Origin of the sequence: Pseudomonas batumici (assembly GCF_000820515.1) — a bacterium.
Taxonomy (GTDB): domain Bacteria; phylum Pseudomonadota; class Gammaproteobacteria; order Pseudomonadales; family Pseudomonadaceae; genus Aquipseudomonas; species Aquipseudomonas batumici.
This window is the reverse complement of the sequence record NZ_JXDG01000059.1, coordinates 1-47,497: the sequence shown is the minus strand read 5'-3', so window position 1 is coordinate 47,497 and position 47,497 is coordinate 1. Positions and strand designations below refer to the sequence as shown.

Sequence of the window (47,497 nt, the reverse complement as noted above, 5' to 3'; positions counted from 1 at the left end):
ATGAGCATTCCGAGCCTGTTTTTAACGCAGCATGATCGTCGCGCAGGCAGTTTTCGTACAGAGCCTAGGCCTGGTTTCAGGCTCCGGATCTGGAGGGCTCGAGATGATCCAGGTCCGGCCGATGCCAGGGATCGATATGCGTCATCAGGTTCAGGACTCGATGGCGCAGCATGACATTTTCCCGCGCGGCCACGGCAATGGCATGTCCTTCTTCAACGGAAATCGAAGCCTCCACTTCGATATGCGCGTCGACCGCGAGCATATCGCCCATCTTGCGTGTGCGCAGATCATGCACCCCCTTGATGCCCGGGGTCTCCAGGAGCGTGGTGCGAATCGAGGCCACCTCTTCTTCATCGGCGGCGCTGTCCATCAGGTCATTCAACGCGTTCCAGCCGAACGCCCCGCCCATCCTGGCAATCATGCCCCCGACCACCAGCGCGGCAATCGGGTCGAGAATGGGATAGCCCGCCAGGTTGCCCACGATACCGACAGCGACCACCAGCGACGACGCCGCATCCGAGCGGGCATGCCAGGCGTTGGCAATCAACAGGCTCGATTTCACCTTCTTCGCCACGGCGAGCATATAGCGAAACAGCAGCTCCTTGGTCACCAGCGCCGCGCCCGCCACCCACAGGGCGGTCATGTGCACCTTCTGGATGGACTCCGGGGTCTGCAGCTTGAGCACGGCCGAACCGATCATGCCGATGCCCACGGCCAGCAGCAGTAGCCCGAGGATCATCGAGGCGGCGGTTTCAAAGCGCAGATGCCCATAGGGGTGGCCTTCATCGGCGTCCTGCTTGCTTTTATGGCCGGCGAACAGCACCACGAAGTCGGCAATCAAGTCCGACAGGGAATGGATACCATCCGCGATCAGGCCTTGGGATTTCGACAGGATCCCGACGATGATCTGAATGCAGGACAGCGCCAGATTGACGCTCACGCTAACCCAGGTACAACGGGAAGCCGCTGCCGCTCGCTCGGCAGGACTGCAGCGTTCGTCCTCGGATTCGCCGGAGAACTTTTCATCGTTCATCAGATACTTTCCATTCTATGCAAATGACTATCAGCACGCGGCATTCAAGGCTTGCCGGCTAATTAAGCGTGCGCACCGATGTAATCGGCAATCATTGCTGTTTGCTTTGAAAGAGGTGTGTCAGAGGAACAAAGCATACTGAAAAGTTGGGTGAATACCCATGACATTTAAATAATTAGGGCGATTGAAAATTTGTTTCGCATGGTTATTTAAGCTGTTCTCAAATGCGAATCTTAATGTTTTTTCGTTTACTGTTCGTAGGCACTCGCGCGGACTTCAATCGCCTTGTATCCCGCTGTCGGCCTATGACGTTCAGCAAGGGGTGTATTGATTGGCTGGCGGGCAGAAGAGAGAAGGGGAGCCGGGCTCCCCTCAAGGGGTACGGAATCAGTTGGTCGCCACCCGGTCGGTGTCACCGGACGTCACCAATGCGTTCAGCGAGGCATCGAATTGTTTCAGGGCGTTGACCTGCAACTCGCGTTGCTGATTGATTTGCGCGGCAATCTCCGGGGCCGCCTTGCCATGGACCCAGATCGAAGGCAGTGCCTTGCCACCGAAGCCTTCGGCCTTGCCGATGTATTGCAGGTTCGAGTCGTAGAAGGTGGCGACGAAACGCGCTTCGAACTGGATGTTGCGCTTGGTCACCAGGCGACTGTAGGTGTCGAGCATCACCACCGCATCGGGACGGGCTTGTACCAGTGCATCGAGGTTGTCGTAGACGGTCACCGAGGCGAACTGTTTCTGCAGCGAGGCCATGAGCCAGTCGATGGCCAGTTTCGGATCGGAGCTGTTGACGAACGCGTCGCTGATGCGTGAATCCAGCGCAGCGTTCTTCGCGCCGTTCAGCGCGACGGCGTGGTAGCGCTCAAGGTACTGGAGTGTACTGACGGTGTTTTCGCTGTAGAGCACCCCTACCGATCGGGCATGTTTCAGGCTGGCGGCGCTGTCGGCCACCGGCAGGAAATGGCAGGATTGATCGTCGGCCGCGTAGGCAGGGGCTGTGGCGAAGAAACCACCGGTCAATACGGCGACAAGAGCCAGCAAGGTAGAGATTCTCATCGCGTGTTTTCCTTCTGAAGTCGGTTCGGCATGACGCTATCCTCCTCCTTTTCCAGAAAAACAGAACTTGCCTTCCTTGATGGTCACTATCGATTGTACGAATGGTTGGAGGCGCTGGGTTGTAGTGTAGCCGTCAAATAGGGCGCAGCATTGAGTGCTCCACCCCAATATTTAAAATGTCATCTTATTCCGTTGGCGCGTACTGCATCTCTCCGTTGCCAAACGACCAGTCCTCGCGTTTTACATCGATCAAACTGATCCAGACATCCTCTTTGCGCAGCCCGGTCCTGGCGTGAATACCTTCGGCGATCGCCTTGTAGAACGCCTTCTTGACTTCGACCGTCCGACCCCCGTTCCAGGTCACCTGGATAAAGACGATTTTCGGCGTGTAGGTCACACCGAGGTAGCCGGCTGCGGGGTAGATCAGCTCATCCTTGGCGTGGCGATTGATGATCTGAAATTTGTCGTGCTCAGGGACATTGGCCGTCTGGACCATGGCCTGGTAAACCACATCGCTGATTGCGGTCACGGTTTCGGGGGTTGTGTCGGCAGCCACATCGATTCTGACTAAAGGCATGGGGCAATCCTTTCAAGTAGGTGGGTGGTACGGTCAAGTGGTCAACAGCACGCATCATGAGGCTAGGCTGGAGTCTACAAGTTCACACTTGAACGAGCACTGATCGCCGCCAGCCGGGCCTCAACTACCGAAACCTGTTCCCGCAACGCCTCCTCGAACCGGCTGACCAGCCTGGAAGCCGGACGATGCAAGGGTTTGATCAGACTCACGGTAAAGGGGATCGAGACGCTGAACGGGCGGATCTCCAGGCCTTGCCCGACGAAGTCCAGGGCTGTCAGCGGGTTGACGATGGCCAGGCCAACGCGCTCGCGCACCATGGCACAGACCGACGCCGCACTGTGGGTTTCCAGCACCATCTGCCGCTCTACCTGGGCCTGTCGGAAGATCTCGTCTATCTGCTGCCTGTAACTGTCGAGGCTGGACAAGCTGATGAAGGGTTTCGAGGCGAAGTCCTCAGGTACCAGAAGCGTTTTTTCCAGAAGCGGATGGCCGCTCGGCAAGACGCAGACTTCATCCACAACCATCAAGGGCGACACCTCCGTCCCCGGCGGCGCACTCGCCACTTCGGTCAGTCCCAGGTCGTAGCGCTGGGCCGACAACCACTCCTCCAGCAAAGGAGATTCTTGCGGCGTGATGGTCATGCCCGCTTTCGGAAACTGCGTAAAGAAACGCTGGCACGCCCTGGGCAGCAAGGATTGCGAGAACACCGGCAGGCAGGCGATGGACAACTGACCCTGATCGAACTCCCGCAATGACGCCGCGGTATTGAGAATCCGCCCCAGGCCGAAGTAGGCCCGTTGGACCTCCTCGAACAGAGAGAGCGCCTGCGCCGTCGGTCGCAGGCGGCCGCGCACGCGATCAAACAGTTTGAGCTGGGTGAGTTGTTCAAAGCGCGCCAGTTCGCGACTGACCGTCGGCTGGGAGGTATGCAGCATCGCCGCGGCCTCCGTCACGCTGCCGGTGGTCATGACGGCCCTGAACACTTCTATATGGCGCAACGTGGCTGACATGGACCGGGCTCATCTTCCTTCGAAAGCCATATCGTAAATGAATAGCCTTGATGAATATTGATATTTTATGACTGCCCTTTCTTTCCCCATCATGCTGCTGATTGCGCGATAGCCCTTTGCTGCATGCGCGTTACCTGCCTGAGACCTGCCGATATGAAATCCCTCGCTGATAACCTGCTACTGCAACTGGTTGAGCGTCATGGCACCCCTTTGTGGGTGTATGACGGCCGGTTGATTCAAGAACGTGTCCGGCAGCTCGCTGCATTCGATACGGTGCGCTTTGCCCAGAAAGCCTGTTCCAACCTGCATATCCTGCGTTTGATGCGCGAGGCCGGGGTGAAGGTGGATGCGGTTTCTCTCGGCGAGCTCGAGCGGGCGCTGCAGGCCGGATTCAGCACTGAGACGGTGCAGGGGGCGGCAGGTGTCGTGTTCACCGCCGATGTGTTCGATCGAGCCACCTTGCAGCGCGTGGTAGAGACGCGGGTCGAGGTCAATGTCGGTTCGATCGACATGCTGCGCCAGTTGGGGCCGCTTTCACCCGGCCACCGTGTATGGCTGCGGATCAATCCGGGCTTTGGTCACGGGCACAGCCGCAAGACCAACACCGGCGGCGAAAACAGCAAGCATGGGATATGGCACACCCAGCTGGAGGAAGCCCTGACGCTGGTACGCGACCACGGCCTGCATCTGGTGGGGCTGCACATGCACATTGGTTCCGGGGTGGATTACCAGCATTTGCAGCAGGTCTGCAGCACCATGGCGGAGCTGGTGGTGGGCCTGGGCCAGGATATCGAGGCCATTTCAGCGGGTGGGGGGTTATCGGTGCCCTACCGGGCGGGCGAACAACCTGTCGATACCGAGCATTATTTTGCCCAGTGGGACCATGCCCGCAAGCAGGTTGAACGCCATCTGGGCCATCCGGTGCGCCTGGAAATCGAGCCGGGGCGTTTTCTGGTGGCGGAGTCCGGTGTGCTGGTGTCGGAGGTACGGGCCACCAAGTACATGGGCAGCAACCATTTCACCCTGGTCGATGCCGGCTTCAGTGACCTGATGCGCCCCTCGATGTACGGCAGTTATCACGAAATCTCGTTGCTGACCCAGCGCGATGAGCCATTGCCCATGCAGGCCACTGTTGTGGCGGGGCCTCTTTGCGAGTCGGGCGACGTCTTTACCCAGTCCGAAGGCGGGATCGTCGAGTCGCGTCTGTTGCCCGCTGCCGAGGTCGGCGATTACCTGGTTTTCCATACGGCCGGGGCTTACGGCGCCTCCATGTCGTCCAACTACAACAGTCGTACCCATGCGGCAGAGGTGTTGGTGAATGACGGCGAGCATCGCCTGATCAGGAAACGCCAGACACTGGATGCCCTGTTGCTCCTTGAAGAGGATTGCTAAGGAAACCGCTCGGACGGATCCTTGATCTCACTCGCCTGCCGACACGGCGGGCGAGTGAGATGTGCTGCCCCATAGGTGGGCGGCCGTCTGGTAAATCAGTTGCCCGACGCCGCGAACACACGAAGCCGATGGCCGTCCGGATCAACAGCGACAAAGGTGTAGCCGAAATCCATCTCCACCGGTGTTTGGATAACCGTCAGCCCCTTGGCAACCCACGCTTGATAGGTCGAATCAACAAGCGTTTTTTCCGCGACGGAGAACGCCACTTCTCCTGCAACCCCGATGTCGGCTACTTGTGGTTCCACAGTGTGCTTTGACCAGAGGCCCAGCATGAACCCTGAGTCCAAAGCGAACATCGCAAACGTAGCCGAAGCCTCTACAGGTGCACTACCCAATAACTCGGCATAGAAGCTGGCGCTGGACTCCGGACTGTCTACATACAGGATGAAAAAGTTGGGCTTGATCATTTGATGGCTCCTAGCCAGGGATGGAAGTGACGCTATCAGCACAATGCTTGCTAGCGCCTCTTATCCTACGGATGCCACTACCCATTTTTGTCAGCAGTCATCGGCTATTGAGGACTGATCCCTTCCTGGAGACGCCAAGCTCTCAGGAGTGCCTGGCGTCGGCGCGGATATCGCTCCTGAGCAACCGTGAATGTGCTGATCCGGTCACTGCGGAAGTGGCGAAAACCCTCACGCAGTTCGCACCAGGCCACCAACACGCGGGCATCATCGAAATAACCCAGTGCAAACGGCCAGATGGTTCGGCAGGATTGCTCTCCCTTCAGATCCGTGTAGACAATTTCCGCCTTCCGTTCTGCCCTGATCGCCTTGCGAATAAGCGGCTGTACGATGTCTGCTGGCAAAGGCGAGGCGCTAGGCCCGATGAGCAGCGCAGACGCGTCCATCTCGTCCCTCAGGCCTGATGGAAGGACAGCAGAAATTTTATCCAGGGCATTACGTGCAGCCTGGCCCAAACGTTCATCCGCGCGCTCGGCTACCCAGCGCGAACCCAGGACGAGAGCTTCAATCTCGTCTTCTGAAAACATCAGTGGCGGAAGCATGAATCCGGGGTGCAACACAAAGCCAAGCCCGGCAGCCCCTTCAATATTTGCGCCTTGTTCCTTCAAGGTCCCAATGTCCCTGTAAAGGGTGCGCAGGGTGATGCCAAGTTCCTGGGCCAGCACTGTCCCGGCAACAGGAAAACGGTGGCGTCGTAAAATCTGAATCAAGGTCAGGAGACGTTGGGAGCGAGACATTTAGGCGAGTTCAAAAGGCAATGCCCGACAGAGTTTCACATCAAGGAAGGCGTCACAACTATCGGCGCTGATGTAGGTAGTGCAGGGCGTCTTTCAACAGCGTCGACCTGCAGCAGCCCCTCATGCGCCTTGAAATTGCGATCCTGCGCCATGATCGACTAATATACGATTCATATGCATTTCGTATCGGGTGGAATGATGGGTATCGTAAAAATTTCAGAGAGCATGCATGAGCAGCTGCGCGTCGCCAGCGATGCGTTGAGTCGTTCGATCAATGCCCAGGCCGAGCACTGGATGCGCATAGGGATGCTTGCGGAGCTGCATCCCAACCTGGATCACCGCGACATCAGCCGCTTGCTGGTTCGTGCCGAGCTGGCGGGCGGCCTGGATTTGAAACAGCTGTGCGCGCTCGCGGATCTTTCGCAAGGCTCCCAGGTTCATGCCGCACCAGGAGCCCAGCAATGAAGGCGAACATCAAGATCAATACCCCGGCGCAAATAGCCCAGTCCGGCACGGCGGGCAGGTTGGCCGCCGAGGTGCTGGCCATGATCGCTCCCCACGTCAAGGCGGGGGTCACCACCGACGAACTGGATCGGCTTTGTCACGACTACATCGTCAACGTGCAGAAGGCCATTCCCGGCAATGTCGGCTATCACGGCTTCCCGAAGACCGTGTGCGCCTCCGTCAACGAGGTGGTCTGCCATGGCATCCCTTCGGCCAGGGTCCTGAAGGATGGTGACATCGTGAATATCGATATCGCCGTGATCAAGGATGGCTGGTACGGCGACACCAGCCGCATGTACTTCGTCGGTGAGCCCAGCCCGCAGGCGCGACACCTGGTCAATACGACGTATGAAGCCATGTGCGCCGGTATTCGCATGGTCCGCCCCGGCGCTACGCTGGGCGACATCGGTCACGCGATTCAGAGCGTGGCCGAGCGGGACGGCTTCAGTGTGGTGCGCGAATACTGCGGTCATGGTATCGGCAAGGTCTACCACGATGAGCCGCAGGTCCTTCATTACGGCTGGCCGGGCCAGGGCCTGAAGCTGAAAACCGGCATGATCTTCACCATCGAACCCATGCTGAACGCCGGCAAACGCCATGTGAAGGCCCTGGCCGATGGCTGGACGGTGGTCACCAAGGATCACTCACTCTCGGCCCAGTGGGAGCATATGGTGGCCGTCACGGATGACGGTTTCGAGGTGTTGACCCCTTGGCCAGACAGGCATGATGAGTATCCGGCAATTGTTTAGGTATATGAGTGCCGTTTTATAGATGCAGAAACTTGTCAAAGTTTGATGTTGGAATGGCTGGATAAAGTCATTCGTGGGGTTGTTTTCTTTTTCATGAAACCGCTGGGCATGGATACCCGGCTCAGCGCCGCTTTGAGGTACCGGATGCGATACAAACTTTACGAAGTATTTACTTGATCGCGTCGCGTATTCTCCAAAAAAAACTGTCTGAGAGGTATACCCGGAGATATTATTAAGGCCGTAGGTTCGGTGCAAAAAGAGGACTTATCATGATTAGCCGACTCTCAAGAATGAAAGTAGCCATCTTGCTCGTGGGCGTACTCGCCGTTGCGGGGCAAGCCGAGGCCCGTGGTGGGTACGGTTACGGCTACCATCATCATGGCTACGGATGGGGTTGGGGTGGTCCGGCTCTATTGGGGGCAGTGGTCGGCGCTGCCGTGGTGGGCTCGGTTGTCGCCTCCCAGCCTCCGGTTTACGTCCAACAACCGGTTTACGTTCAGCCGCAGCCGGTGTATGTCCCACCGCCGCCGGTCTACTACCAGACACCGCCACCGCCGCCACCGGGCTACTACTACCAGCTGCAACCGATTCCGTCGCGTTAGGCGCTTGTGGCTCATCGTCACATTATATTTTGAGAAAGAAAAAGCCCCAGAGCATGGCGAGTGCCTGGGGCTTTTTGTATGGCTGATAGCTTGCGCAAGGCCCGCTCTTCTATCAGGTCATTGGCTTGCGCAGCAGGATATCGACCGCAAACACGCCGAGTACAGTTCCGGAAAGCCATCGCTGGGTGCGCATGGCCGAGGGGCGTTTGGTCAGGTAGTTGCTGACGCTGGAGGCGGCCAGGACGATCATGCCGTTTACGGTGACGGCAATGACGATCTGTACCAGTCCCAGTTGAATGAACTGCTGCAAGGTCGATCCCGCGGAAGGATCGATGAACTGGGGAATCAGCGCGGAGTACATGAGCGCAATCTTCGGATTCAGCAGGTTCGTCACCAACCCCATCGTGAACAGCCGCTTCGGCGAGTGAGGCGGCAACTCGCGCGCCTCGAAGGGGGAGGAGCCCCTGGGCTTGAGCATGTTCCAGGCCAGGTAGCCGAGATAGAACGCGCCCGCGATCCGGACGACGTCGTAGGCCACCGGCACGGCCTTGAACAAGGCCGCCAGCCCTAGTCCCGAAGCCAGTAGGTAGCACACGAAGCCCAGGGCCACGCCCGCCAGGGAAATCATCCCCGCCAACCGCCCTTGGGAAAGCACCCGCGAGGTCAGGTAGATCATGTTCGGTCCAGGTGTCAGTACCATGCCCAGGGCGATGATGGCCACACCGGCCAGGTTTTCCGGCGCCACCATCAGCGTGCTCCTTCGTCTACAGAGGAGTGGGCGGTCGGCTGCTGTCCGCGCCCGTCGAGACTGGCCAAGGTACGGTCGCACACCTCGCCAATGCCAGGATTGGCATCTGTTGCAACTGCTGTTCTCACGATTGAATGCTCCATGATTCGGTTAACTGTTCGAAAACCTTCCCCACATCGTGTACCAGCGCGGGACCATCGAAGCTGCGCAGGCGCAGGCGGGTCCTGGCGCCCTCATAGACACCGCTGGCGGAGCGCTCCAGGTCCTGCGGTTGGGCCCAGTACAGGGTCCCCAGGCCATCGCCCGGCGAGCTGCCGCGCCGGGCGATCACCCAGGCACCCCGCTCGCGGTGCAAGGGCCTGCCCTCATTGCTGCGGCTGCGCGCAAGGTCCCTGTAGCGGGTGGATGCCCCGGTCTGGAGTTCCCAGGCGATCCCCAGCAGATCGATATCCCGCACCTCCCGCCAGAGGAACGGAATTTCGGCACCGCCGACCCGGGCACCAATCTCGAGGAACAGCAACTCGTCACCCCGGTCGAACAGTTCGAGGTGAAAGACGATTTCCCGTCCCGGCGCGAAGGTTGCCAGCAACTGCTCGACGTGCCGGGCAATCCGCTGCTCGTCCTCGCCTTCCTCCAGTTCGATGCTGCCCAGCGGACTGTCCGGACCGAAATCGGCACAACTGTTCACATAGCGCGACGCCGTGACCACCACGATCCGCTGCCCATCCCACCAGCCGTCTACGTGCAGGATGGGAGCGGCGCAGTAGACCTGGACCATCATGGGTTCCACGGCCTGCTGCAACTGATCAAGATCCCCGGGACCGCGAAGGATCTTCACGCCGCGGCTCGCTGTGCCATAGCGAGGCTTGAGTACCAGCGGATAGCCATGCTCGGCCGCCAGTTGCTCCACGGCTTCGCGGGAATCGGCGGCCACCGCCGGCAGCACGCTGATCGACGTCTGCCGGCCGGCGATCTCCAGCATGGTGAGCTTGTCGCGAAACCGCTCGGTCCAGGCCACCACGTCGCCCGGCACCGCCCATCGTTCGCGAATCGACGCGGCATTGAGCAGGTCGCCTTCATTGAGGGCGACCACCAGCGCCGGAGCGCCGTGCCGCTCGACCAGGCGTTCGACCTCGGCCATGACCGCCCCGGCATCGTCCAGCGAGGCCAGCGTCGAACTCGACGCCAGGCGCTCGCTCGGCAGCGACGCGAGGGATTCGGGCGTGCAGATCGCCCGAATCATCATGCCCGCCGGCAACTCGTATCGGTCGTAGAGAGCTTGGGAGCCGACCCAACGATGCAAGCAGAGCACGTAGCTCATGCCTTGGGCTCCACGATGAAGTGGACCGCCTCCACCAGTTCGTCGCCGATCCGCACGGCGTCCTCACGCGAGAGGCCCGTTGCCAGGACATACCCCGAGACGCAGTCGGCCACGGTGTCGAGCGGTGGAATCTGGTCGCCCTCGTGCTTCTGGATGACCACGGCACGCTCGGCCTGGCCCAGCTCGAACAGGAACGGCAGGAACACCAGCGGCGTCTCGCCCTGCCGGGTGTGACGCACGTCGACGTCAGGCTTGAGGTCGAGCTCGACCTTCTTCACCTTGCCAGGTGTCGGGACGAAGAACTGGATCGCCGCACCGGCCTTCGGCTCGGGTGATACCTCGGGCAGGGTATCGATACCCAGGGGCACGGTCAGGAACATCCGGTTCAGGTCCAGGCCGAACGCGCGCCGCACCAGCTCCGGGGCACCCGAACCGGCCAAACGGGCGTGGGATTCGAGTACCCGGGGGCCTTTCGGCGTCAGCACGAACTCGCTGTGGGAAGGACCTTCCTCCAGCTCTACGGCGTCGAGCAGGCGGCAGGTCATTTCCTTCAGCTCTTTCAGCCATTTCTTGGCCTCGGTGCTTGGCGTGCTGACCTCCCACTCGACGTACTTGTCGTTCATGCGGTACTGCGAGTAGCCGATCGGCAGGTGGCGGCGCTTGAAGGAGAAGGAGTCCACGCTGACGACCGGCCCCTCCAGGTATTCCTCGATGATGATGTGCTTGACGTCGGCGTCCTGCAGCGCTTGCCAGGCCTGGGTGGCGGAGGCTTCGTCATCGCAGGGATGGATATGCAGGCTGGCGACGCCTTCGGCCGGCTTGAGTACCGACTTGCCATGCTGTTTGACGAAGGTGATGGCGTCCTGCGCGCGGGTGACATGGCGATAGGCGACCGGGCTCAGGTCATGCTTGGCCAGCAGCTCGCGCATGGCCACCTTGTCCTTGAGCAGGCGCGCGGTCTTGTAGGAAACCCCGGTGAGGCCGAAATGGTCGACCACCTTGCCCGTCGACTCGCCCGCCACTTCGGTGGTGGTGATGATGCGATCGAACGGACGTTCGCGATGCAGGGGTTCGAGCACCTTGATGATCGCCTCGGCGTCGTCGATCCGGGCATGCACCACCCGTTCGCAATGGGCGACGATCTCCTGCTCGTAGTCACCCTCCTGGTGCACCAGCACTACGTCGATACCCAGTTCCTTGGCCCCGTGAATGGGGGCGGGGCGGCCACCGACTACTGCGATACGCTTGTTCATGCATGAACTCCCTATTTATCGTGATGGGTCTTGAAGAAAAGGTTCAACTGCCGTACACCCTGCGCAGCCAGCGTGCCTCGCTGTTGGGCATGGGTTGGAACGCCTTGCGTCGGTGCAGCACGCGGGCGTTCTTGAAAATGAAGAAGTCACCCGGCTGCAGCACCACCGCTATACCCTGCGCATCGCGCAGGCATTGGCACAGGAGCCCGAGGGCTTCTTTGCTGTCCGGGTCGAGCGCCGCCACGATGCCGTCGTCGAAGCGCAGGCGATAACCGCTATCGCCCTGCTCCAGGATCGGCAGCACCTTCTGCTGGCCATCGAAGCCCTCGTTGGACGCGGGGGCCCCGAAGGTGTAGGCAGGCCTCTGCAACTGGAACAGCGCCCAGTCGGGCAGCTGCGAGACGATGTGATCCACACAGACGATGTCGGTGGAGGCGCGTTCGAGGTTGCGCACCGCGGTAAAGGCCAGGAAGTTCGGCACGGATTCCGTGACATCCTGGCTCTGGTCGTCGAAGGGCCAGTTGGGATTGTCGGTGTGCCAGAAAAACTCCACGTCCGCGCCCCAGGAGCTCGTGGTGCCCGCCGCCTCCGGCACTGGCACCACGTTCCTGACCAGCTTGCCGTGGTTCTCGTACTCGACCGCATGCGGCTTGACCCCCAGCAGTCGCAGCATGCCGAACTGCAGCAGGTCGAAGTCCAGGACGCACTGGGCATTGGGCAGGAAGCCATTGCACGGCGTCGCGACCTCCGTGGAGAGCGCAATGCCCCGCAGCAGCAGTGCCTTGTACGGGCTGGCGGGGAACGCCCGGATCGCCTCGACGATGTCGCTGCCCAGCACGCCGCCCAGCCAATCCCCGCCGACTTCTCCCACGCTGTCGGCACAGTGCGGCGTGTCGGCCAGCCTCGCGCGACAACCTTCCAGGCCGGTCAGGTCGGGCTCGTGGATGACCATGACCTGGACCATCGAAGCCTGCTGAACATCCATGGCCATGACGCTCATGATTTGCGGTTCAGGTATGAGCTGACCTTGGGGTCCGGTCGGTGGGCGAACGCGGTGGTTCGGCGGATAAACATCCCCAGTGGCAAGATCAGGTAGAGCAGAACGTAATTCATGGTGCACCTTCCCTAGTGAATGAAATGATCAGTCCAACGGCACGGTCTCGCGCCAGTCCACTGCCTCCTCGAACTGCGGTTGTTCCGACTTTTCCAGGTAGAAATCGCCGATCGCCAGCACATCGATGTTGGTGCGCATGAAGCAGCGATAGGCCTCGAACGGCGTGTTCACGATGGGTTCGCCCCGCACGTTGAACGAGGTGTTGACCAGTACGGGACACCCCGAACGCTGGTGGAAGCGCTCAAGCAGCGCTCGGAACCGCGGGTTGCGCTCCCGGTCCACGGTTTGCACCCTGGCCGAGAAGTCCACGTGGGTAATCGCCGGCAGCGTGCTGCGCGCCACCTTGAGCAGGTCGATGCCGGTCAGTTGCGCCTGTTCCTTCGGGATCACCTTGCGAATGGCCTCGGCCACTGGCGAGACCACCAGCATGTAGGGGCTTTCCTCGACAATGTCGAAGTACTCCGCCGCTTCTTCCTCAAGCACCACGGGCGCGAAGGGGCGGAAGGATTCGCGAAACTTGATGCGCAGGTTCATCGTCGTCTGGGTATCCGCGCGGCGTGGATCGCCGAGGATCGAACGGGCGCCCAGCGAGCGTGGACCGAACTCCATCCGCCCCTGGAACCAGCCGATGACCCCGCCGTTCTCGATGCTGGTGATTACCCGCTGGTCGACCTCCTCCGGCGAGAGCCTGTGGAAAACCGCGCCGCAGGCTTCCAGCTCGTCCCTGATCTGCTCCTCACTGTATTGCGGGCCGAGCAAGGCGCCGCTCATACCGTCAAGGACGCCAGTGGGCAGTTCGCGGCGGGTTATCCTGCGGTGTTTGCGGTCGGTCAGCAGCGCGGCGCCTAGCGAGCCACCCGCATCGCCCGCCGCCGGTTGCACCCACAGCCTGTCGAAGGTTCGCTCGCGGGAGATCACGCCATTGGCCACGCAGTTGAGGGCAACGCCGCCGGCCATGCACAGCGATGTCTCGCCGGTGAGCTCACGAGCCGTCTTGGCCAGGCGCGACACGATGATTTCCGTGACCTTCTGTACCGATGCCGCCAGGTCGAACTCGCGTTCGGTCAGTGGCGCCTCGGGCAAGCGCCGGGGCCCACCGAACAGCTGCTCGAAGGCCTCGCCTGTCATCACTTCGCCGTTGATGAACTCGAATCGGGTCCAGTCGAGCCTGAAGCTGCCATCGGGCTTGACGTCGATCAGGTTCGACAGGATCTTGTCGACGTAGGTCGTCTTGCCATAGGGCGCGAGTCCCATGAGCTTGTATTCGCCGGAGTCCACCTTGAAGCCGCAGAAATAGGTGAACGCCGAGTAGAGCAGGCCCAGCGAATGGGGGAAGGACAGCTCCGCCACCAGCTTGATGCCGTCTGCCTTGCCGTGCCATAGGGTGGTCGTCGCCCATTCGCCGACGCTGTCGATGCACAGGATCGCGGCGCTCTCGAACGGACTGGGGAAGAACGCCGACGCGGCGTGGGACGCGTGGTGGCCATGCACTTCGATCCGGCGACCGTCCCGGTCTCCCATCGCTTTCAGGTGACGCACGACCTCACGGTCCATCCGTCGCTTGGTCGACAGCCAGTCGCCAAGCGCCGGCGCATAGGTACGCACGGCCGAAAGCCCGGCCACGACGGCGGTCGAAAGCACGCGGCGGAACTTGAGCACCGGGTCTTCGTAATAGGCGACATGGTCGACGTCGGCCAGCTTGAGGCCCGCGTGCGCCAGGACGTACTCGATGGCCAGGCGTGGAAACCCCGGGTCATGGCGGACCCGGCTGAAGCGCTCTTCCTGGGCGGCGGCAACGATCTTTCCGTCCACCACCAAGGTGGCCGCACTGTCGTGATAGAAGGCAGAGATGCCCAGCGTGCACGTCATAGCAGCGCCCTCACTTTCTTGCGAAATTTATCCAGCATTGTTTGCTCCCTGGGTGGATTGAGCGCGACGAATCCGGTACGGACCCGCGCCCACATAGCGTCACGGTCACTTCGAGGAAATACGCTGAGGTAGGCATCCAGGCTGGCGGCAGCCCATGCCGTATGGCCGGTGGAAATGTTGTCGATGGAGTTGTGCAGGTCCACGAACATCGTCGGATAGCCATAGGCGACCAAGGCCTTGTGGGTCCGCCGATAGCCGCCACCGACTCCGGAGAGTTCCATCGCCAGGTTCAGCCCGAGGATCTCCGGGCAGTAGGTCTGGGAATACCGCCTGATCGATAACCAGAACACGGGCAGTTCGAAGTCGTCGTCGTTGAAGCAGGCCGCATTGGCGTAGCCAGGGTCGGCGGTGGCCGGTAACTCGCCCTGTATCGCCTTGAGCAGATGGCGGTAGATGATGGGGTGGTTCTGAGCCTCGATGCCGTTGCCCAGCTCATCGAAAAGCGTTTCGAACAGTCGGCTGCCGTACGCCGTGGAGGCCACCGCCGGATGGGCGAACCCGGCCAGCCAGGCACCGTCGATCATCGTCAGTGGCGCCAGGGACAGGATATCGGCCACCACGTCCTCGCGGGACGGCAGCTCTTCGTCCTGTTCCAGTGCCTGGTTGGACGCCACGTGCTGGCCCTGCAACCACTGGCGCAGAACACCGGGCGCCCATTGCTCCGGCAATGGGCAACGTCCGTCGGCGACGCCACGTGCGGCCCTGGCAAGCCAGCGCGTCACGTAGTGTCCGCTGTAGTGTTCCTCGGCCGGCGTGAGTTCCACCCGCAGCAGGCGCGGGTAGGCCTGTCGCGGGCTGAGGCTGGCCGCCAGGACCGGCGCCTCGATGTCCTCCCGGATGGCCCCGACGAGCCGGCCGTCGTCCTTCCACATCTGGCAGGCCGCGGCTTGCAGGGGCGCATCGGCATAGGGCAAGCCGGCGATCCAGCGATGAAGAATGGCGATGTCGTCGCGACTGAAGATGCGGAACATCTTGCCCCGCGGCGAAATCAGGCTGGTGAGCAGCGGACTCGACTCCGGCTGGCCCGCCCTCACGTAGGTGCTGGCGGCGAGGTGGTCGAGGAACGCCAAGGCATCGTCGACCTCCAGCAAGGGCTTCATCGGCACCTTGTTCAGTCGCGTTTTCTCATGGTACTGGCAAGCATCCAGCCGGCGACGGCTGATCAGGTGACGCGCCGCCTCCCTCGGATCGAGCCAGCGCTCAAGCACATGGAGCAGCGCCTCGCTCATCGCCTCGGTCTGCCAGCGCGCCCACAGGTAACCCTGGCGTACACCCTCGTGGCCGGAGTCCCCCGCGTGCACGAGGAACTCGCGCACGGCCGTTTCAGCGAGCGCGGCGAGGTCATCGGTACCACCGGCGGGGTCACGACGCAGATCGAGGAATTGGCCGGCGGACGGCTCATCGTGAGTGATGAACTCGAACGAGGGCAGCAGCCCGCAATGACGCAGGTACAGGTTGGCACCCAGGACCTGAGCCATCAGCGACTCCGGGAAATACCCCAACAGGACCAGGGTCGAGGCGAAGTTGAAGGCCCCATCCGAGATCCTCGGGTCGGCCCCGGCCCGCAAGAGGTCTTCGCCGGCATCCGCCAGCCCATGCTGACGCAGCAACTCCTGATAGCGCTGGATGCGACTGGCCGCCGGCTGACCGACACCCACATCCGCCGCATGGATTCTCAGCGCTGCCATCGCGTAGCGCGCTTCGTTGTTCCAGCTGCCACACAGCCCATGAATCAGGTACTGGGTGCCGATCAGCAATGGCGCCGACTCCAGCGCCGCTTTGGCCCGCAGCGCCCGGGCACCTGCTTCGTCAGCCTGGAGCGCCTGCGTCAACCTGCTGAATCCTTCGCGCACGGGGCGCAGCCGTTCGAATGCAACGCCTGGCAGCCCGGCCAGGATCGTCTCGTTGGTGAAGTCGAGGTCTGCCAGGTCTGCTCCGGGCACCGCATCGAGGCAGGTGCGCAGGGAAGCCGACGTAAACAGACGCCTGGCTTCTTCCCCGGCCTGGGCCCCGAGGAAGCTGGAAAAGATCTGCCGATTAGTCTTCATCAGTACATTGGATAAATAGAGGAATTGTTTTTCTTCTTGGCTTTTTTCTTTCTCTTGAACAGCCCGCCCAGTGCCTTGCGAATTCGCTTTAACATAAAGCCTCCTCAATCCTTATTGCAGGTTTCGATGAATGGCGCGTGCTACGACATCACTGCCAAGGTCGGTATAGTGCGCGCGGTCGACAAATAACCATTCATCGCTCGGGCGTTGACGTAAATCATCGACCAGATTGCAGAATCGAATACCCCGTGCATGACAACCGCTGGCCAGGTTATCGGCGTAATGGTCCGCGACGGCGGGATCCGATATATCACCATACAAGTTTTGCCACGTACCAAATCGGGAAATCTGGTCAAGTTCATCGAACAGCTTCTGCTCTTCGGTGCAGGGCTTTCTTACCCAGGTCGCGAGGGGCTGCATGAGAAATGACAGTTCCGCGCCGAGAGAGTCTGCAAGCCGTTTCCACGTGGTCAGACAATTAAGCGTGTCTTCGCCGGCGCGTGCCACTGTGTGTGCAATCGGTGGTACCGCGGTTGTTTCGGTCGGCCACTTTGGAAGTTTGACGGGTGGCAGTTCGCCGCCATTTTCCTCGGCAATTTCATCAAACTTTTCATAGTAATCGCCGCAGAAGTGGTACGGCGGCAGGTCACCGCGAATGAACTCGGGAAGACGGGCCATGACCAGTGTGTTGAAGCCGCCCAGGACCACGATCTTGCGCACTTTGGGCAAGCGGTGGAGATGAAGCACGAACAACATCAGTTCCTGGGTCGAATTGAAGCAGTGTCCGGCGAAATTCAGCCATGGCGTACCGTCGGGATCCTGCGCGGCAAGGCGGCTCGCCACCGAGGCGGCATCGCTGGAGGCCCCGTATCCCAAGGCTGACGAGGCCCCGACCAGCAGATTGACGGCCTTCGGGGCGTGCGTCCCCAGGCTAGCGGCACTGATCGGTTGGCCTTGCGCATCATGGGCGATCCGAAAGCCGAGCCGGTCGGTATTGATCGATGGCGAACGGTAGTCGGCGGCATTGAAACCCATGACATAGGGCAAGTACTGGGAACGACCACGACTGGCGAATCGATCGTAGTCGAGCATCTGCGGTGTCAACTTCACACGTTCCAGACTGGGATCATCAAGTGCGATGCGCTTGCGACTTTTGAACATGGCCAAGCCACTCCTTGAGTAAGAACAGGAATTCCATTTGATCAGAACTGCTTTTTTTTTAAAGCGAACGCCGCCCTACAACTAACGAAGTTATAATTTCGAAAATTGCGAACAGGCTAACAACGGCCAACGACAGGCCGGATAGCATGAATGTCAGTTATTGCGAACTAGCACTTTCTAAGGTGTGAAAGTCGAAATTAATTCAGGTGAGATGGGGGCAATGGAAGTCGCACCGCGAGGCGGTGAGAAAGAAGTGTGATGAGCGGATATTGTTGTCAGGAGGAATAATTTTGGAATATTGCATATTGCAATACGGTGCTGCCGAGAGTTTTCACGCATCGGTGTATTCCTTTACTTTATTCCCTCCAGATCCCTCCAGAGGCTCATTTGTAGCATCGATTCTAGGCGTTAAATTCTGGCTGTCAATGTGTAACAAGGTGTATTTCATCGGCGAATACGAAAATTTTTGTATTTTGCTAATTGTGGACGATCGTTTCACTAACAGCGTGACCGGTTTCTAAACTTTAACGCATCGGTCAGGATATTGTTTCTTCTTCGGTCTTTTACCCCGTAGCTGCTTGGCTTTCGTCAGGATTCGATGAGTGCTGTGCAACCGCCGATCAGGCGATCAAACAGCGCGTCGACCACTGTCGGGTCGTTGGTCCGTCCATGCCGCTGATGACCGGCGGTTGGCTGGTCAGTGCCCTCGACCGGGAGCTGGTGCGGTCGTCGATCTTTCCTTGAGAGAAAGAAAAGCCCCAGGGCATCGCGAGTGCCTGGGGCTTTCTTGTGTTGTAGCGGTGAGGTTTTTGAAGGCAAAAAGGGAGCGGGGTATGAGAGGGCGTTCAGCCAGTGCCTCCCATCGCACGGCTCTTGTCAGCCCGGCACAGCCATTTCCTCTATCACCGAGTCCACCTGCCGCTGTGCCAGCTCGATCAGATGCACGATGCCCATCGCCACCTTGCGGTTGGCACCTGTGAGGTTGTCGGCATTTTCATAGGCGGTGGCGGCAGCGGAGTCGAGGATTGAGCTGGCGTTGACCAGGGCGTCTTCGCGGTTTTGGGAGGTGGGTGGGTGTTTGTGCGGTGTTGTGGAGCTGGGCGGTTTTGGCGCTTGGCCTTCTGGCTGCAGGTAGTGAGACAGGGCGCGGTCGACAGCTTGTGGATCGATGCTTTCGACAGTGGATGAAATGGGTGGATTAGGCGTTACCTTGAACATGATGAATCTCCAATCAAATCGGTTGGAGCCGACACCATCGCTGCTAAACGATTTTGGGGTGGCAGCTGTACGCAGGTTAGCAGACCGGTCGATTGGAGAACCCGGCGCACCCGAAGGTGCCCTGCGCACAGCCACCATAAAAGGCAGGCAATAAAAAGCGCCTGACTAAAGGGGGCGCTGTGCGCCAATCGACTCCGGGCTGCTAAACCCGATCACTGATTTGGCAGTGACGACTCAAGGCTAGCCAGCGAAATCGGTAGGCGCAACAGGGCGGGAGTTTCTAGGAAATTTCAGGCAAGGGAAAGAGAGATGTCTTGCTGGTCGAGGAAAAGCACTGGGGGATAAGGTATGCATTTGGCTGGATGGGAACCGTCTCTTGCCGGTGCTCGGAAGACACTCACTCAGGACGACCACACGATGAACAGTAGTGATCAGCCGATCACGGCTTTGAGCGATGCTCCAGTACTGAATTTTGAAGACGCAGTTCGCTTTTTCCAAAATATCACCCCTGACGGCAAATGCTTTGCTTGCGGAACAGACAAGTGGGAAATTCCATTTTTTGGCGCTGGCCTGCAACGATGCGTGCTGATACCGACAGGAATGTCACAAGGGGGGAAATCAACCTATAGCCTGAATCTCGTCTGCACCCATTGTGGGCTTTCCAGGACTCATGACGTGGGAACAATTCTGTCATGGGTTGAGAAAAATCCTGCGGAGAAGCCCGGGGGCGTGGAGCAATGAGCCAATATCGGGGGGTAGAGCTTTTCAAGGATGAGCACCTACCCAAAGCGTCTTTTGTGAGGCGTGACATGGTCGAGGAAAAAATTGATACTGGGCCTATGACAGATATCACTCGCGACGAACTGACTTCAACCTTATCCGCCATCGAAGAGCGGATGGATAAGCGCGTTGAACGCATGGAGAGGGAAACAGACCGGCGCGCTGATGAGTTTCGAAAAGAGATCGGCTTGCGCGACGAGACAATTCGACGCGAGCTTGACCTGCGACGCGAGTCGTTCCTTGCTGAGCAGGCGATTCGCGATAAAGCCTGGGATGAGAAGTTTTCTGGGTTTCTTGCCGCTCAGTCAGAACGCGACAAAAGGCTCGATGAGTCTGTAGCGAATATCAGAGACGATATATCGCACCTTGGCAGTTTGAAGCTGAACATCTGGGGGGCAATGCTGACTGCGGTCGGTATAGGAATAGCTGTTGCCGCTCTGAGCGTCACCTTCTATCAGACAGGAAAGGTGGATAAGCCCACTCCAGCGCCAGCACCGATCACGACGCCTGCAAAATAGCGGTATCAGTAGGGTGGTATCGGTAGCCCGGCCCTGCGCCGGGCTTTTCGTTCTTGCCTTCCCTACCTTCCAGACATAAAAAACGGCCTACCTTACGGTAAGCCGTTTTTAGTACTTGGTGGTACACAGACATTTGAACTGGATAGGTAAGATGCTGTATTTATTGGTTATTTGTCGTTGCGTTTTTTCAAGGGACGCACCATGGGATGCACAGTGCCGTCTGCTGGGTGTTTTTGGTCGGCGTCAGACCCGCCGAGCAAGGCTGTAGAGGATCGTGGTTTCGATCCCGACGAACGGTAGACCCGCTCTGACGAAACCGCCGAAGGTGCAAAGGCGTGGTCACTGTCGCCACACCACCTGGATCAACTGAGCATCGCCACACTTTGCGGAGATGGTGCTGGCGCCATGTGGTATTTCCACCACACTGACGCGCTCTTGCCCATACCTCGTTCCAGCTCCACCCCGTATCAGGGGAGTGCTCATTCATGGGGTGTTTCCGCAATGGGATCATTCGACATCGCTTAGGAGAGCTTTTGCCTCATTCATGGGGTTGGTTTTCACCACTGGCATTGGCGATCAGGGGAGGGGTGTTCTTACCCATTGTTTAAGCGATCGGGTGGGTGGTGTTCTTACCCGGTCTTGATGGCGTGGACACTGGCCGCTGACATCGACAGTCGCGTCTCAAAGTTGGCAGCAATGCCTGGGCTCCCATTTCGGTAGGGCAGCTGTTGTGTGCCAGATTCTTAAAGGTTTTCGGCGTGCTTTCCATCAACTGATCTATTCTCCGCATTTCGAATGCAGATTCGAATCGGTTAAAAGCATCCAAGGAGAATGACTTATGGCTATTCCGCACACTCCAACATTTGTTCCGCAGCCTGTTGATACCCCCGTATCCGAGATCGCTTTGCGGGTACTTGTTGAGTTTGCAGGAGGGGAAACTCATGTCATCGGTACCGCCGTGGTTATTGCAAGCTATTTGGCTGTTACCGCTGGTCACGTCTTGGACGATATCACTACTAGATTCGGGTTCGGTCAACCGGAAGGTAACGAACAGGTAATTTCCGATTACGCCATAAGGCTCTATCAATTAACCCCAGGGCGTGTATACACAGTGTGGAACGTCTTTACGGCCTGGCGTTGCCCAGACTCGGATTTGGCGCTTTTACATCTCGGACTACACAGCAGTAGTGACCCAACAAAACCAATTGCGTGGCGAACACCACCAGTGCATTTCACGACACCTTCTGTAGGTTCTCCGATAGCTGCTTTTGGATACCACAGCTCAGTAACACGGACGACTCCAAATGCGGATGGTGGTTACCATCTCGATCTTGACGATAAGCCCACAACATCAACTGGTGTTGTTGAGGAAATACTACCTGCCGGTCAACCCAGTGGTAACTTTACCTTTCCATGCTTTCGCGTTGCGGCGCGTTTTGACGGTGGAATGAGCGGAGGGCCTGTATTCGATGAGGCTGGGATGCTGAGAGGGATCATTTCAGGCACCTTGTCCGCAGGTGATGATATTGATCCCCCAATCAGCTACGTATGCATGTTATGGCCTCTTTTGCGGCTTTGTATTGACGTGAATCGTGGCGATGCTCATCCCCGAGACGTGGAGTACCCATTGATTCACTTGGTGCGTGATGGGCTTATCAACTCCCAACCTTCTAGCCTTGAAGGTATTCATCCTTCCCTGATCAGTAGTTGGATGAATGCTGAAGCAAGGCCTTTTAAGTCATAGCTATCCACCGAAAAGGCGCAACAGAGTAGAAGTTTCTAGGAAATTTCAGGCGAGGGAAAGGGAGATGTCTTGCTGGTCGAGGAAAAGCACTGAGCGATAAGGTATGCGTTCGGTTGGATAGGGGCCGTCTACCTAGTTATTGCGGTAAAAACGGTCCATGTCATCAGTGGGGGGCAAACCCACCAGGAGGCGGCGAATTGGAAGCCCGGGTAGCAGCATTAGAGAAAGCAACCCTCGAAGTCAGGGAGCTACTTGCTCACGTTGAGACAAAACTCGACAGCGTTGAAAAGAACATGGCGACCAAGTCGGATGTGGAGGCTTTGCGCGGCTCAGTGTTAAAAGCCATCAGAGACTCAATTTGGCGGTTCGTGCAGATATCGCTCATTCTCGCAGGGCTCGCCTTCACTGCGGCAAAATTCATTCACCCGTAAAGCTAGACCGCGCCAAGCCCTGCCCAGTGATGTTGTTCACTTAAGAGTGATCTCAAGCCTGGTTTAGTTTTGTGGCGAGCGGGCTTGCCCGCGCTGGGGGGGCGAAGCGCCCCTATAACCGGCGAGCTCGGTCTATCAGGTAGGCCGAGATGATCGGTTTTGCGACTGCTTCGCAGCCGAACGCGGGCAAGCCCGCTCGGCACAAGACCGTGTTCGGCTTCCCTTAAGTGAGCAGCATCGCGGTCCAGATCCGGGTCTTTCGTTTCTGCCTTTCCCGCCCAGCACTTTTCTCCAGGCATAAAAAAACGGCCTACCTTGCGGTAAGCCGTTTTTAGTACTTGGTGGCTACACAGGGACTTGAACCCCGGACCCCAGCATTATGAATGCTATGCTCTAACCAACTGAGCTATGTAGCCAAGTGGCGCGCATTATTCGCTGGGAACGACGTTGTGTCAAGCAAATATCTGAAAATTTTCTCTACGCTATCAAAAGCTTAAGGCCCGACGGCGAAAACCGTGGGCCAACGCTGCCTCAACTCAGGCGGAAGCGCCCGGTATTGTCGCTCAGGGCCTTGCTGCCTTCGCTCAGGCTGTCCGCCGCACGGTTGACCGCGCGAGCCCCCTCCAGCAACCGTACCGCCGCCTGATCGATCTGCTGGATATTGCCGCTGACCTCGTCCGCCGTGCTGGCCTGCTCGTCCACCGCCGTGGCGATCTGCGCCAGGGTGTCGGTGACGGTCTGCACGGCGCCGGCGATTTCCACCAGCCGCTGGCCCAGCCCGGTCACCGATTGGGCATCGGTCTCGGCCTGGAGACAGGCAGCTTCCATCAAGGTCACCGCCTGGCTGACCGTGGCCCGCAGGCTGTCGACAGTGCTGGCGATCTGGGCGGTCGAACTCTGGGTGCGCTGCGACAGGCTGCGCACCTCATCCGCCACCACCGCAAAGCCACGCCCTTGCTCGCCGGCCCGCGCCGCTTCGATGGCGGCGTTCAGGGCCAGCAGGTTGGTCTGCTCGGCCACGCCGCGAATGGTATCGACCACCAACTGGATCTGCTGCCCCTGTTCGCTGACCCGACCCAGGGCCGCGGCCGTTTCGTTCAGGCGCTGGTTCAGCTGCTGGATGCTGGCGGTGGTGCGCTGGCTGTCGCGGCTGCTGTCCGAGGCGATGCGCTGGGTGTTCTGCGCGCTGCCGGACGCCTGTTCGCAACTCTGCGCCACGCCCTGGGAAGTGGCCGCCAGTTGCGTGGCCGCCGCGGCGATCTGGCTGATCTGCGCCTGTTGCGTCTCGACCTCGCTGAGGGCGCCGCTGGAATGGCTGTTGAGGGTGCGCACGGCCGCGCTCAGTTGCAGCGTCTCGTGGTCCACGCCCTGCAGGCTGCTGCGCAGTTGCACGACGGCGACGTTCAGCGCGGTACTGATGGCCGCGAGCTCGTCACGCCCCTCCACCGGCACTTGCAGGCAGAGGTTGCCGTCACGCAAGGATTCGGCCAGCAGGGTGATGCCGCTGGCGCTGCGGCGGATCGAGGCTTGCAGGCAGATGAACAGGTACAGCGCCGCCAGCAGCAGGCAACCGAAGATCCCCGCCAACAGGCTGAACTGGCGGATGGCCGCACCGTGGTAATAGTCCAGGCGGCTGTCAAGGGAGGTGAGGGAGTCCTGGCGCAAGCTGGCGAGTTCACCGAGCATCTTGTCCAGGGTCTGCTCGAAACCATCGGTCTTGAGGGTGATGCTGCCGCCGAACATGCCGTCGTCGAGCGCCTTGAGGCCGTCGTCCAGGTGTTGGAGGCTGGCATGGTAGCGCTCGGCCCAGTTTTGCAGCTCGGGTGGCAGGCGGCTTTCCAGCAGGTTGCCAGTCTTGGTCAACTGGTCACGGGCATCGCCGATACGACCGCGCAGATCCTTCAATTGCAGGCGGCTTTGCAGGCTGAACTGGCCGGAGACCACGGACGCCTGGCCGACACTGGCCAGGCGGCCGACCCGCTCGATCAGGTCCGGCGCGTGCTGGGTGGCGATTTGCGTGAGCAGGTAGGTTTCCATCCAGGGCGCGAGGATCAGGCGGCTGTCCATGGCGACCTGTTCACGCAGTGCTTGCAGCGCGCTCAGGGCGGCGGTGAAGCGATCGTAGCCGTCCGGCCACCAGCCGACCTTGCTCAGGCTGGCGGAGTCGAGGCCTTCGAGGGCGGCTTGCAGGATCTGGTAGCGTTTCAGGGTGTCGGCACCGGCCCCTTCGCTTTGCAGGGTTTGGCCCAGGCTATCGAGTGTCTGGTTGATTTCCGGTTGGGCCTTGTCCAGCGCGGCCATGGCCGCGAGGGTGGCCGGGGTCGCCTGGCGATTGGTTTCCGTGGCGCGCCAGCGGGCGGCACGGTCACGCTGGGCGGTCAGCAGGTTGTCCAGTGAGTCGAGGACCAGTAGTTGATTGACGCCGGCATGCTCTTCGGCGATCAGTGCCAGCTTGCTGCGGTAATCCTGGCCGATCAGGTACAGGCTGCCCATCAGCGGCACGATGAACAGCAGGAACAGTACCTGAAACTTGCGGGCGAACCCGAAATGGCCCAGCAGTCGAATCCCCGGTGATAGAAAAGCGTGCATGGTCGACCACTCCTTTAGGGCGCTGCGCACGATTTTGGTGCAATCGTGGCGGTTGCCATCGTTAGAAACCCCGGGAAGTTCGCCGGTGAGGCGTTGTAGGTGAACCGTTGTAGCGAAACTTCCCATTCTCGGTCCCCTTTGTAAGGGGGCGTGCTGTAAGCGCTTTAAGTACGCAAGATTCAGACCAATGGCTTTGCGCTATCAGTCATTCCGTCGGCAAAAAACCGATTGTTAGCTCTATAGGTATCCGGTCGGAGTGCACCGAAAAAAGGCACATTGCTGCACCTGCAACTGTGCAGCCATCGGTATCACGGAATCACTTCATGGATTCGGCCTTGGGTTGATGCTGATTATCGGAACAATATTTTAATTTTTTGTATGCAAAATCATGGCGAACATTTTGCTTGATCAGCCGAGGCAGGCTTGGTAGCAAATCGCTATTTGCCCGTGTAGTCTGGCCATTCGCACCTCATTTCCGCGGATGGTGATTGTCACAATGAAAATTAAAAACAAGCTTGTCCTTGCCTTTGTATTGGTCGCGTTCATCCCGGTAAGCCTGGTGGCAGTGATATCGGTGCTGAATATACGGACCCAGGCAGTCGATCAGTTTATCGATGGCAGCACCCGTGAAATACGCCAGATCGACGGCAACATCCGGCAGTTTTTCGACGGCACGCAGCAAAATGTCGATCAAATGGCTACTGATCCTGTATACACATCGGTCGCCAGCCTAAAACACTATGAGACCGCCGGTGCCGCCAGCCAGCCTCTGCCAGCGGCCGCCCGCCAGGTCATCGATATGTTCGCGCGTTATGGCGCGACGCACCCGGCGGCCGCCATCCTTTCCATCGGCCTGGAAGACGGCAGCTACGCCAAATGGCCGGATGACCCGCAACTGGCGAACTACGACCCGCGTGTGCGCCCCTGGTACAAGGCCGCCATGGCCAGCCCCGGCAAAGCGGTGCGAACCCCCGCTTACTACTACGACAAAGACAACGTGGCGCTGGTTGGTAGCGCCCGGGCACTGCTCGACGACGCGGGCAAGGCCAAGGGTGTGTTTGTCGTCAGCGTTTCGCTGAAAAACCTCACCGAGCTGGTCAAAAGCATCAAGCTCGGCGAAAGCGGCTACGTGATGCTGATCGAGGACGGCACCGTGCTGGTCGATCCCCGCGACGCCGGGCACAACTTCAAGCCGCTCAAGGACCTGGGCGAGCCCTACGCCAAGCTGGCCGCCACCGCGCAGGGGTCCACCGAGGTGCAAATCAACGGGGTCCGGTACATGGCCAATATCTGGACCTCGCCCGGCCTGGGTTGGCGCTACGTCGGTTTGATCGAGTACAGCGAAGTCATGGGCGCGGCCACCCGCATGACTTACCTGACGGCGGTTATCGTGGTCGTGCTGGTGCTGTTCTTCGCGCTGCTCGCCGCGGCGTTCGCCAAGGTCATCGTCAAGCCGATCGGCCAGGTCAGCACGGGATTGCAGTCGATCGCCGAGGGCGAGGGCGATCTGCGCCGCGATCTCGAGGTGCAGGGCAAGGACGAAACCGCAGAGCTGGCGGGTTGGTTCAACAAGTTCCTCACCGCGATACGCCAGTTGATCCAGCGTATCGGCGCCGCCTCGACGAACCTGCAGGACGCCTCGCGGGTCAACAGCGAGGTGGCCAACAACATGAACCAGGCGGCCGGTCGTCAGCGTGAAGCGGTGGAGCTGGTGTCCACGGCCTTCAACGAAATGGTCGCAACCGCCAACGAAGTGGCCCGTTCCTGCAGCACGGCAGCCGACTCCGCCGAGAACGGGCACCAGCGTGTGGCCGAAGGCAAACAGCAGATCGAGTTGACCACCGAGAACGTCAGCCGCCTGGGGCGTCGCTTGAGCGAGTCTTCCCAGGCCATGGTGGAGCTGGAGGAGGGCAGCCGCAGCATCAACCAGATTCTCGGCACCATCCGCGCCATCGCCGAGCAGACCAATCTGCTGGCGCTGAACGCGGCGATTGAGGCCGCCAGGGCGGGTGACCAGGGACGGGGTTTTGCCGTGGTCGCGGATGAGGTCAGGGCGCTGGCCAAGCGCACGTCCGACTCCACCGGGGAAATCGACCAGTTGCTCAACACCGTCGGCAGCAAGACCCAGGAAGTGTCGCAGAAAATGGAAAGTTGCCTGGAGCTGTCGCGTGCCAGTGTGTCCTCGATCGAGAGCGCCCGTGACAGCTTTGAAGGCATCCAGTTGTCGGTCAATGAAATCAGGGATCAGAACCTGCAGATATCGGCGGCGGCGGAAGAGCAGCACAGCGTGGCCGAGGAGATCAATCGGCATATCCAGCAAATCTACGACGAGGCGCAGCTGGTGGAACGCCTGGCCAGCTCCGCGCAGGAAGACTCGGGCCGGCTTTCGCACCTCTCGGATGAACTGAACGGGCTGGTGGGGCGCTTCAAGTCGTAGCGGTATTGGACAGCTCGGAATCAGCTCATGAGTGGGCTGATTGTGAGCTGATCCAGACGTTTTGCACACTTTATCCCTATATGTGGGATTGCAATTTATATATTGAGATTTTCTGCGCGTCAGGTCTATAGTCCCCTGCATCAGCTCTACGCACTCACTGCCCAACAATAAATTCCAGGTGAAGCGATGCAGGCGCAATTGATCGCGCTCGATTGGGGGACCACCTCACTTCGGGCCTACAAACTCGCGGCTGGCGGCCAGGTGCTCGAACAGCGTTCGCTGTCGTCGGGCATCATGCAGTTGCCCTGCGTGCCGAGGATGATCGCGGGCCGGATGTGCGCCGACGGTTTCGAATTGGCCTTCGAGGAGGCCTGCGGTGACTGGCTCGATGCCCAGCCGGAGCTGGCGGTGATCGCCTGCGGCATGGTCGGCAGCGCCCAGGGTTGGCGGGAAGCCGCTTACTGCGACACTCCGGCGAATGTCGCCAATCTGGGCACCTCCTTGAACCGCGTCCGCAGCCTGCGCGGCGTCGATGTGCACATCGTGCCCGGCGTGATCCAGCGCTCGCGGTTGCCGAATGTGATGCGCGGCGAGGAGACCCAGGTTCTCGGCGTGCTGCAAAGCCTGCCGGCAAGCGCGGGCGACAATTTGCTGATCGGCTTGCCGGGCAGCCATTCGAAATGGGTCGAAGTGGCCGACGGCTGCATCATCCACTTCGACACCTTCATGACTGGCGAGCTGTTCGCCGTGCTCAGTGAACACAGCATCCTGGGGCGCACCCAAGAGCGCGGCGCGGCCTTCGATAGCGATGCGTTCGACCGCGGCGTGCAGGTGGCGCTGTCCACTGATGGCGACATCGGTCCTCTGTCGACCGTGTTCAGTGCGCGCAGTCTCGGTCTGACGGGCGAGTTGAGCCCGACCGAACAAACCGACTATCTCTCGGGCTTGTTGATTGGCCATGAACTCGTGGCCCTCGCCGGCGTGCAGCGCCTTCGACGCAACAGTGCCTCCTTGCCGTCGATCATTCTGATCGGCAATTCCCAACTCTGTGCCCGCTATCGCCGGGCGCTCGATGCCTGCGGTTTTGCGCGGGTGAGCCTGGCCGAACAGGCCACCGAACGCGGTTTATGGCACCTGGCCGAAGCGGCCGGGCTGCTCGGCTGAGCGCCTGCGTTCACCTACCAGGAGGTCTGACATGCTCAAGCAAGCACTGGCGAAAAACGGTCTGATCGCGATCCTTCGCGGCCTGCGTCCGCAAGAGGCGGCGGCCATTGGCGAGGTGTTGTACCAGGCCGGTTTTCGCGTCATTGAAGTGCCACTCAATTCTCCCGAGCCGTACGAAAGTATCCGCATCCTGCGCAGCTGTTTGCCCGCTGATTGCCTGATCGGCGCCGGTACGGTGTTGGCCGCGGAACAGGTCGGGCAGGTGAAGGCAGCGGGCGGGCAAGTGATCGTCATGCCCCACAGCGACCCCAAGGTCTTGCGCGCGGCCAAGGCGGCGGGCCTATCCCTGTCGCCGGGTGTCGCCACGCCGACCGAGGCCTTTGCCGCACTGGCCGAAGGCGCCGATGTGTTGAAGATGTTCCCGGCCGAGCAAATGGGGCCGGCGGTGGTCAAGGCGTGGTTGGCGGTGCTGCCGGCAGGCACGTTGCTGATTCCGGTAGGCGGGATTACGCCGGAGAACATGCGGGGGTTCGTCGAGGCGGGCGTCAGCGGTTTCGGCCTGGGTTCCGGGCTGTTCAAGCCGGGGCTGGCACCTGACGAAGTAGCAGTCCGCGCCAAAGCTTATGTGCAGGCATGGAACGCGTTGCGTTAAGACTTTCTGGCGCTGTGTGCGCTACATCTGAACAAGAGAGACAACAAGATGAAAATCACCAAGCTGACGACCTTTATCGTTCCACCGCGCTGGCTGTTCCTCAAGGTCGAAACCGATGAAGGCGTGACCGGCTGGGGCGAGCCCGTGGTCGAAGGCCGGGCCCACACGGTCGCGGCGGCGGTCGATGAGCTGTCGGATTACTTGATCGGCAAGGATCCGCGCAACATCGAGGATATCTGGACCGTGCTCTATCGCGGTGGTTTCTACCGTGGCGGCGCCGTGCACATGAGCGCCCTGGCCGGGATCGACCAGGCGCTGTGGGACATCAAGGGCAAGGCCCTGGGGGTGTCGGTCAGCGATCTGCTGGGCGGTCAGGTCCGCGACAGGATTCGGGTGTACTCGTGGATCGGCGGCGACCGTCCGGCCGACACCGCCCGGGCGGCCAGGGACGCCGTCGAGCGTGGTTTCACTGCGGTGAAAATGAACGGTACCGAAGAACTGCAATTCGTCGACAGCTTCGAAAAAGTCGATCTGGCGCTGGCCAACGTCGCGGCCGTGCGTGATGCGGTGGGGCCGAATGTCGGCATCGGTGTGGACTTCCATGGCCGGGTTCACAAGCCCATGGCCAAGGTGCTGATGAAGGAGCTCGACGCCTACAAGCTGATGTTCATCGAAGAGCCGGTGCTCAGTGAGAACTATGAGGCGTTGAAAGAACTGGCACCGCTGACCAGCACGCCAATCGCGCTGGGGGAGCGTTTGTTTTCCCGCTGGGATTTCAAACGGGTGCTCAGTGAAGGCTACGTCGACATCATCCAGCCGGATGCCTCCCATGCCGGCGGCATCACCGAAACCCGCAAGATTGCCAACATGGCCGAAGCCTACGATGTGGCGCTGGCGTTGCATTGCCCGCTGGGCCCGATTGCCCTGGCGGCGTGCCTGCAACTGGACGCGGTTTGCTACAACGCCTTTATCCAGGAGCAGAGCCTGGGCATCCATTACAACGAAAGCAATGACCTGCTGGATTACGTCAAGGACCCGCGGGTATTCGACTATGAGCAGGGCTTCGTGAAGATCCCCAACGGTCCGGGCCTGGGCATCGAGATCAATGAGGAATACGTTGCCGAGCGCGCTGCCATCGGCCACCGCTGGCGCAACCCGATCTGGCGCCATGCCGACGGCAGTTTTGCCGAGTGGTAATCCCCGGCTGATTCAACACCCGTCAACGGTGGGAAAGGCCGTGCTCGGCCAGCCGCATTTTTGCGGAGCAACGCCCTCAATAATCATAAGAAGAGGCACTCCCCATGCAACCGGAAGTCTTTACCGGGCAGGCGTCGTTGCTGACGCCGAGCCGCAAGCGTTTTTTCATCATGGTGCTGCTGTTCATCACCGTGGTGATCAACTACCTGGACCGCAGCAACCTGTCGATCGCGGCCCCGGCGCTGACCAGCGAACTGGGTATCGATCCGATCCATGTCGGGCTGATCTTCTCGGCGTTCGGCTGGACCTACGCCGCCATGCAGATCCCCGGTGGCTGGCTGGTGGACCGGGTGCCGCCGCGCCTCCTCTACAGCGTCGCGCTGCTGCTGTGGTCGGCGGCCACGGTGATGCTCGGTTTCGCCGCCAGCTTCATCGCGCTGTTCGTCCTGCGCATGGCCGTGGGTGCGCTGGAAGCGCCTGCCTATCCGATCAACAGCCGGGTGGTGACCACCTGGTTTCCCGAGCGTGAGCGCGCCACCGCCATCGGTTTCTACACCTCCGGGCAGTTCGTCGGGCTGGCCTTTCTGACGCCCGTATTGGCCTGGCTGCAACATCAATACGGCTGGCACATGGTGTTCGTCAGCACCGGTGCGGTGGGGATTCTCTGGGCGGTCGTGTGGTACGCGGTGTATCGCGAGCCACGGGATTTCAAGGGGGCCAATCTGGCGGAAGTCGAGCTTATCCGTGAGGGCGGCGGGCTGGTGGATATCCAGGCCGAGACGAGCCGGCGCAAGGCACCCTTCAGTTGGACGGACCTGGGCATCGTGTTGAGCCAGCGCAAGTTGTGGGGCATCTACCTCGGACAGTTCTGCCTCAATTCGACGTTGTGGTTTTTCCTGACCTGGTTTCCGACCTATCTGGTGAAGTATCGCGGCATGGACTTCATCAAGTCCGGCCTGCTGGCGTCACTGCCGTTTCTCGCGGCGTTCATTGGCGTGCTCTGCTCGGGGTTCTTCTCCGACTGGCTGATCCGCCGCGGCGCGACGGTCGGCTTTGCCCGCAAGTTGCCGATCATTGGCGGGTTGCTGATTTCCACTTCGATCATAGGTGCCAACTTCGTCGAATCGACGTCGTGGGTGATTGCCTTCCTGGCACTGGCGTTTTTCGGCAACGGGTTGGCCTCGATCAGTTGGTCGCTGGTCTCGACCTTGGCGCCGGCACGCTTGTTGGGGCTGACGGGCGGGGTGTTCAACTGCATAGGCAATCTGGCAGCGATCGCCACGCCGATCGTGATCGGCTTTCTCGCCAGCGGCGACTCCTTTGCCCCGGCGATCACCTACATCGCCGGGCTGGCGTTGATCGGTGCGCTGTCCTATGTGTTGCTGGTGGGCAAAGTGGCACGGATCGAGCTCTAGCAAGCGCAAGACCGGGCGACCATAATGCCGCCGGTTCCCTCGCTCATTGTTGAAGGCCGGATATGCAGGAAGACGTCGCAAAAAACGCCAAGGACGCCGCGCCGACAGGTACCCAGACGCTGCTACGCGGCCTGGGGGTGGTTCAGGCCGTGGCCAGCGGTGCCCGCGACCTCAAGGAAATTGCCCGGCTGATTGGCACCACCCGTAGCACCACCCACCGGCTGGCCAGCTGCCTGGTGGACGAGCGCTATCTGCGGGTCGTGCCGCAAATCGGTTATCTGCTCGGACCCAAGCTGATCGAGCTGGGGTTCCAGGCGCGCGAAGCGCTGCCGCTGGTGACCCTCGCCGGACCGTATCTGGACGAGTTGTCGGCGTTGACCGGCGACACCATTCACCTGGCGATTCGTGAAGACGACGACGTGCTGTACCTGCACAAGAATCCCGGGCGCAATGGTCCGGAGATGCGTTCGCGGGTCGGGCATCGCATGCCGCTGGCGCGCACCGGGATCGGCAAGGCGCTGATACTCGATTGCTCGCCGGAGGAGTGGCAGCGCCTGTATCGGATCAGCTTGCCGGCGGGCGGGCAAAACCTGTCATGGCCGCAGCGCCCGGAGCCATCCTGGGAGCAATTTCAGCAGCGCATGCTGGAGTACATGGCGGGCGGCTACGCCTTTGACCTGGAAGACAATGAACCGTCGATCCGCTGTGTCGCGGCGCCGGTACGCGATGCCAGTCGGCAAATCGTCGCCGGGATCAGCATCGCCAGCACCGTACCCTATATGCCGCTGGAGAAAATGGCCGAGCTGATCCCGTTGATCAAACAGGTCGCTGCCCGGCTTTCCGCGGAGTTGGGCGCCAAGGCCTGAGCCGGGCCTGCGTTACAGCGGGGTGAGGACATTCATCACGGTATCCAGGGCGACACGGGTGTCGTCGAGTTGCACCAGCGAGGCATGCCGGGCACCGAGGGCGTCACGGTTCTTGATGGCGGTCAGTATCGCCTTGTGCCGGGGCAGGCTGAGCCTTTGAATGTCGGGGCGCTGGTTGGTGATGCTGATTGACTCGCGCAGCGGCAGCGAAAGCATATTGCACATGTAGGCGAGCAAGTCGTTGCGGGTCGCGTCGGCAATGGCATGGTGAAAATCCAGGTCCGCCTGCAAGAGCTTCTCGTGGGTCTGTGCCGCTTCCATGGCCTGGTAGGCTTTTTCGATGACCGCGATGTCGGCGTCGGTGGCCGTGGTGGCGGCCATGGCGGCGATTTCCGGCTCAAGGATCCGGCGCACGCCCGACAAGGTGTTGAAGAACTCGCTGTGAGGCGTCGACTGCATCAGCCAGGACAGCACGTCGGGATCCAGCAGGTGCCATTTCGAACGTGGGCGCACGACCGCGCCGACCCGTGGCTTGGAGTACACCAGCCCCTTGGCGCTCAGCACCCGGGTGGCTTCGCGCAGCACCGACCGGCTGACCTGATAGGTCTCGCACAGCGTTGCCTCCTGGGGCAATCGTTCTTCCGGTTTGAGGCGTCCGGAGACAATGTGCATGCCCAGTTCCTGGACGATCTGGGCATGCCGGCTCTTGCGTGGCTTGGGGGACTGCTGATCCATGACAGGGACGCTGCTCTGACGAAATACGCGGCATCATAACATCGCTGCCGTCTCTATCAGGCGCTCCCGCACGCCTGAACCGATTCACTCTCAGTGTGAATGGCGTGGCACCTCGGCGCCGCGGCAACCCACCAGAAAGTCGAAGTCGCAGCCCTGGTCCGCCTGTAGCACGTGGTCGATGTACAGCTGGCGATAGCCGCCCACGATCAGGTTCTGTGGCGCTTGCAGGTCGGCCATGCGCGCCGCCAGTTCGGCGTCCGGGATGTCCAGGTGCAGACGCCCGTTGGCACAATCGAGTTCGATCCAGTCACCTTCCTTCACGGCGGCCAACGGTCCGCCGGCCGCCGCTTCCGGGGCGACGTGCAAGACCACGGTGCCGTACGCCGTGCCGCTCATGCGCGCGTCGGAAATCCGCACCATGTCGGTGACACCCTGGGCCAGCAATTTGGCCGGCAAGCCCATGTTGCCCACTTCCGCCATGCCGGGATAACCCTTGGGACCGCAGTTTTTCATCACCAGGATCGAGTGGGCATCGACGTCCAGTTCCGGGTCGTTGATCCGCGCCTTGTACATGTCGAAGTTCTCGAACACCACCGCACGGCCGCGATGCTGCATCAGTTCGGCGCTGGCGGCGGAAGGCTTGAGTACCGCACCGAGAGGGGCCAGGTTGCCCCGCAGCACGCAGATGCCGCCGTCCGCGCGGATCGGGTTGGAGAGCGTGCGGATCACTTCGTCCTGGCCGTAGATCGGTGCCTCTCGGGTGTTCTCGCCGATCGACTTGCCATTGACGGTCAAGGCGTCGGGGTGGGGAATCAGGTTGGCTTCGCCGAGGCGGCGCAGCACGGCCGGCAGGCCGCCGGCATAGTAGAACTCTTCCATCAGGAAGCGCCCGGACGGTTGCAGGTCGACGATGGTCGGCATGCCGCGACCGATGCGGGTCCAGTCATCCAGCTCGAGCTCGACGCCGATACGCCCGGCGATGGCTTTCAAGTGAATCACCGCATTGGTTGAGCCACCGATGGCGGCGTTGACGCGAATGGCATTTTCGAAGGCCTCCTTGGTGAGGATCTTCGACAGTTTCAGGTCTTCGCGAACCATCTCCACCGCGCGCATCCCGGACATGTGCGCCAGGACATAACGGCGCGCATCCACCGCCGGAATCGCCGCATTGTGGGGCAGGGAGGTGCCCAGGGCCTCGGCCATGCAGGCCATCGTGGAGGCGGTGCCCATGGTGTTGCAGGTCCCCGCCGAGCGAGACATGCCGCCCTCGGCCGCCAGGAAGTCGTCGAGGCTGATGGTGCCCGCCTTGACCTGTTCGCTGAGTTGCCACACCACGGTGCCCGAGCCGATGTCCTGGCCCTTGTGCTTGCCATTGAGCATCGGCCCGCCGGTGACGACGATGGCGGGGACGTCGCAACTGGCGGCGCCCATTAGCAGCGCCGGCGTGGTCTTGTCGCAACCGGTCAGCAGCACCACACCGTCGATCGGGTTGCCGCGAATGGCTTCCTCGACGTCCATGCTCGCCAGGTTGCGGGTGAGCATGGCGGTCGGGCGCAGGTTCGACTCGCCGTTGGAGAACACCGGGAACTCCACGGGAAAGCCGCCGGCCTCGATCACCCCGCGTTTGACATGCTCGGCAATCTGGCGGAAGTGCGCGTTGCACGGGGTCAGCTCCGACCAGGTGTTGCAGATCCCGATGATGGGCTTGCCATGGAACTGATGGTCGGCAATGCCCTGGTTCTTCATCCAGCTGCGGTACATGAAGCCGTTCTTGTCGGCGGTACCAAACCACTGGGCGGAGCGCAGGTCGGGTTTTTTATCAGACATGGCTAGATCTCTTATTGTAAGACTATATTGTTCTTTTCTGGTCTTAACATAAGCGCAAAATCTCAGGTTTGGAAGTCTTGTTGGGTAAATAGTAATACTATATAGTCGTTTGCAACTGAGGTCTGACCCTGGCGGTTTTCCGCGAGAGGCGTCCCCGAGCTTCCATAAAAACAACAATTGGAGAGCGATCCCATGGGTCAGGAGCTGCGACCGATTCGTCGCATCACGCTGAAACCAGAGCCTTTCCTGGGCCCGCGATCAGGAGAAGGTACATGCGTTTAGTTCAGTTCGAATTGAGTAACGGCGAGCGCCGGGTCGGCGTGGTCGAGGACGGTCGGGTCCGTGAAGTGCAATCCGCGCGCACGGTGCGCGAGCTGGCGCTGGCCGCCATCGAGGCGGGCGTCGATCTGCGGCAGCAGGTCCAACACCTCGGTCTGGGGGGCAGTCACGATTATGCGCAACTGCTGGCCGAACTCAGGATACTGGTGCCGCTGGATCATCCGGACCCGGCGCATATGCTGGTCAGCGGCACCGGTCTGACCCATCTGGGCAGTGCAGCGGCGCGGGACAAGATGCATCAGCAGGCCGGTGACGACAGCGCGATGACCGACACCATGCGGATCTTCAAGTGGGGTGTGGAAGGCGGTAAGCCCGCTGCCGGTCAGGTCGGTGTGCAACCGGAATGGTTCTACAAGGGCGATGGCAGCACGGTCGTGCGTCCGGGTCAGGCATTCGTGTTGCCGCCATTCGCCGAAGACGCCGGCGAAGAGCCGGAAATCGGTGGCCTGTATGTCATCGGCCACGACGGCAAGCCTTATCGCCTGGGGTTTGCCGTGGGCAACGAGTTCTCCGATCACGTGATGGAACGCAGGAATTACCTGTACCTGGCCCACTCCAAATTACGCAATTGCAGCTATGGTCCTGAACTGCGGGTCGGTGAACTGCCCCGGCACCTGGCCGGCAGCAGTCGCATTTTGCGTGATGGCAAGGTCGTGTGGCAGAACGAATTCCTCAGTGGCGAAGCCAATATGTGCCACAGCCTGGAAAACCTTGAATACCACCACTTCAAATACCGTCAGTTCCTGCGGCCGGGGGACGTACACATTCACTTCTTCGGCACCGCGACCCTGTCTTTCGCGGACGGTATCCGGACGCAGCCGGGCGATGTGTTCGAGATCAGCCAGGCGGCGTTCGGCGCGCCCTTGATCAACGGTATCGCCAGCGGTGACGCGGAGCTGGCCCCCGGTCAGGTAGGCACTCTTTAAGGAGACAGGCATGACTCGGATTCTTGGTCACAACTACATCGGCGGCCGGCGCAGTGCGACCGGCACCGTGACCCTCCAGAGCTTCGACGCGCAGACGGGCGAAGCATTGCCCCATGCGTTCCACCAGGCGACGGCGCAGGAGGTCGACGCCGCCGCCCATGCTGCCGCGACGGCCTACCCGGCCTATCGCGCCCTGAGTGCACAGCGTCGCGCGCATTTCCTGGAGTCGGTGGCCGATGAACTGGATGCGCTGGACGATGAGTTCATCGCCCTGGTCTGCCGTGAAACCGCGTTGCCCGCTGCCCGTATCCAGGGCGAGCGCAAGCGTACCAGTGGCCAGATGCGCCTGTTCGCCGACGTGCTGCGTCGTGGCGATTTCTACGGGGCGCGCATCGATCGGGCACTGCCTGATCGCCAACCGTTGCCGCGTCCGGATCTGCGTCAGTACCGCATTGGTCTGGGGCCGGTGGCGGTGTTTGGCGCGAGCAATTTTCCGCTGGCGTTTTCCACTGCCGGCGGCGACACGGCGGCGGCGCTGGCGGCCGGTTGTCCCGTGGTCTTCAAGGCGCACAGCGGGCACATGGCGACCGCCGAACGGGTCGCCGATGCGATCATCCGGGCGGCCGAAGCCAGCAGGATGCCCGCCGGCGTATTCAACATGATCTATGGCGCCGGGGTCGGTGAGGCGTTGGTCAAGCATCCGGCCATCCAGGCGGTCGGTTTCACCGGCTCGCTCAAGGGCGGTCGGGCGCTGTGCGACATGGCGGCGGCCCGCCCGCAACCGATCCCGGTGTTCGCCGAGATGTCGAGCATCAACCCGGTGATCGTGTTACCCCAGGCGCTGCAAGCGCGGGCAGACACGATCGCCCGTGACCTGGCCGCCTCGGTGGTGCAGGGCTGCGGTCAGTTCTGTACCAACCCGGGCCTGGTGATCGGCATCGGTTCGCCGCAGTTCACGGCGTTCACTCGGCAGGTCGCACAACTGATCGGCGACCAGCCCGCCCAGACCATGCTCAACACCGGCACGTTGAGCAGTTATGGCAAAGGCTTGCAAAGGCTCCTGGCGCACCCCGGCATCGAGCACCTGGCTGGCCATCCACAAGCGGGTAATCAGGCGCAGCCCCAGTTGTTCAAGGCTGATGCGAGTCTGCTGGTCAATGGCGATGAAGTGCTGCAGGAGGAAGTGTTCGGTCCGGCCACCGTGTTCGTTGAAGTAGCCGATCAGGCACAACTCAGCGCCGCGTTGCACGGCCTGCACGGCCAACTGACGGCGACGATCATTGGCGAGACCGCGGACTTCGCGCAGTTCAACGAGCTGACACCGCTGCTGGAGCAGAAGGTCGGCCGCATCCTGATCAACGGTTATCCGACCGGTGTCGAGGTCTGTGACTCGATGGTGCATGGCGGGCCTTTCCCGGCGACCTCGGATGCCCGTGGCACGTCGGTGGGGACCCTGGCCATCGACCGTTTCCTGCGCCCGGTGTGTTTTCAGAACTACCCCGACAGCCTGCTCCCGGACGCATTGAAAAATGCCAACCCGTTGCACATTCAACGTCTGGTGGATGGACTGCCATCGCGTGACCGGCTGTAACGCGAGCAAGCCCGTCAGCACCTTAAAAACAGTAACTATCCAGGAGGCTTCATGGCGTGGACCGCAGTGACCGAGCACCGTGCGCAACTGGGCGAGGGGCCGTTCTGGGACGCGCCCGGCCAGGCCCTGTATTGGGTCGATATTGCCGGCCAGCAGGCATTACGCCTGAGTGGCGAACATCTGCAGGTCTGGCAACTGCCGGAGCCTGTATCGGCGTTCATTCCCTGCGAAAGCGGCGATGCGCTGGTGACCCTGAGCAGCGGCGTGTATCGCCTTGACCTGGGCTCCCCGCAAGCGGCGCCGCGCCTGACCTTGCTCTGCGTCGCCGATCCGCAACCGGGCAATCGTCCCAACGAGGCCCGTTGCGATGCCAGGGGCAGGCTCTGGCTGGGCAGCATGCAGAACAACATCGGCGAGCAGGGCGAAGACCTGCCGGTCCTGCGGCGTTCCGGTGGCTTGTTCCGTATCGACGCCGATGCGCGAGTCACGCCTCTACTGAGTGGCCTGGGTATTCCCAATACCTTGCTTTGGAGCGAGGACGCCACGCAGGTGTATTTCGGCGACAGCCTGGACGGCACGCTGTATCGGTATTCGATCGGTATCGACGGCCAGCTCGGTCCGCCCCGGAAGTGGTTCGGGCCGCACCCGTGTGGCGTCCCGGACGGCTCGGCCATGGACGCCGAAGGCTATCTCTGGAACGCCCGCTGGGACGGCGGTTGCCTGCTCAGGTTGGCACCCGACGGCGAGGTCGACCGCGTGATCGAGCTCCCCGTCAGCCGCCCCAGCAGTTGCGTGTTCGGTGGCAAGGATCTGCGCACCTTGTACATCACCAGCGCCGCCAGCCCGCTCAATCATCCTCTGGACGGAGCGGTGCTGGCCATCGAGGTCGATATCGCCGGGAAAATCTGTCACCGATTTGCAGGATAAATTTCAAGCATCAGGCTGCACTGGTTCACAACTCGCACTCACAACAACAAGAAGGAGTCACCTTATGAATCGTCGTCGTCGCGTCATCCGTTCCCTGTGCTGTATTGCCCTGGCGGCATCGGCCGTCAGCCTGAGCAGCCTGTTGCTGGCCGCCGAGCCCGCGAAGATCGGGTTTCTGGTCAAGCAAGCGGAGGAGCCCTGGTTCCAGACCGAATGGGCTTTCGCTGAAAAGGCCGGTAAGGACAAGGGCTTTACCGTGATCAAGATCGCCGTACCGGACGGCGAGAAAACCCTCTCGGCCATCGACAGCCTCGCCGCCAACGGCGCCAAGGGCTTTGTGATTTGTGCGCCGGATGTGTCCCTGGGCCCGGCGATCGTGGCCAAGGCCAAGGCCAATGATTTGAAGGTGATTGCGGTGGATGACCGCTTCGTCGATGCCGGCGGCAAGTTCATGGAGGACGTGCCCTACCTCGGCATGGCCGCGTTCGAAGTGGGCCAGCAGCAGGGCGCCGCCATGGCCGGCGAAGCGAAGAAGCGCGGTTGGGACTGGAAAGACACCTATGCGGTGATCACTACCTACAATGAGCTCGACACCGGCAAGAAGCGTACCGATGGGTCAGTCAAATCCCTTGAAGAGGCCGGCCTGCCGAAAGACCACATCCTGTTTGCGCCGCTCAAGACCCTCGACGTGCCGGGCAGCATGGACGCCACCAACTCGGCACTGGTGAAGCTGCCGGGTGCGGCGAAAAAACTGATCGTCGGCGGCATGAACGACAACAGCGTACTGGGCGCCGTGCGCGCCACCGAAAGCGCCGGTTTTGCCGCAGCCAATGTCATTGGTATCGGCATCAATGGCACCGACGCCATCGGCGAATTGAAGAAGCCCAACAGTGGCTTCTTCGGCTCGATGCTGCCCAGCCCGCACCTCGAGGGTTACAACACCGCGAGCATGATGTTCGAGTGGGTCACCACCGGCAAGGAACCCGCGAAATACACCGCGATGGACAAGGTGACACTGATCACGCGCGACAACTTCAAGCAGGAACTGGAAAAGATCGGTCTGTGGAACTGAGGTCGGTTGCTTTCCTCGGCGGCCTTGGCAACAAGGCTGCCTGATCGGTGTGATGAGGTGGTTATGCATGCGCAATTGAACAAACAACAGCACAGTGCCGGCGCCAGTCTGTGCTTCAACGGCATTGGCAAAACCTTTCCCGGGGTCAAGGCGCTGGACGCTATCAGCTTTACTGCCCACCCGGGGCAGGTGCATGCCCTGATGGGCGAAAACGGCGCCGGCAAGTCGACCTTGCTCAAGGTCCTCGGTGGCGCCTACAGCCCCAGCAGCGGCAGCCTGCAGATCGGCGAGCAGACGATGGCCTTCAAGTGCGCCGCCGACAGCATTGCCAGCGGAGTGGCCGTCATCCACCAGGAGTTGCACCTGGTGCCGGAAATGACCGTGGCGGAAAATCTGTTTCTCGGGCATTTGCCGACCCGTTTCGGTGTGATCAACCGCCGTGCGTTGCGCGAGCAGGCACTGGCCTGTCTCAAGGGCCTGGCCGATGAAATCGATCCGCTGGAAAAGCTCGGCCGCCTGTCCCTGGGGCAACGGCAGTTGGTGGAGATCGCCAAGGCGTTGTCCCGTGGCGCCCATGTGATTGCCTTCGACGAACCCACCAGCAGCCTGTCGGCCCGGGAAATCGAGCGCTTGATGGCGATCATCGGGCGCCTGCGGGACGAGGGCAAAGTGGTGCTGTACGTTTCCCATCGCATGGAGGAAGTGTTCCGGATCTGCGATGCGGTGACCGTGTTCAAGGACGGTCGTTACGTGCGCACGTTCGAGGACATGAGCCAGCTGACCCATGATCAGTTGGTCACCTGCATGGTCGGTCGCGACATTCAGGACATCTACGATTACCGCCCTCGTCAACGGGGCGAGGTGGCGCTCAAGGTCGAGGGTCTGTTGGGGCCTGGCTTGCGCTCACCGGTGAGTTTCGAGGCCTATCAAGGCGAGATTCTCGGCCTGTTCGGGCTGGTCGGCGCCGGGCGCACCGAGCTGCTGCGCCTGCTGGGCGGTCTTGAGCGCAGCACGGCCGGAAGCCTGCGGCTGTGCGGTGAGGAACTGAAACTGCGCTCGCCGCGCGATGCCATTGCCGCCGGTGTCCTGCTGTGTCCCGAGGACCGCAAGAAGGAGGGCATCGTGCCGCTTTCCAGCGTGGCCGAGAACATCAACATCAGTGCACGCAGCGCTCATTCCCGGTTTGGCTGGCTGTTGCGCGACGGTTGGGAGAAGAGCAACGCCGACAAGCAGATCAAGGCGTTGAAAGTGAAAACGCCCCATGCGGCGCAGAAAATCATGTACCTGTCGGGGGGCAATCAGCAGAAGGCCATTCTGGGTCGCTGGCTGTCGATGCCGATGAAGGTGCTGCTGCTCGACGAGCCGACGCGGGGTATCGATATCGGTGCGAAGGCCGAGATTTACCAGATTATCCATAACCTGGCCGCCAGTGGGATTGCGGTGATCGTGGTTTCCAGCGACCTGATGGAAGTGATGGGCGTCTCCGACCGCGTCCTGGTGCTTTGCGAAGGCGTGGTGCGGGGCGAGAAGAGCCGCGAACAGGCCAATGAATCCAACTTGCTGCAACTGGCCTTGCCGCGCCAACGCGCTGACGGCCAGGTGAACTGAGAGGTGACTATGACAACCCAAAACAACGCGTTGCCGACGACGCACAAACCCCTGGATGTGCGCGCTCTGCTCGATAACTGGGCGATGCTGTTGGCGGCGCTGGGGATCTTTGTGCTCTGCACCCTGCTCATCGACAACTTCCTCTCGCCCCTGAACATGCGCGGTCTGGGGCTGGCGATTTCCACCACGGGCATCGCCGCGTGCACCATGCTGTATTGCCTGGCGTCCGGACATTTCGACTTGTCGGTGGGCTCGGTGATTGCCTGTGCCGGGGTCGTTGCCGCGGTGGTGATGCGCGACACCGACAGCGTGTTGCTCGGTATCGGTGCGGCACTGCTGCTGGGGCTGCTGGTCGGGCTGATCAACGGGATCGTGATTGCCAAGCTGCGGATCAACGCGCTGATCACCACCTTGGCGACCATGCAGATCGTGCGTGGCCTGGCCTATATCTTTGCCAACGGCAAGGCCGTCGGTGTGTCCCAGGACCAGTTCTTCATCTATGGCAATGGCCAGTTGTTCGGCGTGCCGGTGCCGATCCTGATTACCCTCGGCTGTTTCCTGTTTTTTGGTTGGCTGCTCAACTACACCACCTACGGGCGCAACACCATGGCCATTGGCGGCAACCAGGAAGCGGCGCTGCTGGCCGGGGTCAACGTCGACCGGACCAAGATCATCATCTTCGCCGTGCACGGGGTCATCGGTGCCTTGGCCGGGGTGATCCTGGCTTCGCGCATGACCTCCGGCCAGCCGATGATCGGCCAGGGTTTCGAATTGACGGTGATTTCCGCCTGCGTGTTGGGTGGGGTGTCGTTGAGCGGCGGGATCGGCATGATTCGGCACGTGATTGCCGGGGTGTTGATTCTGGCGATCATCGAGAACGCGATGAACCTGAAAAACATCGACACGTTTTACCAGTACGTGATTCGGGGTTCCATCCTGCTGTTGGCCGTGGTGATCGACCGCCTGAAACAACGCTGATCGCGGTTGTTCAATGTGGGATGGCAATGCGTTCCACGTGTTCCATGTGTTCACTGTAGGAGCTGTCGAGCCTTGGCGAGGCGGCGATAGCGGTGGGTCAGACAACATCGATGTTGACTGTACCGCCGTCATCGCAGCCTCGCCAAGGCTCGACATCTCCTACAAGGCCAGGTTCTGGGTCAGGGTCAGCCAGCGGAGAACTTCAGGACAGTGCTCTGGGTATAGGTCTGGCCGGGATCCAGCCGCGTGCTGGGAAAGCCCGGCTGGTTCGGCGAGTCGGGGTAGTGCTGGGTTTCCAGGGTGAATGCGCTCCAGTGTCCGTAGGCCTTGCCAGCCTTGCCCTTGACCGAGCCGTCGAGGAAGTTGCTGGTGTAGAACTGCACTCCGGGTTCGCTGGTGTAGAGCTGCAAGCGGCGGCCGGATTGCGGGTCGCGCACGTCGGCGGCGAGTTGGCTGACATCACCCTGGGTATCCAGGACCCAGTTGAAGTCAAAACCGCCCTGTTTCGGCTCGGCGAATTTGAGTTGCGGATGATCGTCCTTGATGCGCTGGCCGATGGCGGTCGGTTGCCGGAAGTCCATCGGCGTGCCGGCTACCGGGGCCAGTTCGCCGGTGGGAATCAAGGTGCCGTTGACCGGTGTGTAATGGCTGGCGTGCAAAGTGGCGAGCTGTTTGAGCACGTCACCGTTACCGGCCCCGGCGAGATTGAAGTAACTGTGGTTGGTGAGGTTCAGCACCGTGGGTTTGTCGGTGGAGGCCTTGTACTCGATGCGCAGCTCGTTGTTGTCGTTGAGGCTGTAGGTGACATCGACCTTCAGGTTACCGGGAAAGCCCATCTCACCGTCTGGCGACAGGTAGCTCAAGGTCACGCCGACCGAGTCCTTGGTTTTGACCGGCTGTGCTTTCCAGACGCGCTTGTCGAAACCCAGCGCACCACCGTGCAGCGAGTTGGGGCCATCGTTGAGCGGCATCTGGTAACGCTTGCCGTCCAGTTCGAAGGCCCCCTGGGCCAGGCGATTGCCGTAGCGTCCGATAGTTGCGCCGAAGAATGCCTTGCCGCTCTGATAACCCTGGACATCGTCAAAGCCCAGTACCACGTCTTCGAACTTGCCGTGCTTGTCCGGCACTTTCAACGATTGCAAGACGCCGCCGTAGGTAATGACCGTGGCTTGCAGGCCATGGCTGTTGCGCAACACATATTGCTCGATGGCGGTTCCATCCTGGGTCTTGCCAAACGCCTTGTGTTCGCTGGACAGGCCACCGGCCTGGACGCCGAGGCTGGCCATCATCAGGGAAAGGCCGAGGCCGGAAAGCAGGTGTCGGGATTGCGGCATGGTTGAACGTCCTCTTGTTGTTTTGAGTGGAATAGTTCTACTAATTAGCGATATTTTGCCGAAATAGCAGTAGATTTATAGTCTGAAACGCTGGTTTTGCAATATAAAATAAGACTAATTTGGTGGCTGGCGAAAATGATCCATGCGTGCCCGAGCGCACCTTGAGTCCTGCTGCTTGAATCGAAGTGCCTACTGTGGAGTAACCGTCATATGACTAAAGAAACAGGCGCCGGCGTGCCGGCCGTGTACGCCGACCTCAAAGATAAAACCGTATTGATTTCCGGCGGTGCCTCGGGGATCGGTGAGGCCATGGTCTGCGCTTTTGCCCGGCAGGGAGCCAAGGTGGCGTTCGTGGACATGGCCAAAAACCAAGGTGAATGGTTGGCGACCCAATTGTCGGCTGAGGGCCATAGGGTCGAGTTCGCTCACTGTGATATCACTGACGAGAGCGCCTATAAGGAGGCGATCGGGCGCTTTGCGCAAACCCTGGGGCCGGTGACGGTCCTGGTGAACAATGCCGCCAATGATGTCAGGCACACCTTGGATGAAGTGGATTCGGAGACATTCGACAAGCTGATTTCCGTCAATTTGAAGCATGCATTTTTTGCCGCCCGGGCGGTGGTCCCCATGATGAAGGCCGCAGGGGAGGGCGCGATCATCAATCTGGGGTCTATTGGCTGGATGATGGCCTCCAGTGGATACCCGGTCTATGCGGCCAGCAAAGCGGCCACCCACGGCATGACCAGGGCGTTGGCACGGGAGTTGGGGCCATGGCGCATCAGGGTCAACACGCTGGTTCCCGGATGGGTGATGACAGAAAAGCAGCTCGCGCTCTGGGTTGACGATGCCGCCAGGGAGCTGATCAGCCGCAGCCAATGCCTGCCGGGTAGCGTGGAACCTTTCCATATAGCCAACATGGCGCTTTTCCTGGCCTCCGAGGCGTCCTCCATGTGTTCGGCACAAAACTTCATCGTCGATGGTGGTTGGGTATAGGCGTCGGGGCCGCCCCCACCGGCCAGTTCGCTGTTCGAATCACGCACTCCCTCCGCGGTGGCCGCCCCCACTGCGGGGTATTTCCACACGTCATGCCCCCTCAAAAATTGTTACCGGATGCATCAAAACGACGCAAAGCGCAGCTCAGGTAACAGCCACGAGTGCCACCTGCCACTCCTCGAAACTTTCCTGGTCATTCCCCAAAACCCCGTTCCAGAGGCCTTCATTTCGCTTTGAAGGGTTTCTTCAGCTCCCGTTCAATGAGTTGGCTGGTTGATTGCATATGCTTGTATGTACAGGCATGTGTATGTGCGTAAGAGACCTGTGAGGTGCAGGCGTACAGCATGGCCTTGTGGTCCGGATTCACCGCGTCACACGTCCTCCAGTAACAGCATCCATGCGCCGCAAGCGCCCGTAGTGGTTTTAGGAATTGATAATAATGAAAAGAACATTGCTGACCCTTTCTGCCTTGACTCTGTGCGTGGCCGCCGGCGTAGCCACGGCCAAGGAATACAAGGAGCTGCGTTTTGGTGTTGACCCTTCCTACGCTCCGTTCGAGTCCAAGGCGGCCGACGGTAGCCTGGTGGGCTTCGACATCGACCTGGGCAACGCGATCTGCGCCGAGCTGAAGGTCAAGTGCAAATGGGTCGAAAGCGATTTCGACGGCATGATCCCGGGCCTGAAGGCCAACAAGTTCGACGGCGTGATCTCCTCCATGACCGTGACCCCGGTTCGCGAAAAAGCCATCGACTTCTCCAGCGAGCTGTTCTCCGGCCCGACCGCGCTGGTCTACAAGAAAGGCTCCGGCATTTCTGACGTGGCCTCGCTCAAGGGCAAGAAAGTCGGCTACGAGCAAGGCACCATCCAGGAAGCCTACGCCAAGGCCGTGCTGGACAAGGCCGGGGTGGAAACCAAGGCCTACGCCAACCAGGACCAGGTTTACGCGGACTTGCTGTCCGGTCGCCTCGACGCCACGATCCAGGACATGCTGCAAGCCAAACTGAGCTTCTTGAAGTCGGCGCAAGGGGCTGATTTCGAGGTCAGCCAGCCGGTCGACAGCGAGCTGCTGCCCGCTAAAACCGCGGTGGGTATCGCCAAGGGCAACGCCGCGCTCAAGGCCCTTATCGATAAGGGCATCAAGGCGCTACACGATGACGGCACCTACGACTCGATCCAGAAGAAACACTTTGGTGATATGAGTCTCTACAGCGGCAAGTAAGGCCCCGGTGCCCGTCCCCGGGACGGGCGCTTTTTTATCGCTATAGGTCCTGAATCATGTTCGAAGCACTGTTACAGACACTCGGGCTTTCCACGTTCGGCTTGAAGGGGTTTGGCCCTCTGTTGCTGGAAGGCTTCTGGATGACCGTCAAACTATCGATACTGTCGCTGTTGTTGAGCGTTCTGCTCGGCCTGGTCGGCGCCAGTGCCAAACTCTCCAGCGTCAAACTGTTGCGGATTCCGGCCCAGCTCTACACCACGCTGATTCGTGGGGTGCCGGACCTGGTGCTGATGCTGCTGATTTTCTACAGCCTGCAGACCTGGTTGACCAGTTTCACCGAGGCGCTGGATTGGGACTACATCGAGATCGATCCGTTCGGTGCCGGGGTCATCACCCTGGGCTTCATCTACGGTGCCTATTTCACCGAGACCTTCCGTGGCGCGATCCTCGCCGTACCTCGCGGACAGCTCGAAGCCGCCACCGCCTATGGCCTGACCCGCGCCCAGCGTTTCCGCTTCGTGATCTTTCCGCAAATGATGCGCTTCGCCCTGCCGGGCATCGGCAATAACTGGATGGTGATCCTCAAGGCTACCGCGCTGGTGTCGATCATCGGCCTGGCGGATTTGGTCAAGGCCGCTCAGGACGCCGGTAAAAGCACCTATCAACTGTTCTACTTCCTGGTACTCGCCGCCTTGATCTACCTGGTGATTACCAGCGCTTCGAACTATGTCCTGCGCTGGCTCGAACGGCATTACGCGGCAGGTTCCCGGGAGGCTGTACGATGATCGAACTACTGCAGGAATACTGGAAGCCCTTTCTCTATAGCGACGGCTACCACACCACCGGCCTGGCCATGACGCTGTGGCTGCTCAGCGCCTCGATCTTCTTCGGCTTCCTGGTATCGGTTCCCCTGTCGATTGCCCGGGTTTCACCCAGGTTCTACGTGCGCTGGCCGGTGCAGTTCTACACTTACCTGTTTCGCGGTACGCCGCTGTATATACAGCTGCTGATCTGCTACACCGGGATCTACAGCCTGGCTGCGGTCCGTGCGCAACCGGTGCTCGATGCGTTCTTTCGCGATGCGATGAACTGCACCATCCTCGCCTTCGCCCTGAACACCTGCGCCTACACCACGGAGATTTTCGCCGGGGCGATTCGCAGCATGAACCACGGCGA

Annotated in this window: 42 protein-coding genes and 1 tRNA gene; 24 read left to right on the top strand and 19 right to left on the bottom strand. The window is 60.6% G+C overall.

Annotated features, from left to right (window positions below; translation table 11 throughout):
- Positions 1-76: 76 nt before the first annotated feature.
- From UCMB321_RS23005 to UCMB321_RS22990, 4 genes are all read right to left on the bottom strand, one after another.
- Entirely contained in the window at positions 77-1,033 is a 957-nt protein-coding gene (locus tag UCMB321_RS23005) for a cation diffusion facilitator family transporter (RefSeq protein WP_040070915.1), read from the bottom strand.
- 387 nt (positions 1,034-1,420) lie between these two features.
- Positions 1,421-2,092: a hypothetical protein gene (locus UCMB321_RS23000; RefSeq protein ID WP_040070913.1), complete on the bottom strand. Its 672-nt coding sequence runs from the start codon at positions 2,090-2,092 to the stop codon at positions 1,421-1,423.
- Between the two features lie 184 nt (positions 2,093-2,276).
- Positions 2,277-2,669: a tautomerase family protein gene (locus tag UCMB321_RS22995; RefSeq protein WP_040070911.1), complete on the bottom strand. Its 393-nt coding sequence runs from the start codon at positions 2,667-2,669 to the stop codon at positions 2,277-2,279.
- Between the two features lie 74 nt (positions 2,670-2,743).
- The gene (locus tag UCMB321_RS22990; protein ID WP_040070910.1) at positions 2,744-3,679 is read right to left on the bottom strand and encodes a LysR family transcriptional regulator; all 936 of its coding nucleotides are present in this window, start codon (positions 3,677-3,679) and stop codon (positions 2,744-2,746) included.
- 153 nt (positions 3,680-3,832) lie between these two features.
- On the opposite strand from UCMB321_RS22990, the gene lysA reads away from it, so the two are divergent.
- Positions 3,833-5,071: a diaminopimelate decarboxylase gene (gene lysA, locus UCMB321_RS22985; protein WP_040070908.1), complete on the top strand. Its 1,239-nt coding sequence runs from the start codon at positions 3,833-3,835 to the stop codon at positions 5,069-5,071.
- Positions 5,072-5,166: 95 nt separating this feature from the next.
- On the opposite strand, the gene UCMB321_RS22980 is transcribed toward lysA, so the two are convergent.
- On the bottom strand, positions 5,167-5,538 hold the full coding sequence (locus UCMB321_RS22980) for a VOC family protein (protein WP_040070906.1): 372 nt from the start codon (positions 5,536-5,538) through the stop codon (positions 5,167-5,169).
- 104 nt (positions 5,539-5,642) lie between these two features.
- Positions 5,643-6,332 (bottom strand): helix-turn-helix transcriptional regulator, encoded by a 690-nt coding sequence (locus tag UCMB321_RS22975; RefSeq protein WP_040070904.1) that lies wholly within the window; start codon positions 6,330-6,332, stop codon positions 5,643-5,645.
- A 198-nt stretch (positions 6,333-6,530) separates the two neighbouring features.
- Between UCMB321_RS22975 and UCMB321_RS22970 the strand changes: the two genes are divergently transcribed.
- From UCMB321_RS22970 to UCMB321_RS30315, 3 genes are all read left to right on the top strand, one after another.
- Positions 6,531-6,797 carry a ParD-like family protein gene (locus tag UCMB321_RS22970; RefSeq protein WP_040070902.1) on the top strand — a complete coding sequence of 89 codons (267 nt, stop codon included), beginning with the start codon at positions 6,531-6,533 and terminating at the stop codon, positions 6,795-6,797.
- Positions 6,794-7,585 (top strand): type I methionyl aminopeptidase, encoded by a 792-nt coding sequence (gene map, locus UCMB321_RS22965; protein ID WP_040070900.1) that lies wholly within the window; start codon positions 6,794-6,796, stop codon positions 7,583-7,585. Before UCMB321_RS22970 ends, map begins: the two co-directional genes overlap by 4 nt.
- Before the next feature lie 290 nt (positions 7,586-7,875).
- Complete coding sequence (locus UCMB321_RS30315) at positions 7,876-8,187, top strand: hypothetical protein (protein WP_425338606.1); 312 nt, start codon at positions 7,876-7,878, stop codon at positions 8,185-8,187.
- Between the two features lie 112 nt (positions 8,188-8,299).
- On the opposite strand, the gene UCMB321_RS22960 is transcribed toward UCMB321_RS30315, so the two are convergent.
- From UCMB321_RS22960 to UCMB321_RS22925, 8 genes are all read right to left on the bottom strand, one after another.
- Positions 8,300-8,935: a LysE family translocator gene (locus tag UCMB321_RS22960; protein ID WP_040070899.1), complete on the bottom strand. Its 636-nt coding sequence runs from the start codon at positions 8,933-8,935 to the stop codon at positions 8,300-8,302.
- 124 nt (positions 8,936-9,059) lie between these two features.
- Entirely contained in the window at positions 9,060-10,256 is a 1,197-nt protein-coding gene (locus UCMB321_RS22955) for an ATP-grasp domain-containing protein (protein ID WP_040070898.1), read from the bottom strand.
- A complete protein-coding gene (locus UCMB321_RS22950) occupies positions 10,253-11,509 on the bottom strand; it encodes an ATP-grasp domain-containing protein (protein ID WP_040070896.1) in 1,257 nt (418 codons plus the stop codon). Before UCMB321_RS22950 ends, UCMB321_RS22955 begins: the two co-directional genes overlap by 4 nt.
- Before the next feature lie 43 nt (positions 11,510-11,552).
- Positions 11,553-12,494 carry a TauD/TfdA family dioxygenase gene (locus tag UCMB321_RS22945; protein ID WP_245220844.1) on the bottom strand — a complete coding sequence of 314 codons (942 nt, stop codon included), beginning with the start codon at positions 12,492-12,494 and terminating at the stop codon, positions 11,553-11,555.
- 156 nt (positions 12,495-12,650) lie between these two features.
- Positions 12,651-14,492 (bottom strand): carbamoyltransferase family protein, encoded by a 1,842-nt coding sequence (locus UCMB321_RS22940; RefSeq protein ID WP_040070893.1) that lies wholly within the window; start codon positions 14,490-14,492, stop codon positions 12,651-12,653.
- A complete protein-coding gene (locus UCMB321_RS22935) occupies positions 14,489-16,600 on the bottom strand; it encodes an iron-containing redox enzyme family protein (protein ID WP_245220843.1) in 2,112 nt (703 codons plus the stop codon). The genes UCMB321_RS22940 and UCMB321_RS22935 overlap by 4 nt, the downstream gene beginning before the upstream one ends.
- 111 nt (positions 16,601-16,711) lie before the next feature.
- The gene (locus UCMB321_RS22930) at positions 16,712-17,761 is read right to left on the bottom strand and encodes a hypothetical protein (protein WP_040070892.1); all 1,050 of its coding nucleotides are present in this window, start codon (positions 17,759-17,761) and stop codon (positions 16,712-16,714) included.
- A gap of 876 nt (positions 17,762-18,637) precedes the next feature.
- The gene (locus UCMB321_RS22925; RefSeq protein WP_040070890.1) at positions 18,638-18,979 is read right to left on the bottom strand and encodes a DUF6124 family protein; all 342 of its coding nucleotides are present in this window, start codon (positions 18,977-18,979) and stop codon (positions 18,638-18,640) included.
- 417 nt (positions 18,980-19,396) lie between these two features.
- On the opposite strand from UCMB321_RS22925, the gene UCMB321_RS30835 reads away from it, so the two are divergent.
- The 4 genes from UCMB321_RS30835 to UCMB321_RS22910 all read left to right on the top strand — a co-directional run bounded on the left by UCMB321_RS30835 (position 19,397) and on the right by UCMB321_RS22910 (position 22,452).
- The gene (locus tag UCMB321_RS30835; RefSeq protein WP_157016045.1) at positions 19,397-19,720 is read left to right on the top strand and encodes a hypothetical protein; all 324 of its coding nucleotides are present in this window, start codon (positions 19,397-19,399) and stop codon (positions 19,718-19,720) included.
- Positions 19,717-20,277 carry a hypothetical protein gene (locus UCMB321_RS29595; protein WP_052451345.1) on the top strand — a complete coding sequence of 187 codons (561 nt, stop codon included), beginning with the start codon at positions 19,717-19,719 and terminating at the stop codon, positions 20,275-20,277. The genes UCMB321_RS30835 and UCMB321_RS29595 overlap by 4 nt, the downstream gene beginning before the upstream one ends.
- Positions 20,278-21,115: 838 nt before the next feature.
- Complete coding sequence (locus UCMB321_RS30310) at positions 21,116-22,021, top strand: S1 family peptidase (RefSeq protein WP_084615140.1); 906 nt, start codon at positions 21,116-21,118, stop codon at positions 22,019-22,021.
- A 197-nt stretch (positions 22,022-22,218) separates the two neighbouring features.
- Positions 22,219-22,452 (top strand): hypothetical protein, encoded by a 234-nt coding sequence (locus UCMB321_RS22910; RefSeq protein WP_040070889.1) that lies wholly within the window; start codon positions 22,219-22,221, stop codon positions 22,450-22,452.
- Between the two features lie 339 nt (positions 22,453-22,791).
- Here the strand turns inward: UCMB321_RS22910 and UCMB321_RS22905 are convergent.
- Positions 22,792-22,868 (bottom strand) — tRNA-Met (locus tag UCMB321_RS22905).
- A gap of 115 nt (positions 22,869-22,983) precedes the next feature.
- Complete coding sequence (locus UCMB321_RS31880; protein ID WP_422393937.1) at positions 22,984-24,138, bottom strand: methyl-accepting chemotaxis protein; 1,155 nt, start codon at positions 24,136-24,138, stop codon at positions 22,984-22,986.
- 1,399 nt (positions 24,139-25,537) lie between these two features.
- Here UCMB321_RS31880 and UCMB321_RS22895 point away from each other — a divergent pair.
- From UCMB321_RS22895 to UCMB321_RS22870, 6 genes are all read left to right on the top strand, one after another.
- Positions 25,538-27,478, top strand: coding sequence for a methyl-accepting chemotaxis protein (locus UCMB321_RS22895; RefSeq protein ID WP_040070885.1), 1,941 nt, complete (start codon positions 25,538-25,540; stop codon positions 27,476-27,478).
- A 186-nt stretch (positions 27,479-27,664) separates the two neighbouring features.
- Positions 27,665-28,642, top strand: coding sequence for a 2-dehydro-3-deoxygalactonokinase (locus tag UCMB321_RS22890; protein ID WP_040070883.1), 978 nt, complete (start codon positions 27,665-27,667; stop codon positions 28,640-28,642).
- 31 nt (positions 28,643-28,673) lie between these two features.
- Positions 28,674-29,294, top strand: coding sequence for a 2-dehydro-3-deoxy-6-phosphogalactonate aldolase (locus UCMB321_RS22885; protein ID WP_040070882.1), 621 nt, complete (start codon positions 28,674-28,676; stop codon positions 29,292-29,294).
- Between the two features lie 48 nt (positions 29,295-29,342).
- Positions 29,343-30,491, top strand: coding sequence for a galactonate dehydratase (gene dgoD, locus UCMB321_RS22880; protein ID WP_040070880.1), 1,149 nt, complete (start codon positions 29,343-29,345; stop codon positions 30,489-30,491).
- A 104-nt stretch (positions 30,492-30,595) separates the two neighbouring features.
- Positions 30,596-31,906, top strand: coding sequence for an MFS transporter (locus tag UCMB321_RS22875; RefSeq protein WP_040070879.1), 1,311 nt, complete (start codon positions 30,596-30,598; stop codon positions 31,904-31,906).
- A gap of 62 nt (positions 31,907-31,968) precedes the next feature.
- Complete coding sequence (locus UCMB321_RS22870; RefSeq protein ID WP_040070877.1) at positions 31,969-32,772, top strand: IclR family transcriptional regulator; 804 nt, start codon at positions 31,969-31,971, stop codon at positions 32,770-32,772.
- Positions 32,773-32,784: 12 nt separating this feature from the next.
- Here UCMB321_RS22870 and UCMB321_RS22865 read toward each other — a convergent pair whose 3' ends face one another.
- Positions 32,785-33,507 (bottom strand): FadR/GntR family transcriptional regulator, encoded by a 723-nt coding sequence (locus UCMB321_RS22865; protein WP_040070876.1) that lies wholly within the window; start codon positions 33,505-33,507, stop codon positions 32,785-32,787.
- A gap of 90 nt (positions 33,508-33,597) precedes the next feature.
- The gene (locus UCMB321_RS22860; RefSeq protein WP_040070875.1) at positions 33,598-35,334 is read right to left on the bottom strand and encodes an IlvD/Edd family dehydratase; all 1,737 of its coding nucleotides are present in this window, start codon (positions 35,332-35,334) and stop codon (positions 33,598-33,600) included.
- 272 nt (positions 35,335-35,606) lie between these two features.
- Between UCMB321_RS22860 and araD1 the strand changes: the two genes are divergently transcribed.
- The 6 genes from araD1 (at position 35,607) to araH (ending at position 42,775) form a co-directional block, all read left to right on the top strand.
- Positions 35,607-36,599, top strand: a complete 993-nt coding sequence (gene araD1 / locus UCMB321_RS22855; RefSeq protein WP_040070873.1) for an AraD1 family protein — start codon at positions 35,607-35,609, stop codon at positions 36,597-36,599.
- Positions 36,600-36,609: 10 nt separating this feature from the next.
- The gene (locus tag UCMB321_RS22850) at positions 36,610-38,190 is read left to right on the top strand and encodes an aldehyde dehydrogenase (NADP(+)) (RefSeq protein ID WP_040070871.1); all 1,581 of its coding nucleotides are present in this window, start codon (positions 36,610-36,612) and stop codon (positions 38,188-38,190) included.
- 51 nt (positions 38,191-38,241) lie between these two features.
- Positions 38,242-39,117 (top strand): SMP-30/gluconolactonase/LRE family protein, encoded by an 876-nt coding sequence (locus tag UCMB321_RS22845; protein WP_040070870.1) that lies wholly within the window; start codon positions 38,242-38,244, stop codon positions 39,115-39,117.
- Between the two features lie 64 nt (positions 39,118-39,181).
- On the top strand, positions 39,182-40,189 hold the full coding sequence (locus UCMB321_RS22840; RefSeq protein WP_040070869.1) for a substrate-binding domain-containing protein: 1,008 nt from the start codon (positions 39,182-39,184) through the stop codon (positions 40,187-40,189).
- A gap of 63 nt (positions 40,190-40,252) precedes the next feature.
- Positions 40,253-41,797 carry an L-arabinose ABC transporter ATP-binding protein AraG gene (araG, locus tag UCMB321_RS22835; RefSeq protein ID WP_040070868.1) on the top strand — a complete coding sequence of 515 codons (1,545 nt, stop codon included), beginning with the start codon at positions 40,253-40,255 and terminating at the stop codon, positions 41,795-41,797.
- Positions 41,798-41,806: 9 nt separating this feature from the next.
- Positions 41,807-42,775, top strand: coding sequence for an L-arabinose ABC transporter permease AraH (araH, locus tag UCMB321_RS22830; RefSeq protein ID WP_040070866.1), 969 nt, complete (start codon positions 41,807-41,809; stop codon positions 42,773-42,775).
- Between the two features lie 185 nt (positions 42,776-42,960).
- On the opposite strand, the gene UCMB321_RS22825 is transcribed toward araH, so the two are convergent.
- Positions 42,961-44,109, bottom strand: a complete 1,149-nt coding sequence (locus UCMB321_RS22825) for an aldose epimerase family protein (RefSeq protein ID WP_040070865.1) — start codon at positions 44,107-44,109, stop codon at positions 42,961-42,963.
- A 210-nt stretch (positions 44,110-44,319) separates the two neighbouring features.
- On the opposite strand from UCMB321_RS22825, the gene UCMB321_RS22820 reads away from it, so the two are divergent.
- The 4 genes from UCMB321_RS22820 to UCMB321_RS22805 all read left to right on the top strand — a co-directional run.
- Positions 44,320-45,102, top strand: coding sequence for an SDR family NAD(P)-dependent oxidoreductase (locus tag UCMB321_RS22820; protein ID WP_040070864.1), 783 nt, complete (start codon positions 44,320-44,322; stop codon positions 45,100-45,102).
- 439 nt (positions 45,103-45,541) lie between these two features.
- The gene (locus tag UCMB321_RS22815; RefSeq protein ID WP_040070862.1) at positions 45,542-46,321 is read left to right on the top strand and encodes a transporter substrate-binding domain-containing protein; all 780 of its coding nucleotides are present in this window, start codon (positions 45,542-45,544) and stop codon (positions 46,319-46,321) included.
- Positions 46,322-46,377: 56 nt separating this feature from the next.
- The gene (locus UCMB321_RS22810; RefSeq protein WP_040070861.1) at positions 46,378-47,106 is read left to right on the top strand and encodes an ABC transporter permease; all 729 of its coding nucleotides are present in this window, start codon (positions 46,378-46,380) and stop codon (positions 47,104-47,106) included.
- The coding region (locus UCMB321_RS22805) for an ABC transporter permease subunit (RefSeq protein WP_040070859.1) at positions 47,103-47,497 on the top strand (395 nt) is incomplete at its 3' end. The genes UCMB321_RS22810 and UCMB321_RS22805, both read left to right, overlap by 4 nt.

Bases quoted from the DNA above. Each gene is read 5' to 3' on its own strand.
- UCMB321_RS22820 (WP_040070864.1), top strand. From the start codon at position 44,320: ATGACTAAAGAAACAGGCGCCGGCGTGCCGGCCGTGTACGCCGACCTC.
- UCMB321_RS22935 (WP_245220843.1), bottom strand. From the start codon at position 16,600: ATGAAGACTAATCGGCAGATCTTTTCCAGCTTCCTCGGGGCCCAGGCC.
- UCMB321_RS22850 (WP_040070871.1), top strand. From the start codon at position 36,610: ATGACTCGGATTCTTGGTCACAACTACATCGGCGGCCGGCGCAGTGCG.
- UCMB321_RS22990 (WP_040070910.1), bottom strand. From the start codon at position 3,679: ATGTCAGCCACGTTGCGCCATATAGAAGTGTTCAGGGCCGTCATGACC.
- lysA (WP_040070908.1), top strand. From the start codon at position 3,833: ATGAAATCCCTCGCTGATAACCTGCTACTGCAACTGGTTGAGCGTCAT.
- UCMB321_RS22930 (WP_040070892.1), bottom strand. From the start codon at position 17,761: ATGTTCAAAAGTCGCAAGCGCATCGCACTTGATGATCCCAGTCTGGAA.
- UCMB321_RS22955 (WP_040070898.1), bottom strand. From the start codon at position 10,256: ATGAGCTACGTGCTCTGCTTGCATCGTTGGGTCGGCTCCCAAGCTCTC.
- UCMB321_RS31880 (WP_422393937.1), bottom strand. From the start codon at position 24,138: ATGCTCGGTGAACTCGCCAGCTTGCGCCAGGACTCCCTCACCTCCCTT.
- UCMB321_RS22865 (WP_040070876.1), bottom strand. From the start codon at position 33,507: ATGGATCAGCAGTCCCCCAAGCCACGCAAGAGCCGGCATGCCCAGATC.
- UCMB321_RS22840 (WP_040070869.1), top strand. From the start codon at position 39,182: ATGAATCGTCGTCGTCGCGTCATCCGTTCCCTGTGCTGTATTGCCCTG.
- dgoD (WP_040070880.1), top strand. From the start codon at position 29,343: ATGAAAATCACCAAGCTGACGACCTTTATCGTTCCACCGCGCTGGCTG.
- araH (WP_040070866.1), top strand. From the start codon at position 41,807: ATGACAACCCAAAACAACGCGTTGCCGACGACGCACAAACCCCTGGAT.
- UCMB321_RS22890 (WP_040070883.1), top strand. From the start codon at position 27,665: ATGCAGGCGCAATTGATCGCGCTCGATTGGGGGACCACCTCACTTCGG.
- UCMB321_RS30310 (WP_084615140.1), top strand. From the start codon at position 21,116: ATGGCTATTCCGCACACTCCAACATTTGTTCCGCAGCCTGTTGATACC.
- UCMB321_RS22945 (WP_245220844.1), bottom strand. From the start codon at position 12,494: ATGGATGTTCAGCAGGCTTCGATGGTCCAGGTCATGGTCATCCACGAG.
- UCMB321_RS30835 (WP_157016045.1), top strand. From the start codon at position 19,397: ATGAACAGTAGTGATCAGCCGATCACGGCTTTGAGCGATGCTCCAGTA.
- UCMB321_RS22810 (WP_040070861.1), top strand. From the start codon at position 46,378: ATGTTCGAAGCACTGTTACAGACACTCGGGCTTTCCACGTTCGGCTTG.
- UCMB321_RS22885 (WP_040070882.1), top strand. From the start codon at position 28,674: ATGCTCAAGCAAGCACTGGCGAAAAACGGTCTGATCGCGATCCTTCGC.
- map (WP_040070900.1), top strand. From the start codon at position 6,794: ATGAAGGCGAACATCAAGATCAATACCCCGGCGCAAATAGCCCAGTCC.
- UCMB321_RS23005 (WP_040070915.1), bottom strand. From the start codon at position 1,033: ATGAACGATGAAAAGTTCTCCGGCGAATCCGAGGACGAACGCTGCAGT.
- araD1 (WP_040070873.1), top strand. From the start codon at position 35,607: ATGCGTTTAGTTCAGTTCGAATTGAGTAACGGCGAGCGCCGGGTCGGC.
- UCMB321_RS22815 (WP_040070862.1), top strand. From the start codon at position 45,542: ATGAAAAGAACATTGCTGACCCTTTCTGCCTTGACTCTGTGCGTGGCC.
- UCMB321_RS22925 (WP_040070890.1), bottom strand. From the start codon at position 18,979: ATGTTCAAGGTAACGCCTAATCCACCCATTTCATCCACTGTCGAAAGC.
- UCMB321_RS22825 (WP_040070865.1), bottom strand. From the start codon at position 44,109: ATGCCGCAATCCCGACACCTGCTTTCCGGCCTCGGCCTTTCCCTGATG.
- UCMB321_RS22860 (WP_040070875.1), bottom strand. From the start codon at position 35,334: ATGTCTGATAAAAAACCCGACCTGCGCTCCGCCCAGTGGTTTGGTACC.
- UCMB321_RS22980 (WP_040070906.1), bottom strand. From the start codon at position 5,538: ATGATCAAGCCCAACTTTTTCATCCTGTATGTAGACAGTCCGGAGTCC.
- UCMB321_RS22950 (WP_040070896.1), bottom strand. From the start codon at position 11,509: ATGAACAAGCGTATCGCAGTAGTCGGTGGCCGCCCCGCCCCCATTCAC.
- UCMB321_RS29595 (WP_052451345.1), top strand. From the start codon at position 19,717: ATGAGCCAATATCGGGGGGTAGAGCTTTTCAAGGATGAGCACCTACCC.
- UCMB321_RS23000 (WP_040070913.1), bottom strand. From the start codon at position 2,092: ATGAGAATCTCTACCTTGCTGGCTCTTGTCGCCGTATTGACCGGTGGT.
- UCMB321_RS22960 (WP_040070899.1), bottom strand. From the start codon at position 8,935: ATGGTGGCGCCGGAAAACCTGGCCGGTGTGGCCATCATCGCCCTGGGC.
- UCMB321_RS22895 (WP_040070885.1), top strand. From the start codon at position 25,538: ATGAAAATTAAAAACAAGCTTGTCCTTGCCTTTGTATTGGTCGCGTTC.
- UCMB321_RS22870 (WP_040070877.1), top strand. From the start codon at position 31,969: ATGCAGGAAGACGTCGCAAAAAACGCCAAGGACGCCGCGCCGACAGGT.
- UCMB321_RS22875 (WP_040070879.1), top strand. From the start codon at position 30,596: ATGCAACCGGAAGTCTTTACCGGGCAGGCGTCGTTGCTGACGCCGAGC.
- araG (WP_040070868.1), top strand. From the start codon at position 40,253: ATGCATGCGCAATTGAACAAACAACAGCACAGTGCCGGCGCCAGTCTG.
- UCMB321_RS30315 (WP_425338606.1), top strand. From the start codon at position 7,876: ATGAAAGTAGCCATCTTGCTCGTGGGCGTACTCGCCGTTGCGGGGCAA.
- UCMB321_RS22970 (WP_040070902.1), top strand. From the start codon at position 6,531: ATGGGTATCGTAAAAATTTCAGAGAGCATGCATGAGCAGCTGCGCGTC.
- UCMB321_RS22940 (WP_040070893.1), bottom strand. From the start codon at position 14,492: ATGACGTGCACGCTGGGCATCTCTGCCTTCTATCACGACAGTGCGGCC.
- UCMB321_RS22845 (WP_040070870.1), top strand. From the start codon at position 38,242: ATGGCGTGGACCGCAGTGACCGAGCACCGTGCGCAACTGGGCGAGGGG.
- UCMB321_RS22975 (WP_040070904.1), bottom strand. From the start codon at position 6,332: ATGTCTCGCTCCCAACGTCTCCTGACCTTGATTCAGATTTTACGACGC.
- UCMB321_RS22995 (WP_040070911.1), bottom strand. From the start codon at position 2,669: ATGCCTTTAGTCAGAATCGATGTGGCTGCCGACACAACCCCCGAAACC.